Annotated in this window: 61 protein-coding genes and 1 pseudogene (2 of these 62 cut by a window edge); 30 read left to right on the top strand and 32 right to left on the bottom strand. The window is 68.9% G+C overall.

The features are described 5' to 3' along the window. Positions 1-1,055: the 5' portion of an MFS transporter gene (locus tag IEY87_RS07000; protein WP_225277126.1), read on the bottom strand. The gene continues 133 nt to the left of window position 1, outside the view; 1,055 of the gene's 1,188 nt are visible here — the first part of the coding sequence; the start codon lies at positions 1,053-1,055; its stop codon lies off the left edge, out of view. An 87-nt stretch (positions 1,056-1,142) separates the two neighbouring features. On the opposite strand from IEY87_RS07000, the gene IEY87_RS06995 reads away from it, so the two are divergent. After that, on the top strand, positions 1,143-1,871 hold the full coding sequence (locus IEY87_RS06995) for a helix-turn-helix domain-containing protein (protein ID WP_189137657.1): 729 nt from the start codon (positions 1,143-1,145) through the stop codon (positions 1,869-1,871). On the opposite strand, the gene IEY87_RS06990 is transcribed toward IEY87_RS06995, so the two are convergent. Beyond that, positions 1,866-2,288 (bottom strand): hypothetical protein, encoded by a 423-nt coding sequence (locus tag IEY87_RS06990; RefSeq protein WP_189137656.1) that lies wholly within the window; start codon positions 2,286-2,288, stop codon positions 1,866-1,868. The two genes, IEY87_RS06995 and IEY87_RS06990, sit on opposite strands and share 6 nt — an antisense overlap. A 71-nt stretch (positions 2,289-2,359) precedes the next feature. Next, positions 2,360-3,010 carry an NAD(P)-dependent oxidoreductase gene (locus tag IEY87_RS06985; protein ID WP_189137655.1) on the bottom strand — a complete coding sequence of 217 codons (651 nt, stop codon included), beginning with the start codon at positions 3,008-3,010 and terminating at the stop codon, positions 2,360-2,362. 105 nt (positions 3,011-3,115) lie between these two features. On the opposite strand from IEY87_RS06985, the gene IEY87_RS06980 reads away from it, so the two are divergent. After that, positions 3,116-3,472 carry a winged helix-turn-helix transcriptional regulator gene (locus IEY87_RS06980; RefSeq protein WP_225277127.1) on the top strand — a complete coding sequence of 119 codons (357 nt, stop codon included), beginning with the start codon at positions 3,116-3,118 and terminating at the stop codon, positions 3,470-3,472. Positions 3,473-3,540: 68 nt separating this feature from the next. Here IEY87_RS06980 and IEY87_RS06975 read toward each other — a convergent pair whose 3' ends face one another. Both IEY87_RS06975 and IEY87_RS06970 read right to left on the bottom strand, forming a co-directional pair. Next, the gene (locus IEY87_RS06975; RefSeq protein ID WP_225277128.1) at positions 3,541-4,188 is read right to left on the bottom strand and encodes a response regulator; all 648 of its coding nucleotides are present in this window, start codon (positions 4,186-4,188) and stop codon (positions 3,541-3,543) included. Position 4,189: 1 nt separating this feature from the next. After that, on the bottom strand, positions 4,190-5,332 hold the full coding sequence (locus IEY87_RS06970; RefSeq protein WP_189137653.1) for a sensor histidine kinase: 1,143 nt from the start codon (positions 5,330-5,332) through the stop codon (positions 4,190-4,192). Positions 5,333-5,559: 227 nt separating this feature from the next. Between IEY87_RS06970 and IEY87_RS06965 the strand changes: the two genes are divergently transcribed. Then, positions 5,560-6,135: a DinB family protein gene (locus tag IEY87_RS06965; RefSeq protein ID WP_189137652.1), complete on the top strand. Its 576-nt coding sequence runs from the start codon at positions 5,560-5,562 to the stop codon at positions 6,133-6,135. A 29-nt stretch (positions 6,136-6,164) separates the two neighbouring features. Here the strand turns inward: IEY87_RS06965 and IEY87_RS06960 are convergent, their stop codons facing one another. Both IEY87_RS06960 and IEY87_RS06955 read right to left on the bottom strand, forming a co-directional pair. Continuing rightward, complete coding sequence (locus IEY87_RS06960; protein WP_189137651.1) at positions 6,165-7,064, bottom strand: hypothetical protein; 900 nt, start codon at positions 7,062-7,064, stop codon at positions 6,165-6,167. Then, entirely contained in the window at positions 7,061-7,603 is a 543-nt protein-coding gene (locus tag IEY87_RS06955; protein WP_189137650.1) for an RNA polymerase sigma factor, read from the bottom strand. Before IEY87_RS06955 ends, IEY87_RS06960 begins: the two co-directional genes overlap by 4 nt. 168 nt (positions 7,604-7,771) lie before the next feature. Here IEY87_RS06955 and IEY87_RS06950 point away from each other — a divergent pair, with 168 nt between their 5' ends. The 3 genes from IEY87_RS06950 to IEY87_RS06930 all read left to right on the top strand — a co-directional run bounded on the left by IEY87_RS06950 (position 7,772) and on the right by IEY87_RS06930 (position 9,323). Beyond that, positions 7,772-8,281, top strand: coding sequence for a Pycsar system effector family protein (locus tag IEY87_RS06950; protein WP_189137649.1), 510 nt, complete (start codon positions 7,772-7,774; stop codon positions 8,279-8,281). 440 nt (positions 8,282-8,721) lie between these two features. Continuing rightward, positions 8,722-8,967, top strand: a complete 246-nt coding sequence (locus IEY87_RS06935) for a BrnT family toxin (protein ID WP_189137647.1) — start codon at positions 8,722-8,724, stop codon at positions 8,965-8,967. Continuing rightward, positions 8,964-9,323 (top strand): ribbon-helix-helix protein, CopG family, encoded by a 360-nt coding sequence (locus IEY87_RS06930; RefSeq protein WP_189137646.1) that lies wholly within the window; start codon positions 8,964-8,966, stop codon positions 9,321-9,323. Before IEY87_RS06935 ends, IEY87_RS06930 begins: the two co-directional genes overlap by 4 nt. A 135-nt stretch (positions 9,324-9,458) precedes the next feature. Here IEY87_RS06930 and IEY87_RS06925 read toward each other — a convergent pair whose 3' ends face one another. Next, on the bottom strand, positions 9,459-10,052 hold the full coding sequence (locus IEY87_RS06925) for a hypothetical protein (RefSeq protein WP_189137645.1): 594 nt from the start codon (positions 10,050-10,052) through the stop codon (positions 9,459-9,461). An 83-nt stretch (positions 10,053-10,135) separates the two neighbouring features. Next, on the bottom strand, positions 10,136-10,345 hold the full coding sequence (locus IEY87_RS45550) for a TetR/AcrR family transcriptional regulator C-terminal domain-containing protein (RefSeq protein ID WP_225277130.1): 210 nt from the start codon (positions 10,343-10,345) through the stop codon (positions 10,136-10,138). Here IEY87_RS45550 and IEY87_RS45545 point away from each other — a divergent pair. The 4 genes from IEY87_RS45545 to IEY87_RS06905 all read left to right on the top strand — a co-directional run bounded on the left by IEY87_RS45545 (position 10,275) and on the right by IEY87_RS06905 (position 13,235). Next, entirely contained in the window at positions 10,275-10,469 is a 195-nt protein-coding gene (locus IEY87_RS45545; RefSeq protein ID WP_225277131.1) for a 2Fe-2S iron-sulfur cluster-binding protein, read from the top strand. The two genes, IEY87_RS45550 and IEY87_RS45545, sit on opposite strands and share 71 nt — an antisense overlap. A gap of 106 nt (positions 10,470-10,575) precedes the next feature. Next, positions 10,576-11,412, top strand: coding sequence for a CPBP family intramembrane glutamic endopeptidase (locus IEY87_RS06915; RefSeq protein ID WP_189137644.1), 837 nt, complete (start codon positions 10,576-10,578; stop codon positions 11,410-11,412). Between the two features lie 9 nt (positions 11,413-11,421). Then, positions 11,422-12,558: a sensor histidine kinase gene (locus tag IEY87_RS06910; RefSeq protein ID WP_189137643.1), complete on the top strand. Its 1,137-nt coding sequence runs from the start codon at positions 11,422-11,424 to the stop codon at positions 12,556-12,558. Then, positions 12,555-13,235: a response regulator gene (locus IEY87_RS06905; protein WP_189137642.1), complete on the top strand. Its 681-nt coding sequence runs from the start codon at positions 12,555-12,557 to the stop codon at positions 13,233-13,235. Before IEY87_RS06910 ends, IEY87_RS06905 begins: the two co-directional genes overlap by 4 nt. Before the next feature lie 13 nt (positions 13,236-13,248). On the opposite strand, the gene IEY87_RS06900 is transcribed toward IEY87_RS06905, so the two are convergent. The 3 genes from IEY87_RS06900 to IEY87_RS06890 all read right to left on the bottom strand — a co-directional run bounded on the left by IEY87_RS06900 (position 13,249) and on the right by IEY87_RS06890 (position 15,523). Next, complete coding sequence (locus IEY87_RS06900) at positions 13,249-14,004, bottom strand: NUDIX hydrolase (protein WP_225277132.1); 756 nt, start codon at positions 14,002-14,004, stop codon at positions 13,249-13,251. Between the two features lie 269 nt (positions 14,005-14,273). Next, entirely contained in the window at positions 14,274-14,711 is a 438-nt protein-coding gene (locus IEY87_RS06895) for an NUDIX hydrolase (RefSeq protein WP_189137640.1), read from the bottom strand. A gap of 269 nt (positions 14,712-14,980) precedes the next feature. Beyond that, complete coding sequence (locus IEY87_RS06890) at positions 14,981-15,523, bottom strand: TIGR03086 family metal-binding protein (protein ID WP_189137639.1); 543 nt, start codon at positions 15,521-15,523, stop codon at positions 14,981-14,983. On the opposite strand from IEY87_RS06890, the gene IEY87_RS06885 reads away from it, so the two are divergent. From IEY87_RS06885 to katG, 3 genes are all read left to right on the top strand, one after another. Further along, positions 15,513-16,349 carry a DUF6597 domain-containing transcriptional factor gene (locus IEY87_RS06885; protein WP_308426444.1) on the top strand — a complete coding sequence of 279 codons (837 nt, stop codon included), beginning with the start codon at positions 15,513-15,515 and terminating at the stop codon, positions 16,347-16,349. The two genes, IEY87_RS06890 and IEY87_RS06885, sit on opposite strands and share 11 nt — an antisense overlap. A 269-nt stretch (positions 16,350-16,618) precedes the next feature. Continuing rightward, positions 16,619-17,056, top strand: coding sequence for a Fur family transcriptional regulator (locus tag IEY87_RS06880; RefSeq protein WP_189137637.1), 438 nt, complete (start codon positions 16,619-16,621; stop codon positions 17,054-17,056). A gap of 28 nt (positions 17,057-17,084) precedes the next feature. Next, entirely contained in the window at positions 17,085-19,307 is a 2,223-nt protein-coding gene (gene katG / locus IEY87_RS06875) for a catalase/peroxidase HPI (RefSeq protein ID WP_189137636.1), read from the top strand. A 45-nt stretch (positions 19,308-19,352) separates the two neighbouring features. On the opposite strand, the gene IEY87_RS06870 is transcribed toward katG, so the two are convergent. Continuing rightward, entirely contained in the window at positions 19,353-19,694 is a 342-nt protein-coding gene (locus tag IEY87_RS06870) for a hypothetical protein (RefSeq protein ID WP_189137635.1), read from the bottom strand. 115 nt (positions 19,695-19,809) lie between these two features. Between IEY87_RS06870 and IEY87_RS06865 the strand changes: the two genes are divergently transcribed. Next, entirely contained in the window at positions 19,810-21,045 is a 1,236-nt protein-coding gene (locus IEY87_RS06865; RefSeq protein ID WP_189137634.1) for a leucine-rich repeat domain-containing protein, read from the top strand. An 80-nt stretch (positions 21,046-21,125) separates the two neighbouring features. Here IEY87_RS06865 and IEY87_RS06860 read toward each other — a convergent pair whose 3' ends face one another. Together IEY87_RS06860 and IEY87_RS06855 are read right to left on the bottom strand one after the other, a co-directional pair. Continuing rightward, complete coding sequence (locus tag IEY87_RS06860; protein ID WP_189137633.1) at positions 21,126-22,034, bottom strand: CPBP family intramembrane glutamic endopeptidase; 909 nt, start codon at positions 22,032-22,034, stop codon at positions 21,126-21,128. A gap of 154 nt (positions 22,035-22,188) precedes the next feature. Beyond that, the gene (locus IEY87_RS06855; protein WP_189137632.1) at positions 22,189-22,917 is read right to left on the bottom strand and encodes a DUF8817 family protein; all 729 of its coding nucleotides are present in this window, start codon (positions 22,915-22,917) and stop codon (positions 22,189-22,191) included. Positions 22,918-23,143: 226 nt separating this feature from the next. Between IEY87_RS06855 and IEY87_RS06850 the strand changes: the two genes are divergently transcribed. Then, the gene (locus tag IEY87_RS06850) at positions 23,144-24,037 is read left to right on the top strand and encodes a M23 family metallopeptidase (protein ID WP_189137631.1); all 894 of its coding nucleotides are present in this window, start codon (positions 23,144-23,146) and stop codon (positions 24,035-24,037) included. Positions 24,038-24,048: 11 nt separating this feature from the next. On the opposite strand, the gene IEY87_RS06845 is transcribed toward IEY87_RS06850, so the two are convergent. The 4 genes from IEY87_RS06845 to IEY87_RS06830 all read right to left on the bottom strand — a co-directional run bounded on the left by IEY87_RS06845 (position 24,049) and on the right by IEY87_RS06830 (position 26,970). Continuing rightward, positions 24,049-24,618 carry a flavoprotein gene (locus IEY87_RS06845; RefSeq protein ID WP_189137630.1) on the bottom strand — a complete coding sequence of 190 codons (570 nt, stop codon included), beginning with the start codon at positions 24,616-24,618 and terminating at the stop codon, positions 24,049-24,051. Beyond that, a complete protein-coding gene (locus IEY87_RS06840; RefSeq protein ID WP_189137629.1) occupies positions 24,615-24,923 on the bottom strand; it encodes a hypothetical protein in 309 nt (102 codons plus the stop codon). The genes IEY87_RS06845 and IEY87_RS06840 overlap by 4 nt, the downstream gene beginning before the upstream one ends. Positions 24,924-25,216: 293 nt before the next feature. Next, positions 25,217-25,870 (bottom strand): response regulator, encoded by a 654-nt coding sequence (locus tag IEY87_RS06835; RefSeq protein ID WP_189137628.1) that lies wholly within the window; start codon positions 25,868-25,870, stop codon positions 25,217-25,219. Beyond that, on the bottom strand, positions 25,858-26,970 hold the full coding sequence (locus IEY87_RS06830) for a sensor histidine kinase (protein WP_225277133.1): 1,113 nt from the start codon (positions 26,968-26,970) through the stop codon (positions 25,858-25,860). Before IEY87_RS06830 ends, IEY87_RS06835 begins: the two co-directional genes overlap by 13 nt. A gap of 131 nt (positions 26,971-27,101) precedes the next feature. On the opposite strand from IEY87_RS06830, the gene IEY87_RS06825 reads away from it, so the two are divergent. The 3 genes from IEY87_RS06825 to IEY87_RS06815 all read left to right on the top strand — a co-directional run bounded on the left by IEY87_RS06825 (position 27,102) and on the right by IEY87_RS06815 (position 29,553). Next, positions 27,102-27,479, top strand: a complete 378-nt coding sequence (locus IEY87_RS06825) for a DUF6069 family protein (RefSeq protein ID WP_189137627.1) — start codon at positions 27,102-27,104, stop codon at positions 27,477-27,479. Next, positions 27,476-28,597 (top strand): alpha/beta hydrolase, encoded by a 1,122-nt coding sequence (locus IEY87_RS06820; RefSeq protein WP_225277134.1) that lies wholly within the window; start codon positions 27,476-27,478, stop codon positions 28,595-28,597. The genes IEY87_RS06825 and IEY87_RS06820 overlap by 4 nt, the downstream gene beginning before the upstream one ends. An 83-nt stretch (positions 28,598-28,680) precedes the next feature. Continuing rightward, positions 28,681-29,553 (top strand): aminoglycoside phosphotransferase family protein, encoded by an 873-nt coding sequence (locus IEY87_RS06815; RefSeq protein ID WP_225277135.1) that lies wholly within the window; start codon positions 28,681-28,683, stop codon positions 29,551-29,553. 40 nt (positions 29,554-29,593) lie between these two features. On the opposite strand, the gene IEY87_RS06810 is transcribed toward IEY87_RS06815, so the two are convergent. Next, complete coding sequence (locus IEY87_RS06810) at positions 29,594-32,989, bottom strand: WD40 repeat domain-containing serine/threonine protein kinase (RefSeq protein ID WP_189137625.1); 3,396 nt, start codon at positions 32,987-32,989, stop codon at positions 29,594-29,596. 139 nt (positions 32,990-33,128) lie between these two features. On the opposite strand from IEY87_RS06810, the gene IEY87_RS06805 reads away from it, so the two are divergent. Together IEY87_RS06805 and IEY87_RS06800 are read left to right on the top strand one after the other, a co-directional pair. Continuing rightward, complete coding sequence (locus tag IEY87_RS06805) at positions 33,129-34,154, top strand: ATP-binding cassette domain-containing protein (RefSeq protein WP_189137624.1); 1,026 nt, start codon at positions 33,129-33,131, stop codon at positions 34,152-34,154. Further along, positions 34,151-34,987 (top strand): ABC transporter permease, encoded by an 837-nt coding sequence (locus tag IEY87_RS06800; protein WP_189137623.1) that lies wholly within the window; start codon positions 34,151-34,153, stop codon positions 34,985-34,987. The genes IEY87_RS06805 and IEY87_RS06800 overlap by 4 nt, the downstream gene beginning before the upstream one ends. Before the next feature lie 92 nt (positions 34,988-35,079). Here the strand turns inward: IEY87_RS06800 and IEY87_RS06795 are convergent, their stop codons facing one another. Further along, entirely contained in the window at positions 35,080-36,300 is a 1,221-nt protein-coding gene (locus IEY87_RS06795) for an RNA-guided endonuclease InsQ/TnpB family protein (RefSeq protein ID WP_189137622.1), read from the bottom strand. 107 nt (positions 36,301-36,407) lie between these two features. Continuing rightward, positions 36,408-39,626 carry an ATP-binding protein gene (locus tag IEY87_RS06790; protein ID WP_189137621.1) on the bottom strand — a complete coding sequence of 1,073 codons (3,219 nt, stop codon included), beginning with the start codon at positions 39,624-39,626 and terminating at the stop codon, positions 36,408-36,410. A 537-nt stretch (positions 39,627-40,163) separates the two neighbouring features. On the opposite strand from IEY87_RS06790, the gene IEY87_RS06785 reads away from it, so the two are divergent. The 3 genes from IEY87_RS06785 (at position 40,164) to IEY87_RS06775 (ending at position 41,751) form a co-directional block, all read left to right on the top strand. Then, a complete protein-coding gene (locus IEY87_RS06785; RefSeq protein ID WP_189137620.1) occupies positions 40,164-40,427 on the top strand; it encodes a hypothetical protein in 264 nt (87 codons plus the stop codon). Positions 40,428-40,749: 322 nt separating this feature from the next. Next, positions 40,750-41,235, top strand: coding sequence for a hypothetical protein (locus IEY87_RS06780; protein WP_189137619.1), 486 nt, complete (start codon positions 40,750-40,752; stop codon positions 41,233-41,235). A gap of 267 nt (positions 41,236-41,502) precedes the next feature. After that, a complete protein-coding gene (locus IEY87_RS06775) occupies positions 41,503-41,751 on the top strand; it encodes an SCO4226 family nickel-binding protein (RefSeq protein WP_189137618.1) in 249 nt (82 codons plus the stop codon). Between the two features lie 56 nt (positions 41,752-41,807). On the opposite strand, the gene IEY87_RS46960 is transcribed toward IEY87_RS06775, so the two are convergent. Further along, entirely contained in the window at positions 41,808-41,987 is a 180-nt protein-coding gene (locus IEY87_RS46960) for an SAM-dependent methyltransferase (RefSeq protein WP_308426445.1), read from the bottom strand. Positions 41,988-42,082: 95 nt separating this feature from the next. Continuing rightward, positions 42,083-42,160, bottom strand: a pseudogene (locus IEY87_RS46955) (SAM-dependent methyltransferase); the annotation flags it as partial. A gap of 91 nt (positions 42,161-42,251) precedes the next feature. Here IEY87_RS46955 and IEY87_RS06765 point away from each other — a divergent pair. Next, the gene (locus tag IEY87_RS06765; protein ID WP_189137617.1) at positions 42,252-42,638 is read left to right on the top strand and encodes a hypothetical protein; all 387 of its coding nucleotides are present in this window, start codon (positions 42,252-42,254) and stop codon (positions 42,636-42,638) included. 27 nt (positions 42,639-42,665) lie between these two features. On the opposite strand, the gene IEY87_RS46610 is transcribed toward IEY87_RS06765, so the two are convergent. After that, entirely contained in the window at positions 42,666-42,800 is a 135-nt protein-coding gene (locus IEY87_RS46610) for a hypothetical protein (RefSeq protein ID WP_263651748.1), read from the bottom strand. Positions 42,801-43,412: 612 nt separating this feature from the next. On the opposite strand from IEY87_RS46610, the gene IEY87_RS06760 reads away from it, so the two are divergent. Continuing rightward, positions 43,413-43,682 (top strand): hypothetical protein, encoded by a 270-nt coding sequence (locus tag IEY87_RS06760; RefSeq protein ID WP_189137616.1) that lies wholly within the window; start codon positions 43,413-43,415, stop codon positions 43,680-43,682. A gap of 389 nt (positions 43,683-44,071) precedes the next feature. Beyond that, entirely contained in the window at positions 44,072-44,623 is a 552-nt protein-coding gene (locus tag IEY87_RS06755; RefSeq protein WP_189137615.1) for an SMI1/KNR4 family protein, read from the top strand. Between the two features lie 591 nt (positions 44,624-45,214). Here the strand turns inward: IEY87_RS06755 and IEY87_RS06750 are convergent. Then, the gene (locus IEY87_RS06750) at positions 45,215-46,945 is read right to left on the bottom strand and encodes an ABC transporter substrate-binding protein (protein ID WP_189137614.1); all 1,731 of its coding nucleotides are present in this window, start codon (positions 46,943-46,945) and stop codon (positions 45,215-45,217) included. A 7-nt stretch (positions 46,946-46,952) separates the two neighbouring features. On the opposite strand from IEY87_RS06750, the gene IEY87_RS06745 reads away from it, so the two are divergent. The 4 genes from IEY87_RS06745 (at position 46,953) to IEY87_RS06730 (ending at position 49,606) form a co-directional block, all read left to right on the top strand. Then, positions 46,953-47,114, top strand: coding sequence for a hypothetical protein (locus tag IEY87_RS06745; protein ID WP_189137613.1), 162 nt, complete (start codon positions 46,953-46,955; stop codon positions 47,112-47,114). 362 nt (positions 47,115-47,476) lie between these two features. Continuing rightward, entirely contained in the window at positions 47,477-47,896 is a 420-nt protein-coding gene (locus tag IEY87_RS06740) for a DUF6294 family protein (RefSeq protein ID WP_189137612.1), read from the top strand. A gap of 79 nt (positions 47,897-47,975) precedes the next feature. After that, positions 47,976-48,614 (top strand): LGFP repeat-containing protein, encoded by a 639-nt coding sequence (locus IEY87_RS06735; protein ID WP_189137611.1) that lies wholly within the window; start codon positions 47,976-47,978, stop codon positions 48,612-48,614. A 548-nt stretch (positions 48,615-49,162) separates the two neighbouring features. Next, on the top strand, positions 49,163-49,606 hold the full coding sequence (locus IEY87_RS06730) for a hypothetical protein (protein ID WP_189137610.1): 444 nt from the start codon (positions 49,163-49,165) through the stop codon (positions 49,604-49,606). Between the two features lie 55 nt (positions 49,607-49,661). Here IEY87_RS06730 and IEY87_RS06725 read toward each other — a convergent pair whose 3' ends face one another. From IEY87_RS06725 to IEY87_RS06700, 6 genes are all read right to left on the bottom strand, one after another. Beyond that, the gene (locus IEY87_RS06725; RefSeq protein ID WP_189137609.1) at positions 49,662-49,820 is read right to left on the bottom strand and encodes a hypothetical protein; all 159 of its coding nucleotides are present in this window, start codon (positions 49,818-49,820) and stop codon (positions 49,662-49,664) included. A gap of 395 nt (positions 49,821-50,215) precedes the next feature. After that, complete coding sequence (locus tag IEY87_RS06720) at positions 50,216-50,710, bottom strand: hypothetical protein (protein ID WP_189137608.1); 495 nt, start codon at positions 50,708-50,710, stop codon at positions 50,216-50,218. Positions 50,711-51,343: 633 nt separating this feature from the next. Then, positions 51,344-51,781 (bottom strand): hypothetical protein, encoded by a 438-nt coding sequence (locus tag IEY87_RS06715; protein ID WP_189137607.1) that lies wholly within the window; start codon positions 51,779-51,781, stop codon positions 51,344-51,346. A 295-nt stretch (positions 51,782-52,076) separates the two neighbouring features. Then, positions 52,077-52,544 (bottom strand): cytidine/deoxycytidylate deaminase family protein, encoded by a 468-nt coding sequence (locus tag IEY87_RS06710; RefSeq protein WP_189137606.1) that lies wholly within the window; start codon positions 52,542-52,544, stop codon positions 52,077-52,079. Then, positions 52,541-53,233: a RibD family protein gene (locus IEY87_RS06705; RefSeq protein ID WP_189137605.1), complete on the bottom strand. Its 693-nt coding sequence runs from the start codon at positions 53,231-53,233 to the stop codon at positions 52,541-52,543. Before IEY87_RS06705 ends, IEY87_RS06710 begins: the two co-directional genes overlap by 4 nt. 22 nt (positions 53,234-53,255) lie before the next feature. Continuing rightward, positions 53,256-54,240, bottom strand: partial view of a helix-turn-helix domain-containing protein gene (locus tag IEY87_RS06700; RefSeq protein ID WP_225277136.1) — the 3' portion only. It continues 449 nt past the right edge of the window; only the last 985 of its 1,434 coding nucleotides appear in the window; its start codon lies beyond the right edge, outside the window; it ends in the stop codon at positions 53,256-53,258.

Genomic DNA, 54,240 nt, shown 5'->3' with positions numbered 1-54,240 from the left:
GCGGAGCCCGCGACCGACAGGCCGTTCATGACGCCGATGGCCGTGGGCACCAGCCGGGGCTCGGTGAGGTAGGGCACCACCGCCATGGCCGTCGGGAAGAGCGGTCCGAGGAAGAACCCGAGCAGCACGAACCCGACGGCGGCCACGGCCGCGACCGGCGCCAGCCAGGCCAGCCCGATCGCGGCCGCGACGCCGACCAGGCAGGCGTAGGTCATGCCGGTGGTGGTCGAGCCGATCCTGGTGGCGATCGGGCTGATCAGGAAGCGGCCGGCGGTCAGCCCGAGCCAGTAGCCGCTGACGGTGTACCCGGCGGTCAGCTCCGGCAGGGCGTGCTCGCCGACGAGGTAGGAGAACCCCCAGTTGCCCACGCCGATCTCCAGCCCGACGTACACGGCCAGGAACGCGCAGGCGAGCAGCACCGCGGGGGACCGCAGGACGGTGGCGAGCAGCCCGCTCCTGGCCGGCGTGACGGGCGTCCGCTCGTGGGTCACGCCGTCGTCGTCCCGCCTGGGGTAGGCCATGACGAACCCGGCGACGAGCGGCACGCACACCAGCGCCAGCACCACCCACACGGCCTGCCACGGCACGAACCGCAGCATCCACACGGCCAGCAGCGGCCCGAGCAGCGCGCCGACACCGAAGAAGGCGTGCAGCCGGTTGAGCAGCGTGGTGGCCGAGGGCAGCCTGGCGAGGAAGACGTTGAGCACCGACTCCAGCAGGCCGGTGCCGTACCCGGCGAGGACCTGCACGGCCAGGAAGGCGACGAACGGCGGCCGGACGCCGGTGTAGAGAGCGGCCAGCACGTACGCGGCACCGCCGGCGATCAGGACCAGGCGGGTGCCGAAGCGGTGCACCAGCGGCCCGGCGGTGGACCCGGCGAGCATGAACCCGGCGGAGAAGGTGAAGAACGTGATCCCGATCGTCGGCTTGTCCACGCCGTAGTCGGCCATCTGAGCGGGCAACAGCACCCCGGCCACCGCGGCGCTCATCCCGACCAGGACGAAGACCGCGTACGCCAGGAAGACCGGCAACCCCGTACCACGCACAATCGACACGTGACTCCCCCGATGCGGCCCCCTAGACGGCATTAAAACGTTCATCACGAAGGCGGACAAGTCCTCTCCCGGGGGCAGACTGGATCCGTGGATTTCCCCGAGGCTCTGCGCGCGTCCCGGCGGCGCCGTCATCTCAGCCAGCTCGACCTCGCCCTCCGCTCGGGCACGACCCAGCGCCACATCAGCTTCATCGAGACCGGCCGCTCCCGGCCCGGCCGCACCATGGTGGTGCGGCTCGGCGAGTCGATGGAGCTGCCGCTCAGGGAGCGCAACGAGCTCCTGCTCGCCGCCGGCTACGCCCCCGTCTACCCGCGCACGCCGCTCGACGACGAGCGGCTGGCACACGTACGCGCCGCGCTCGGGCACATCCTGACCGGCCATCTGCCCTATCCAGCGATCGTGGTGGACGCCGGCCACGACCTGGTGCTCGCCAACGACGCCTTCGTGCTGCTCACCGAGGGTGTCGCGGAGCACCTGCTGCGCCCTCCGGTCAACGTGCTGCGCCTCTCGCTGCACCCCGACGGGCTGGCGCCGCGGATCACGAACCTGGCCGGGTGGGCGCGGCACATCCTCGACCGCATCCCCCAGGACGAGCTGTACGACGAGCTGTCGGGATATGTGCCGCAGCCGTCACCCGGACCGGATCACGTGGGCTTCGCCGCCCCCATGGCGCTGCGCACGGCGCGGGGCGAGTTGCGGCTGACGACCACGATCACCACGTTCGCCACCGCGCTCGACGTCACAGTGGCGGAGCTGAGGCTGGAGGCCTTCCTACCCGCCGACCCGGCCACGGCGGCCCTGCTGGCCGGGTCATAGGCCGGGGAACATGTAGTCCTCGACGATGCGGCCGTCCCGGTCGAGGACCAGGACGTCCAGCCCGCCCCCGACGGGCTCGCCACCGCCCACGGGGACCATCAGCCAGCCGAACTTGATCACGTCCTTGAGCCGGACCGCGTCACCGGCCGGTCGGAAGGTGAACTCGCCCGGCGCGACGAAGTCGGCGTAGCTGCGCGTCACCCGCAGTTCGATCTCCCCGTGGCCGTGCGCCTCCAACGTCGGGCGGTCGAAGCCGAGCTTGGCGGCGACCTCCCGGATCTCCTGCGGCGGCTGCAGGATGTGCGCCCCGTCCTCGGCCCACAACTCCTGGATGGCCTTACGGCGCAGCTCCGCATCGGGCTCGACCCAGATGGCGATATAGCGGTCGGCCAGGTCCTGGGGGTCAATGTCCGGCATGGTTTCTCCTTCGATCGGTGCCTGACCGATGCTCCGGGAAGGCGCGAAGCCGGACAATTCCCCGCAGGGAATCACGGTGCCACGGCGACCAGGGTGCGGTGGTGCTTCGGGGCCTCGATCTCGTCGACGAGCGCCGCCGCGAGGTCGGCGTAAGGGAACAGGACGCCCTCCTCGGCCGCCGCCACCTGGGTGCCGCCGACCCGGTAGCGGCCGGTGCGGGCCGCCTCGGCGTCCAGGAGGGTGGGCGGCGGCGCGAGCACCAGCCAGTCCACGGAGGTCGGCGCGGCGCGCAGCGCCTCCAGCTCGGCCACGTGACCGAGGGAGAACGCCCGCGCGTCGGCGGGGAAGCCGGGGGTGTCGAGGAGCATCACCCCGGGTGAGACCTCCAGGGTGGTGCCGATGCCGATGAGCACGAGCCGGCCGACCCCGGCCCGGGCCAGCCCGTCGAGCAGGGCGTGCGCCGTACCCACGAAGAACTCCTCCGGCGGCGTGTCGAGCCGCGCGACGGCACTGATCGCCGCGTCATGCCCGGCCGCGACGGCGGCGACGCTGCCGGCGTCGGTGGCGTCGCCCCTGACCAGCGCCACGCCGTCACCGGCCAGGGCCTGGTGCGCGGCCGGATCGCGGACGACCGCGGTGACCCGGTGGCCGCGCGCGACGGCCTCCGCGACCGCGTGCCGGCCCGCTCGGCCGCCCGCGCCGAAGATGACGATCTCGCTCATGGAATGCTCCGTTTCGGCAGTGCCGGCCTGGTCGCCGGCCACTGCCGCGGACGCTAGTCGCTGACCCCTTGGTTCCCGCAACGATAGTTACGTACGCTCGGCGGGGTGAGGCAGCCACTTGATCCTGAGATGTTCAGCGGATGCTCGGCCGAGAACCCGCCGATCCGCATCGGTGACAAATGGACGTCGAAGATCATCGTGTGCCTGAAGTCGGGGCCTCGGCGCTTCTCCGAGCTGCAGGTTCCGCTGCGTGGCGTCACGCCGAAGGTGCTCACCGCGACGCTGCGGGCGATGGAGCGCGACGGGCTGGTCACCCGCACCGCCTACCCGGAGATCCCGCCACGGGTGGAGTACGAATTGAGCCCGCTCGGCCGCACGCTCCTGGAGCCCATGGCCGCCATGTGCGCCTGGTCCCGGGCCCACCTGCACGAGCTGCTCGACGCCCGCGAGTCAGCGCTCTAGAGCAGCCCGGTGTTACGGCGCGAGTCTGCGCTCTAGAGCAGCCCGGCGTCGCGGCGCGAGTCTGCGCCCTAGAGCAGCCCGGCGTTACGGACCTTTATCGCGACGTGGACGCGGTTGTCCGTCTCCAGCTTGGTGAAGATCCTGGTGATGTTCGCCTTGACGGTGGCGACGCTCATGTACAGCCGCTCGGCGATCTCGGCGTTCGAGCTGCCCGTGGCCACCTCGACCGCCACCTCACGCTCCCGTTCGGTGAGCCTGGCCAGCTCCGCCTCCGCCTGCCGGCGCTGCGGCTCGGCCCCGCCGGTGGCCGCGGCGATCACCTGCCGGGCGACGCTCGGCGACAGCACCGGCTCGCCCCGCGCCACGGTCCGCACCGCCTCAATCATCTGCGGCGGTGGCGTGTCCTTCAGCAGGAAGCCATCCGCGCCGAGCCTCAGGGCGCGCAGCACCGTGTCGTCGGCGTCGAAGGTGGTCAGCACCAGGATGCGGGGCGGGTTCGGCCAGGACAGCAGCAGCTCGGTGGTGACCAGCCCGTCCTGGTGCGGCATCCGGATGTCCATCAGCACCACGTCGGGCCTGAGCTCGCGAATCACGCCCATCGCCTGACGTCCGTCCGCCGCCTCGCCGACGAGCTCCAGGTCGGCCTCGCCGCCGAGAATCAGCCGCAGCCCGGTCCGCACCAGCGCGTCATCGTCCACGATCACCAGTCGAGTCACCTTACGAAGCTTCCCATGGCAACCGGACATCGAGGACGAATCGCCCGTCCTTGAGGTCATGGGCGAACGAGCCACCGGCCATCCGGCTCCGCTCCGCCAGCCCGACCAGCCCCAGCCTCCCGCCCGGCCCGGCCGGCGTGCCGTACGGCGCGGGATTGCTCACCCTGATGCTCAGCCCGTCCCCCGGCCGCCCGCCGAGCTCGGCCCGCACCTGGCTGCCGGGCGCGTGCTTGCGCGCGTTCGTCAGCGCCTCCTGCACGATCCGGTACGCGTGCCGCCCGGTCTGCGCGGGCAGCGACTCCCGATCCTCGATGGTGTCGCGCACCTCCACCCGCTGACCCGCCACCCGTACCTCCTCGAACAGCGCGTCCACCTGCGCCAGCGTCGGCTGCGGCGCCTCCACCGCGCCGTCCCGCCGCAACGTGCCGAGCACCGAGCGCAGCTCGTTCAGCGACTGGTGCGCGTTCTCCTGGATCGCCAGCGCGGCCTCGCGCGTCTCCTCCGCGGTGAGATTCGTCCGGTACGCCAGGCCGCCCGCGAGCATCGACAGCAGCGAGATCCGGTGCGCCAGCACGTCGTGCATCTCCTGCGCGATCTTGACCCGTTCGGCCAGCCTGGCCTGCTCGACCCGCTGCGCCTGCGCACGCTCGGCGGCCACCTCGGCCGCTCGCTCCGAGGCGGCCAGGTCGCGCCGCCCGCGCAGGTAGAGGGCGAAGATGGTCAGCCCGCCCAGGACGGCGGTCCCGGACACCAGGGAGACGGAGGTCGCCTGGGTGATGCCACTCCTGGTCGACTGGACGAGCAGGCACAGCCAGTAGACGATCGCGATCGGCACGAGCTGCCGCCAGCGGCGATGGGTGCCCAGCGACACGTACGCGACGTACGCCGGGCCGGTCGCCGTGGTGGAGACGGCCGTCAGCAGCCCGGTCGCCAGCGCGGTCTGCCACGGCAGGCGGCGCCGCCAGCGCATCAGCACCAGCCCGGCCAGGCCGAGCGCCACGTCGACCAGGGCGCCCGCGAGCCGGTCCGGATCCTGCTGCACGACCGTGGCCAGGACGACGCCGTGGAACAGCATGGGCACCGCGGCCAGCAGGTAGCGCAGCGCGACGCCGTCGCGGTCCACAGGCGGCTGGTTCTCATGCACGGCTTCAGCTTAGGAAACGCCCGGCCCGCGCCTTAGCGACCTGGGTCGGCATCGGGGTGGCCGCAGGTCTACAACAAGTGTCAGTGCCCGTCGCTACGCTCGCGCCAGAAGCTTCGAGCCCTTGACGATCCGAGTTCCCTTTCAAGATCCGAGCTCCTTTCGAGCCCCTGACGATCCGAGCCACTGGAGACGCGCATGACCGACGAGCCGAGCCCCTGGAGACGCGCATGACCGAGAAAGAGCTGCTGCTCGCGAGCCTGCGGGAGTTCCGCGACGCCATGGTCTACAAGCTCGACGGGCTGAGCGACGCCGAGCTGCGCATGCCGATGACCCCCACGGGCACCAACCTGCTCGGCCTGGTCAAGCACCTGGCCGGCTTGGAGTACGGCTACCTGGGCGATTCGTTCGGCCGGCCCGCGCCGGAGCGGATGTCGTGGATGGACGACGGCAGCGCCTGGGACGGCGCCGACATGTGGGTCGCGCCCGGCGAGTCCACCGACTACATCGTCGGCCTCTACCAGCGCGCCCGCACCCACGCCGACGAGACCATCGAGGCGCTGGAGCTCGACCACGTCGGCACGGTGGCCTGGTGGGCGGAGGGCAGGCGGGAGACGACGCTACGCCAGATCGTGCTGCGCATGATCGGCGAGACCGCACGGCACGCCGGGCACGCCGACATCGTCCGCGAGCTGCTCGACGGCTCAGGCGGCCGGCATCCCGGCGACCCGTCGTTCCCCGCCGACGCCGACGCCTCCTGGTGGCGTGAGTACGTGGCGCGCATCCGGGACTCAGCCCACCACTGACACCGCCCCTATTCGGTCAGTGCCATCCATCAGTCCTCGGCCCAATGGTGGGGCGACGGCAGTTTCGATGGGGGAACCGAGTCGTACGGCACGGTCTTGGGGGCCAGGACGGTGAGTTCGACGGCGTCGGAGGCGAGTTTGCTGCCCGACTCGACGATCCAGTCATCCTTGATCTGATCGGCGTCGACATGGTAGCCCTCACCGCTGCCGTCGGGCTTGAGCCACATCAGCTCGTACGTGAGCTTCATCCCACGCCGCTCCATCTCGCCCCGGACCTTGGAGACCGGCTGGCCGGCGCCGTCGTAACCTTCCGAGCCGTCCGTCCGGAATTCGGGCGGCGGAATCGGGATGATCTGCACGCGCTGCGCGTAGCGCTCCCCGGGCGCGGCGAGCCGGCCGATCCCGAACACGATGTTTCCCGTGAAACCGACCGGCATGGAGATCCTGCCGCACCAGACGGAGGCGCAGTCGTACGAGGTCTGGATCGTCATGCCCGTCCCCGGCGGGAACGTCCCCGACGCGGCAGGGCCGATCAGTTTCCCCACGTCCTGAGCCGCCACGGGGACCTTCTTCACCTCGGCGTTCAGCCCCACGGCGCGAAACGCCTCGGCGAACGTCTCGGCCTCGGCCTCGGGGTCGGTGATCGTGACAGTGATGAAGTCCTCTCCGGTCCTGAGCGTCACGGCGGCGTTGGCGTACTCGGTCACCGGCCCACCGATGGGCATCCAGACGATCAGAGCGGCGGCCAGCGCGACCGCCACCGCACCAAGCCCGAGGCCGCGCCACCAGGGGAAGCGGGTGCGTACGGGCTCGCGCTTCTCGGACATGATCGAGTCCATCAGCGCCCGCGCCCCCGCGCCGGACGCCTGCCCCGCCGGCTCCCTGAACAGGTCCTCGTCGCGAACCCGCGCGAGATCGGTGATGTTCACGGTGCACTCCCTTCGATCACGACTGCATGTACGGCATCGATCCCGGCCGCGGCCAGGCCACGGGCAAAGCGTTTGCGGGCCCGATAGAGCCTGACGCGGGCGGCGTTGCGGGAGATGCCGAGCGTCTTGGCGATCTGTCCGGGATCGAGCAGCTCCCAGGCGACCAGGGACAGAAGCTCCCTGTCGTCGTCGGACAGCGTGCGGAAGACTCGGCCCACCTGCGACAGGTCCTCAGCGGGCGGCTCGGCGACGAGCGGCGAGGCGGCCAGCTCGGCGCGGAGTGCGGCGGTGCGCTGCTCGTGCCGTCGCTCACCGCGTCGCTGGTTCGCCAGCACCTTCCTGGCCACGCCGAACAGCCACAGCTTCGCCTCGCCCCCTCGGGGGACCTCCTCGATCCGCCGCCAGGCCACCATGAACGTCTCGGCCACGACGTCGGCGGCATCCTCCGGATCGGGGCACCGCCGTAACGCGTAGCCCAGCAGTGGTCCGTACGAAGATCCGTAGATCTCCTCGAACCTGCTCTCGGGATCGGCTCCCATCCGGTCTCCTCACGTGGGGTCATCAACACTCACCCCATGTCCGGAATGCCGGATGCATTACCGATACAAGTCCTTCGACAGCGTGGGCCTGGTCGGCGACGTGAGGATCACCCATCGATCATGTAATACGGCGCAGCTGAAAGCGGAACGGCGACGTCTCATGGAGACATGAAGACGAACGCGTCAGACGCGGGACACGAGGAAGTGGTGAGCGCGCTCACCGCCGCGACCGTCTGTCAGAGCTACGTTCAGCACGCCGACACCAAGGCGGGCGTTTTCATTGTCGTCCAGGCGGGCGGGGCGTCGATGCTGGCGGCGCAGATGGGCCCGGTGTTCACGATCCTGCGCGGCTGCGGCTGGGTCGCCCTGGCCGGCCTGGTGCTGCTCATCGGGTTCGCCGTCAGCTTCGTGGCCTCCGGCTACCACCTCGTCCAGGCTCTGCGCCCCGACCTCCGGCCGACGGACCGGCCGAGCAGGTTCAGCATCGTCAACCGGCCGACACGGAACGCCGGTCATGGCAACCCGGGCCAGCAGGCTGAGGAGGCGTGGGCGACGGTCCAAGTGCTCAGCGAGATCGCGGCGCGCAAGCACCGCCGGATCGCCCGGTCCATTCCGTGGATCTGCCTACTGGTGGTAACCACCATCGGCGCCATCGCCCTGGGCGCCGCCGCAAGCTGACCACCATCGGAACGATCGCCACCTGAAGCTGAGCGCCAGTGAGGCGATCACCACTTGGAGTTGGGCGCCTTCGGAGCGACCACCCTGGGCGTCGTCCCACGGGTGTCACGAGCCGTAGGCGCCCAAGCCGTCGGCGTCGAGCACGATCACCCTGCGGTAGCTCGTGCTGATCAGCCCCGCCCCCTTCAGCTCCCGCATCGCCTTGCTGATCGCCGCCTCCCCGGCCCCGATGAGCCGCCCGCAACAAGTGAAGCCGACCGTCTACGCCATCGACTGGACCTCCGACAAGATGCCTCTGCTGCTGACCGGGATCGCCCGCGCCTCGGCGAAGCTGGGCGTCACCTAATCCCGCCAGCGACCTACCCAGTGCCGGGCCTCCTCTCACGGGCGCATGCGTCAATACCCCTACCCATTCGGGTTGTGTCTGACATAATATGGGTATGAGGAAGTTGCGCTTCTACCGGTCGGCACGCAAGCATCGCATCGGGCAGGCGCACGCCCTTTATGTGATTCGATCCGGACCGCCGGCCATCGTCCCAGCTACCGACCCTGATCTCGAGGACCGCTGGGTATGGATCGGCCCATACGACAGAGGCATCGAACTGGAAGTGATCGGCATCCTCGCGGATAAGTACCTAGTGATCATCCATGTGATGCCTACCGCGCTGAGGAGAAGGAAGTCATGACCGAGCATCGAGAAGTCTGGCCGCCAGAAGACATCGAACTGGCCCTGGACGACAACTCCGAGATCGACAGCGACTTCGAAGAGGTCTTGGACGGCAAGGGCAATCGGATCACCGACGCGTACGTGGCGGACGCGATCGCTGATGTTCACCGCGCCATCGATGAGGGCCGCGTTCCCGTTTCGACAAGTCGTGGTGGGCGTCCGTCGCTGACCGGCGAGGGCACGCACTCACCCCGGGTCTCCTTCCGAGTGCCCGAAGAACTGCGCGAGCGCGCGAGGTCCCGCGCCGAGCGAGAGGGAAAAACTGTGTCCGCGCTGGCTCGTGAAGCGTTCGAGGAGTTTCTCAGAGCGGGATGAGCTTCGGCGTCAAGGTGTCAACGGAAGCCAAGGGTCGCTGAGCATGGGCGGAAATCCGTTGTGCCCGCGGCAGGGCTTGGTAGATGCTGTCACCTGACTTTTAGGAGGCTCATGGGTGCCACGGTGGATCGTGCCTCACTCCACCCACCACCAGCCGTCGCCGAGGTCGTGAGTAGGGACGCCGAGGTCGCCGTCCGCCGTTTGGAGTAGTTTGTGGCGGCTCGGTGTGCCTGGTATGTAAGCGAAGCCTTCGCCGGTCTCCGCGCGCCACTCGTCGACGAAGACCGGGAAGTACAGCCCGTTCTCCTGGGCCTGCACCTCGCCGTCGATGGCCAGGGACTTCATCCACGACGGCACCATGACGGGCCGGCCGCGCTCGTAGGCGGTGGCGACCTCGGTGAACGCCTCGCCGTGCAGCCAGATCATGCTCCGTACGCTGGCCTTGGGCCAGTCGGTGTGCCATAAGCACGCCCCGATGGTCACCGCGATCGTCAACGTCACGCAGGCCCGGGCGTACGCCCTGATCGACAGGTACGAGATCACGGCGGTGAACGACCACACGCCCGCCGACACCCACCCGAAGCCGAGCAACAGCCAGATGAACAGCCAGATGGTGTGAAAAATCGTGATGTAGAAGTAGTAGGCGGCGGCCAGGAGCAGCCAGCCGAAGAACGCCATGAGCGGGGGCACTCTCCACCAGGGAGGAGTCCCGGCGCTGCCCTCTGCCATGCCCCGCAGTCTGACGCCCCGCCGAGCGGCCACACCACACTTTGATCGATAGATTCACGCTATCTGCACCGTATCCAGACACCTCACACCCTGGGGGAGCATTCCGCTTTCAGGCCGGCCAGCAGGACGCGCAGGCCGAAGGCGAAACGGGCGTCGAAGTCGAGGAATCCGGCGACCGAGCGGGCCCCGAGACGGGGATACCGCCCCCCGCTCACGGCGGCGGTGAGCCTCGCCGCGCTCCAGGACGAGGGCCTGCCGGTGACCGGCTCGTGCCGGGAGGGCGTCTGCGGCACCTGTGAGACCCACGTGCTCGACGGCGAGCCCGACCATGCTCGCCACGGTCGTACGCGTACGGGAGGTCTACTCGCAGTGCGGCAAGGCGCGGCCGGTGCCGGAGGCGCTTCCCATCCCCCATGAGAGCTACCGTGATCGCCTACCCGCTGGTGATTCGCCGGCACAGGTCGCGCTCATAGCGTTCTCCGTAGGTCGCTGATCGGGCGGCCAACGCCGACGGAGGTCACCGATGAGCACCACACCCACCCCCCAGCAGGTCCCGCCGACAGACGGCCGGATGCGCAGGATCGCCAGGTTCCCCCTCACCTGGATGCTGATCGGACTGGTCGGCGTCAGCCTGGTGTCGGCGCTGACCGCGAGCGGCCCCGCGGTGATCATGATCGTGGGTGCGGCCGCCGCGATCGCCGTCTACTGGGCGGTCATGCGCTTCGTCGCGGGGCGGCCCACGCCGGAGATCGCCAGAGCCGGGGCCGGGCGGGAGGCGCTGTTAGGAGCCGGGGTCGGGCTGGGGTTCATGCTCGTGTCCGCGCTCCTGATCGCGATCCTCGGCGGTTACTCGTTCTCCTGGTCGTCCGGAAACCCACTGCCGGTCGTGTTCACGGTGGCGGCGACGGCCGTCGGCGCGGCGGTCACCGAGGAGCTGATGTTCCGCGGCCTGGCGTTGCAGGCCCTGGAACGGCTGTGGGGCAGCCGGGCGGCCCTGGCCATCACCGCGCTGCTGTTCGGCGCTCTGCACCTGGGCAACCCGGCGGCCACCGCCTGGAGCTCGCTGGCCATCGCCCTCGAAGCGGGCGTCCTGCTCGGGGCCGCGTACCTCTGGCGGCGCAACATCTGGTTCGTGGTGGGACTGCACTTCGCCTGGAACACCACCGTAGGACTGCTCGGCATCCCGGTCTCCGGCCATGCGTCACCCGGGCTGCTGACCACCGAGGTCACCGGCCCGGCGCTGCTGACCGGTGGCGGGTTCGGGATCGAAGCGTCGATCGTGCCCGTCATCGTGAGCGTGCTGCTCACCATCCCGATGCTCGTCCTCGCCCACCGCCGCGGCGGTCTGGTGCGCCGCTAGGCTTGCCCGATGATCCGGCCAGGCTGGTGGCGAGACAGTGGATTCGCGGCGGTGCTCACCCTGCTGGCATTCGTGCCGACACTGGACGCCATCGCGGCACAGATCGGCGACCTGCCCGTACGCCCGCCGGACGCGCTGGCCGTCACGCTGACCCTGGCCCAGACCGTCCCCCTGGCGGTCGGCAGCCGGTGGCCCGCCGCCTCCCTCTCGATCATCGGCGTCGCCTTCATGGCTCATCAGGCGCTCGGCTACCCGCAGACGTTCGGCAGCATCGGCCTCTATCTGGCCCTGTACGCCGCCGGAGCCCATCAGCGACGGTTCCGGCTCGGTCTCGCGGCGGTGTGGACCGCGGCCTATGTCGTCCTGGTGGTCCTCCTGCTCAATCTGGGATCACCGAACCGAGTCCAGGACTTCGCCGCGTTCTATCTGGTGTTGGGGGTGATCTGGATGACCGGTACCGGGATGCGCCGGTGGCGAGCGGAAGAGGCGGAGCGCCGGCGGCTCAGCGCGAGCCTGGCCACCGCCGCCGAGCGAGCCCGGATAGCCCGCGAGCTGCATGACGTGGTCACCCATCATGTGACCGCCATGGTGATCCAGGCGGACGCGGCGCAGTTCCTGGTCGGGAGCGCGCCGGACCGCGCCGGGGACGGGCTCGCCGCCATCAGCGACACGGGCCGGCGGGCGCTGACGGAGTTACGGCACCTGCTCGACGTGCTGGAGGCGACCGGCGACTCCGCGACCGCGGACCGTACACCCACCCTCGGCACGATCAGCGACCTGGTCGAGCAGGCCCGGGTGTCGGGCCAGCCCGTCGAGCTCGCCGAGCACGGCGAGCACGGCGAGCGACGAGCTCAGTCCGTCGACGTTGAGCTGGCCGCGTACCGCGTGGTCCAGGAGGCGCTCACGAACGCGATCAAGCACGCGACGGGGCAGCCCACCACGGTCACGGTCCACCACCACGACGATCGCCTCGACATCGAGGTGACCACCGACGGCGCCGCCACGGCCGATCTGCCGGTGAGCGGACGCGGCCTGAACGGGCTGCGCGCACGGCTGCGCATGCTCGACGGCGACCTCCTGGCCGCGCCCCGGCCCGAAGGCGGGTTCCGCGTCCACGCCACCATCCCGTTCAGGAGCGACTCATGACAGACGCACCGATCCGGCTGCTCATCTGCGAGGACCAGGAGCTGGTACGGGCCGGATACACCACCATCTTCTCCTCCCAGCCCGACATGGAGGTCATCGGGGAGGCCGCGGACGGCCGCGCGGCGATCGAAGCCGCCCGGCGGCTGCGCCCGGACGTCATCGTGATGGACATCCGGATGCCCATCATCGACGGCATCGAGGCCACCAGGCAGCTGGCCGGCCCCGGCCTCGCCACCCCGGCGAAGATCCTGGTCGTCACCACCTTCAACGTCGACGTGTACGTCTACGAAGCGCTCAAGGCGGGAGCCAGCGGCTTCCTCCTGAAGGACGCGGCTCCGGCGGAGCTGATCAAGGGCGTCAGGACCATCGCCCGCGGCGATTCCCTCCTCGCCCCGGCCGTCACCCGCACCCTCATCGGCCGCCACGCCGAACACCTCCGCCCCACCACCCTGCAGGCCAGGGAGGAGGTCGTACGCGCGTTGACCGCTCGCGAGCTCGAGGTGCTCGAACAGATCGCCGCCGGCCGGACGAACGCGGAGATCGCCGCGGAGTTGTTCATCACCATCGAGACCGTGAAGACCTACGTGTCCCGCATCCTGATGAAACTCGACCTACGCGACCGGGTGCAGGCGGTCATCCTGGCCTTCCGGGTGGGCCTGGTGTCCAGCATGGAGTGACCTGACGTCAGGGTCAGGCGCTGGGGTACGCCCGCTCGTACCGGCGGACGATCGGCTCCAGGTAGTCCACCCGGTCACCGCCGAGGCCCGGCAGCTCGGCCGGGGAGCGAACGAAGGCGATGCGATCCAGCTCCGGGTCACGACCCAGTGCCGTCTCCTCGGCCACCAGGGCCGCGAACCGGTCGAGCAGCAGCGACGCCGGCCGGCTCGGGGCGCGGAACACGACACCGATGCTGCCCTTGGTCCCGCGGGCGACCAGCCACGGGGTCAGGTCGCCGGGCGGGGTGTCGAGGCCGGTCTCCTCGACCAGTTCCCGAGCGGCATGCCGGTGCAACGCCGCCACGTCGAGCGGCTCGTCGCCGGCCGGCGGCTCGACGCAGCCGCCCGGCAACTGCCAGCGACCGGGGGACGCCGTCGACGGTGACATCCGCCCTACCAGCAGGCGCCCGTCATCGGTCGGCTGCAGGACGGAGACGTAGAGGGACGGCAGCCAGGTGGTGGCGCTCGGGACCTTGCGCAGGGCGTACTGCCGGTAGGTCGTCCTCGCCCACGCGAGGACCAGGCCGTCCGGCCCCTCCTGCTCCAGCCGCGTGCACGCCGCCACCGGCCCGTCGAACAGGCTCGGGTTGGCCCGCACCGCCTTCTCCCAAGCACGATCCATGGCCACCCGATCGTCAGGCGACAAACAGGGCGCAGCGGCTTCGACCAGGCGAAGCCGGTGCACGTCCAGGAGCTTGACGCTGGACGCACGCAGTAGTGGCTCGGTCACTCCTTCATGCTGACGCATCAGAGACCTGCTCGCTTGCGGTCGGCACTTCAGCTGACGGTCAACGTGTGCGGGACAGGGTCAGGAGTCGGGCCGGGTGGAACGGTCAAGCCATAAGCCCCGGTTATGCCTCTGCTTCGCACGCAGCCGGGGCACAGCTCTGTCCAGGGGCAGAACGGGATCCGTTCAGGTCGCGCCGCGCTTGCGCACGTCCGCCATCAAGCGGCGGGCCACCGGCTCCAGGTAGTTCCACCCGGATGTCCGGCGCTGCTCTACTCAGCTTCGAGCAGGTGGACGCCGTCGTGGTGACGTATCGCCGGGACGCCGGCGTTGCGCATCGCGTCGAGTACGCGGACGCCGAACACCTGGATGGAGAGCTCTTCGACCTCGTCGGCGGTCACCCACCGGAAGGCTCGGGTCTCGTCCGTCTCGATGAGTTCGCCGCCGGTCATCCTGCAGCGGAAAACCAGGGCGACGATGCCGCGCTGCATATTTTTGTACACGCCGGTCAGGGCCATGGGCTCGACCTCCAAACCGGCCTCTTCACGAACCTCGCGGAGCAGGCCGGTGGTGATGTCCTCGTCCAGCTCCAGGATGCCGCCAGGTGCTTCCCAGTGGCCGTTGTCCCTGCGCTGGGTCAGGAGCGCGCGACCCTGGTCGTCGATGATCACGCCTGCCACGCTGACAGAGTGCCGGGCGGGGTGGTCCATCGATTTCCTCCAGCTTGGCTGGTCGCTATCCTCAATCCGCAAACACGTATGTACGAGGTGAGGAGTGGTTGTGGCCGAACTCCCCTTGCCGGGCCTGGCCGCCGTCCGCGTGGTGGTCAACCATCGCCTGGATCCATAAGTGGTCGGGAAGGGCGTCAGCCCGCGCGCCGTCAGGCGCGCCTTCGGAAAGACAGCCCGAACGCAGCGAGGCCGTTTGCGGCGGGGTGGGCAGCGGACGGCCCACCCCTGGGACGGGCAGCGGCAAGAGGCTACGGCGTCCAGGATGGGTCGCGGCCGACGAGGCCGAGGAGGCGGTCGATCGCCGGGGCGTCGTCCGGCACCGGCACCGGAGGGCCGAAGGCGCCGCGCTGCCTGCCCATCTCCACCATCTGGTCGGTGAAGTCCAGCGCCTGCGCCACCGCCCCGGGCTCCGGCTCGTACGGCTGACCCGTCGCCCTGGCCAGCTCCCACCCGTGTACGACCAGGTCGACGAGGTACATCTGGCCCAGCGTGGCCATCGGCAGGCCCATCCCGGGACTGCTCCCCTCCCAGGCCTCGGGCCGTGACCACGCGGCCAGGGTGCGCTCCGCCCGGTCGGGGAAGTCGCCCGCGTACGGCCCCTGCTCGGTCATCGACCCGCCGCGGCCCAGCGACTCGAACAGGTCCGCCACCCACTCCAGGTGGTTGATCAGGTCCCGCACGTCGAACTCCGCGCACGGCGTGGACCCCCCGAACTGCTCCTGGCGCACCCCCCGCACCACGCCCGAGGTCCGTTCGGTGGCCCGCGTCATCAGCGGCATCATGTCGTCCATGGCAGCCAGTGTGCCCCGTCCGTCCCGAGAGCGGCTTGTAGAAACGCGACAGCGCGGCTGGGTCGACCCGTACGCGGGAATGGCTGCCTTCACCTTCACCCGCCACCCACCATCACCCGAAATTTCGCCATACGTGGACCACTTCTGGGTGGTCACCTGGACCGACCTCGCCGAGCCGTACGAACAGCGGATCGTCTCCCACCCCACGGTGAACCTCACCATCACCCACGACTTCCACCGCATAGCGGGCGTGATCAGAGGCGGCTTCTCCTACACGATGCGGGCAGCCGGCCGCGTCCTCGGCACCCGCTTCCGCCCCGGCGGCTTCCGCCCGTTCCTCATTGGCCCGGTCTCCGACCTGACCGGCCGCTTCACCGAGATCAGCGACATGTACGGCGAAGCGGGCGCGACCCTGGTGGACCAGGTCCTGGCCGAGCCCGATCCCCAAGCCGCCATCGCGCACGTCGAGACGTTCCTCCAGAGCCTCGACCCGCGGCCGGATCCGCTGACGGAAGAGGTCGTGGCACTGGTCGCACTGGCCGAGAGCGACATCTCCATGACCAGGGTCGACGAGCTGGCCGCCCGCTCGGGACGGTCGGTGCGCTCGCTGCAGCGGCTGTTCCGGGACTACGTCGGCATCGGCCCCAAGTGGGTGATCCGCCGCTTCCGGCTGCACGAGGCCGCGGAGCGCGTCTACCAGGGCCTCGACCTCGCCACGCTGGCCACCGAGCTCGGCTACACCGACCAGGCCCACCTGACCCGCGACTTCACCGCCGCCGTCGGCATGACCCCCGCCGCCTACGCCCGGCTCAGAAACCCGGCCTGATCCGCCTGCCGCGCCTTCAGGGTGCGCGGTCGAGCCGTGTCCGACATCACCGTGGCGTCCCGGCGCACCTGATCCCCGTCAGGATCTGCCCAACGGATCACAACAGACCCGGGTCCACCGAGCGCCGAGCGCCCCCGGCGAAGACGCTACAGCAGAGCTGACCTGCGGCTCAGCGGTCACCTTCTGGACAGACGTTGACGTAACAGGCGCTAAGCTTGCATTATTCGTTATCTTGTACCATTCACGTTTATGTAGGTAGGTGTGGCCCAATGACCGCATCCAGGACTCCGACCACTGCTGAGGAGCTGCGTGGGGCAGGCCTCAGGGTGACGGCCGCCCGCGTCGCGCTCCTCGAAACCGTCAGGGAGGGCGACCACCTCGACGTCGAGGCGCTCGCCGCCGGCGTACGCGATCGGGTGGGCCATGTCTCCCTGCAAGCCGTGTACGAGGCCCTGCACGCGCTCACCGCGGCGAAACTCGTCCGACGCCTGGAGCCGGCCGGTAGTCCGGCCCGGTTCGAGGGACGGGTCGGGGACAACCACCACCACGTCGTGTGCCGTTCGTGCGGTGTCGTCGCCGACGTCGACTGCGCGGTCGGCGAGATTCCCTGCCTGACCGCCTCCAACGACCACGGTTTCTCGATCGACGAGGCCGAGGTCATCTACTGGGGCCAGTGCCCCGCCTGTTCCACCGCCCGCAGTGCCTGAGCACCGTAGAAAATTCCGGAAGGATTCCATGTCCGAGAACCATGATGCAATCGTCACCGACGCGAAGCCGGAGGGCGGAGGTGGCTGCCCGGTCCGCGCCCCGCACCCGACGCAGGGCGGCGGAAACCGCCAGTGGTGGCCGGAGCGGCTCAACCTGAAGGTCCTCGCCAAGAACCCCGCCGTGGCCAACCCGCTCGGTGCGGGGTTCGACTACGCCGAGGCGTTCAACGGCCTTGACCTCCCGGCCGTGAAGCGGGACATCGCCGAGGTGCTGACGACCTCGCAGGACTGGTGGCCGGCCGACTACGGTCACTACGGCCCGCTCATCGTCCGGATGGCCTGGCACAGCGCGGGGACGTACCGGATCAGCGACGGCCGCGGCGGCGCCGGCGCCGGCCAGCAGCGCTTCGCCCCCCTCAACAGCTGGCCCGACAACGCGAACCTGGACAAGGCGCGCCGCCTGCTCTGGCCGGTCAAGAAGAAGTACGGCAAGAGCCTGTCCTGGGCCGACCTGCTGATCCTCTCCGGCAACGTCGCCCTGGAGACGATGGGCTTCAAGCCCTTCGGCTTCGCCGGCGGCCGCGAGGACGTCTGGGAGCCTGACGAGGACGTCTACTGGGGCCCCGAGGCCACCTGGCTCGGCGATGAGCGCTACACCGGCGACCGGGAGCTCGAAAGCCCGCTCGCCGCGGTCCAGATGGGCCTCATCTACGTCAACCCGGAAGGCCCGAACGGCAACCCGGACCCGCTCGCCTCGGCTCGCGACATCCGTGAGACGTTCCGCCGGATGGCGATGAACGACGAGGAGACGGTCGCCCTGATCGCGGGCGGTCACACGTTCGGCAAGACCCACGGCGCGGGCCCGGCGGACCACGTCGGCAACGACCCCGAGGCCGCCTCGATCGAGGAGCAGGGTCTCGGCTGGAACAACACGTTCGGCACCGGCAAGGGCGGCGACACGATCACCAGCGGTCTCGAGGGTGCGTGGACGAACACCCCGGTGACGTGGGACAACAGCTTCTTCGAGATCCTGTACGGCTACGAGTGGGAGCTGTCCAAGAGCCCCGCCGGCGCCCACCAGTGGAAGCCGAAGGGCGGCGCCGGGGCGGGCACCGTGCCCGACGCGCACGACCCGTCGAAGACCCACTCGCCGACGATGCTGACGACGGACCTCGCGCTCCGCATCGACCCGATCTACGACGAGATCTCGCGGCGCTTCCTCGCGAACCCGGACGAGTTCGCGGACGCGTTCGCCCGCGCGTGGTTCAAGCTGACCCACCGCGACATGGGCCCGGTCGTCCGCTACCTCGGGCCGGAGGTTCCGGCCGAGACCCAGCTGTGGCAGGACCCGCTCCCCGAGGTGACGTACGAGCTCATCGACGCCGCGGACATCGCCCTCCTCAAGGGGCAGCTTCTCGCCTCGGGCCTGTCGGTGGCCCAGCTCGTCTCGACCGCCTGGGCGTCGGCGTACTCCTTCCGGGGTGGCGACAAGCGCGGCGGCGCCAACGGCGCGCGCATCCGCCTCGAACCGCAGAACGGCTGGGAGATCAACGACCCCGACCAGCTGGCGCTGGCGCTGAGCACCCTGGAGGGTGTCCAGAAGGCCTTCAACGCCGCCCAGACCGGCGGCAAGCAGGTCTCGCTCGCCGACGTGATCGTGCTCGGCGGCGTCGCGGCCGTCGAGAAGGCCGCCAAGGACGCGGGCTTCGCCGTCGAGGTGCCCTTCACGCCGGGGCGCGTGGACGCCTCGCAGGAGCAGACGGACGTGGAGTCGTTCGTCGCGCTGGAGCCGACCTCCGACGGGTTCCGCAACTACCTCGGCAAGGGCAGCCGGCTGCCGGCCGAGTTCCTGCTCGTCGACCGGGCGAACCTGCTCACCCTGAGCGCTCCCGAGATGACGGTGCTCGTCGGTGGCCTCCGCGTCCTGGGCGCCACCTACCAGCAGTCGCCGCTCGGCGTCCTCACCACCACCCCCGGGACGCTGACCAACGACTTCTTCGTCAACCTGCTCGACCTGGGCACGACGTGGAAGGCGACGTCCGAGGACCAGACCACGTTCGAGGGCCGCGACGCCGCCACCGGCGAGGTCAAGTGGACCGGCAGCCGGGTCGACCTCGTCTTCGGGTCGAACTCCGAGCTGCGCGCGCTCGCGGAGGTCTACGCGAGCGACGACGCCAAGGAGAAGTTCGTCAAGGACTTCGTCGCGGCGTGGGACAAGGTCATGAACCTGGACCGGTTCGACCTCGCCTAACCCTTTCCTGACGGCCAGGCCGACCCCCGCCGGTCGGCCTGGCCGTCAGTAGGAGTCACTCCACCGATACCAGTGACCTTGTACGTGCTCAAAAGATGACGCCACCGCGTCTTCGGCATCATCGATCGGCCTGCGCTTCGGGCTCCATACATAGCCGTAGGGGTCCACGCCGGAGTGATCACCGAGCTTGAAATAGACCAGGTCTCCTTCTCGATGGACATCATCGAAAGTGAAGCTCCCGATCTCCTGAGGCCTCTCCCGCGTTCCGTCGCTTGGCTCGGCGATCCGCGCCGCCTTCTCCATGCTGTCGACAGATCGCGCGAATCGCTTTTCGTCAACGAATCCACAGGACGACGACGACACCAGAGCAGCGCCTATCAGCAGCATTGTCGCCCTTCGCCTGCTCTGCTTCCGTAATGGGGGCTCGTTCATCGCACGATCTTCTCGCTCGTTTCTCCTCACAGGCAAATACGCTGAGGGCTGGCGCGACAAAGGGGGCGAGATGGTTCATGAGGTGATCGCGGCTGCTCGGGACGGTGGGGTGGGCTCGGTGGATCTGTCGGGACGGGGGCTCGCCCGGGTGGACGATGCCGTACGGGATCTGGCCGGGCTGACCCGTCTTGATCTGTCCGACAACCGGCTCACCGAGTTACCGGACTGGCTGGGTGAGCTCACCACGCTCACCGAGCTCCGCCTGGGCTGGAACCACCTGACCGGCCTGCCGGAATCCATGGGGAACCTCACCGCGCTCACCAGGCTCGACCTGGACGGCAACCAGCTGGCCGAGCTGCCCGACTGGGTCGGGCGCCTGCCCGTACTCGCCGAGCTTGATCTGGACAGCAACGAGCTGACCGGCCTGCCGCAATCGATGAGCGACTCCACCGGGCTCACCGAGCTCTACCTGAGCGGCAACCGGCTCACCGCCCTGCCGGAATCGTTGGCGAGCCTCACCGCGCTCACCGGGCTCTACCTGGGCGACAACCAGCTCACCGCCCTGCCCGGCTGGATGCGGAACCTCAGCGCGCTCACCGAACTGACCCTGGAGAACAACCAGCTGACGCAGCTGCCCGACTGGGCGGAGAACCTCAGCGCGCTCACTCTCCTGGACCTGTCCGCCAATCGGCTGACCGGCCTGCCCGGCTGGATGGGGAATCTCACCGGCCTCACCAGGCTCCATCTGACCGGCAACCAGCTGACCGGCCTCCCGGAGTCCATGGGCGAGCTCACCGGACTGACCCAGCTCTACCTGGACCACAACCGGCTGACCGGCCTGCCCGACTGGATCGGCGGCTTCACCGAGCTCACCCAGCTCTGCCTGAACGGCATCGAGCTGACGAGCCTGCCCGACTGGATCGGTGACCTCACCGGACTCACCCAGCTCTCCCTGGGCGAGACCCAGCTCAGCGACCTGCCTGACTGGGTGGGCGACCTCACCGCGCTCACCACGCTTTACCTGCGCGGCAACCGGCTGACCGGCCTGCCGGAATCCATGGGGAACCTCACCGCGCTCAACGAACTCGACCTGCGTGACAACCGACTGACCAGCCTCCCCGGCTGGATCGGGAACCTCCGCGCACTCACCGGGCTCTACCTGAGCGGCAACCGGCTGACCAGCCTGCCGGAATCGATGGGCGACCTCAACGCGCTCGTCCGGCTCTACCTGGACGGCAACCCCTTGACCAGCCTGCCGAAGTCGATGGAAGGGCTCACCGAGCTCGAGGTGACCGGCGGGCCCTAGCCTTGCGCGCGGCGGCGGGGACGGCCCGGGAACGCGAATCGGCGGGGGACCGGTGCCGGTCCCCCGCCGCGCGTCCGCGTTCAGCTCTGATGGGCGACCTCCTCCTCGGGACGATAACCGAGCCGGCCGCGGGTCGCGACGAGCACCACGAGCGCTGCCGTGGTGCCCGCGAGCAGGGTCACATGGGACGCCTGCTCGGCGGACGCGAGCGACGGGAACATGTCCGAGTAGACGACCGACATGGTGTTGTTGACGCCGACGTGCAGCAGCATGATCAGCGGCAGGCTCTGGCCGGTCCGGTTGAACACCCAGGTGACGACCACGCTGAAGACGATGCAGAAGGCGACGAACTCGGCCACTCTCAGCACGGTGACGTCCGGCCACCCGCCCCACTCGCTGAAGAACAGCGGGATGTGCCAGAGGCCCCACAGCGGGCCGAGAATGAGGGTGCCGCCCAGCGGGCCGAACTTGCGCTGCATGCGGGGCAGGGCGAAGTCACGCCAGCCGGGCTCTTCCGCCAGACCGGTGGTGACCATCTGGAGCAGCAGGCTCGGCAGATAGGCCACGAGCACCATGGTGGGCGGCATGTGGATGTCACCGTCGGACATCGCGAGACCGGCCCCGATGAGGGTGGCGGGCACGCCGACCCCGGCTACGAGGTACCAGACCCAGCTCACCCGCCACTTCGTCATCCGCCCGAGCCACCGCCGGACGCCTTCCCTGCCGTCCGCGACCGAGGTCACGATGAACGCGGCGAATATCGGCCCGAGATAGGCGCCGGGAAGAACGCCGAGCAACTGGCCGAGCTGCGAGGGGAAAGTGAAATCTAAAACTCCCAGGCCGGTCGCCGAAAGAATGTACGGCACCCAGGCGACCCAGCTCATCAGATTGGCCAGGACGAAGAAACTGATAAGTGGACTGCGGCGGATGACGCCTCGGAGCCCGGTCTGAGCCGACTGCTCGGCACTCGGTGGGCTGTTGACTGCCATTTCGTTTTCCCCTTGCAGGAGCGCTTGACTGACAGTGATCAGCACACCACCCGCGCCCCGCCCAGTCGCTCCCGCGTGCACTCCAATCGAGGTATAGCCAGGGGTACCTTCATGCTCACCCGCCGCCGGGAAGCTCTTCAGGCGAGAGCCCGGCTCAGGGAAGCCACTCCTGGAGCCCGGAGACATGCCCGAGCTCCGACTCGACGCGCTGTCTGTCGTCGGGGGTGAGCTCCAGGCCGCGCAGCTCGGCGGCCCACGGGTCGGTGGGCTCGCCGAGGATCGTGGCCAGGTCGATGAGGTGGCCCAGGGCGATGGCCCGCTCGACCGCCGGGGCGTCCGCGCCGTGCCTGCGCATCCCGGACTTGAGCGCACGGAAGGCCTGCAGATCGTCGTTCTTGAATTCGCGCAGGATCCGCGCGTTGTCGAGCACCTTGGCCAGGCCCGTCAGCTTCTTCGAGCCGCCGTACTCCAGCTCGACCGGCTCGTCACGCTGGATGAAGATGATCGAGTTCCCGGACGGGTCGATCAGGGTGAACCGGGACGCGCCCGGCCGGTAGCGGGTGATCCGCGGCTGACCGGAGCTCAGCACCTTCCCGTGCACCCGGCGCATCGCCGCGACGATCACCGCATGGTAGGCCGCCACGGCGTCGACCATGACCAGGCAGCCCCCGGACTCCTCCCGGGCCGGATCCAGCCCCTTGGGCGCCGGGCCGAAGTGCAGGTGGATCCCGCTCCACTCCAAGGCCAGATAGACGTACGGCTTGCTCTGTTTGTACGTGGCCCGGAACCCCAGCGACTCGTAGAACGCCAGCATCTCCTCCACCGACGCGCACGGCATCAACGGCACCGTCGTCTCGTTCGGCCGAACCGCGATCTCACTCATGGCTTTCCACCTTTCGGGTCGTCCGACGATGCTGGCAGCCTTCGGCGAAACTCGCCTATGGATCGTTCCAAAGGTGGATGAAAGCCCTATATGCCCGCCCTTCCCTATGCGGATCATGTGCGGATGTTATGCAGCCCCTCCATTACCGTCTGTCCCCCACGGCTCATCGACATCAGAAGCGGGCGGAGATCCGTACCCCCATACGCACCTGTTCAGAGAGGCGAGCATGCCCACCACCGGCAGGCCGACCTGGCCGAAGACCGTTCTTACGCTGACCGTCACTCTCGCCGCGGCGCTGATTTCCCAGCCCGCCTCAGCGCAGGACACCGCCGTCGCGGCCGTGTCCCACAAGAGCCCGTTCAACTGCGAGAAGACCTTCTACGCCAACAACTGGTCCCCCGGCCACAACCCATCGGGCTCCCTCGACTGGCAGAACCACGGCAGCGACGCCATCAACGGTGAGACCGTGCGCGCCACCGCCTCGGGCACCGCGTACTTCTACAACGCGGGAAGCACCAGCTATGGCAAATGGGTCGAGGTCCGGCACAGCGACGGCTCCAGAACCCGCTACGCCCACCTCGCGACCACGGTGAAGGCGGCCGGCGGCTCGATGAGCGTCAGCCAGGGCACCACGATCGGGACCGTCGGCTCGACGGGCGGTTCCCAGGCCCCGCACCTGCACTACGAGCAGCGGACCTCCGGCGGCGCGATGGACACCAGCCCGACGGTGGACGGCGTGACCGTGTCCCTGGGCCAGAAGAAGGCCATCAAGAGCACCAACTCCTGCGGCGGCGGGGGCGGCACTGGCACCACCCCGGAGAAGGTCTGCGGCAGCGGGTACGCGGTCATCGACTCGGCCGCACTCACCGGCGGCCGCGCCTACCTGCTGTACAACTCGGGCAACGGCTCCAACTGCGTCGCGACGCTGAAGACGAAGGCCGGCTCGGCGTCATCGATGGCGGCCTTCCTCGAACCGCAGGGGCAGAGCAGGACGACCGACTCAGGCAGCTACACCTCCTACGCGGGGCCCGTCAAGCGCAGCGCGCCTGGCCAGTGCGTCAAGTGGGGCGGCTCGATCGGCAGCAGCACCTACACCAGCCCGTTCGAACACTGCGGCTGACGGTCTGAGGGTCAGTCGCCGAAGCGCTCCTCCGGCGACTGACCCTGCGGCCGGGTGACGCACTCCAGTGCGAGAGCCCAGGGGTAGCCGTCGATCTGCTCGGGCCCGGAGCTCGGCGGATGCGGCTCGAACTCACCGGGACCGAGCAGCACGCGCACGCCCTCGGCGCGTAGCCGGTCGACGCTGCGCCGGAAGGGGATGCGTACGGCGAGAGCGGTGTTGACGAAGGGCAGCACGACGACCGGGATGCCCAGCCCGGGCGCCTCGGACAGAAGCCCGAGGGCGTAGGTGTCGGCGACGCCCTGGGCGAACTTGTTGATCGTGTTGTAGCTGGCCGGGGCCACGATGATGGCGTCGGCACGGGGAGGCTTGGGCTCGTGCGGCTTGCGGTACCGGCTGCGAACAGGACGCCCGGTCCGCTCCTCCAACTCCGGGACGTCGATGAAGTCGACGGCTGACGGAGTGGCGACGACCTGCACGACCCACCCGCCCTCCTGAGCCAGGGCGACCAGCCGCCCGACATCAGGGGCGGGCCCTGCGGCACACACGATGACGTAGAGGACCTTGCCGATTCGGGTCAAGCGCCGACTCCCAGGATTGCCACGTACTCACGAGCTTCACGACGGATAGTGCTCGGGGCCGTGTCCAGAATGTCACGGACCAGCCGAAGAGCCGAAGGGCGGCCGGTGATCTCCTCGGGTGCGAGCTCGCCTGCGGCGCGCAGGATGTGCAGCGCCTTGTCGTGCTGGTTCCACATCAGGAAGGCTCGGGCGGTGTCGAGCAGCAGGGTGGCCTTGCGTTCGTTGGTCGGTAGCTTGTCCAGCTCTACCTGGCGGGCGTACTCGATCGCGGTGCCGGCGTCGCCGAAGCGCAGGGCGGCGTTCACGCGGTGGCACAGGGGTGTGGGTGTTCGTCGGTTACGGCGGCGCGTACTACTCCTGGCAGAACGCCGAGAAGCGCCATCCGGTCGAGGACGCGGAGGGGGCGGCGAACGTCTTGGCGGCCTACGTCGCCACGTAAGAGGCAGGCACGGCGGGGCAGCGGCGTCCCTTGTGTCCACGGCCAACGGGAAGCGCACGGCTGAGCCTTGTACGCGCGAAGCGCCCCTGCGAAGTGCCTTGCGCGCCCCCCAGAAAGACAGTCCGAGCGCAGCGAGGCCCTTTTGCCTGGGCGCGTTCGTCAGGCGAGGCCGGCGTCGTGGGCCAGGAGGGCGATCTGGGTGCGGTTGTCCATGCCGAGCTTGGTGAGGATGCTGGAGACGTGCGCCTTCACCGTGGTGATGCCCATGGTGAGGTCGGCCGCGATGTCGGCGTTCGTCCGGCCGCGCGCGATCGCGAGGGCCACCTCGTTCTCGCGCGGGGTGAGGGTGGCCAGTGCGGCGCGGGCCCGCTCGTAGGCGTCGGCCTGGGTCAGGGTGCGCTCCATCAGCCGCCGGGTGATGCGCGGGGACAGGATCGGGTCGCCCGCCGCGACCCGGGTGACCGCCTCCACGATCTGGGCCGGCGGGGTGTCCTTGAGCAGGAACCCGCTGGCGCCGGCGCGCAGCGCGTGCAGGATGTTCTCGTCGGTGTCGAAGGTGGTCAGCACGATCACCTCGGGCGGGCGGGCGCGGGCGCGCAGCCGGCGGGTGGCGGTGATGCCGTCCACTCTCGGCATGCGCAGGTCCATGAGGACGACGTCGGGGGCGTGGGCGTCGGTGGCGGTGACAGCCTCCTGGCCGTCGGCCGCCTCGCCGACGACGGAGATGCCTGCGGCGCCGTCCAGCATCATGGACAGCCCCGCGCGCACCAGGGCGTCGTCGTCGACCAGGAGTACGCGGATCACTCCGGCCATGGTAGCCAGGCCCGGAGCCGGAACTGTCCGCCGGTGCTCTGGTGGTCCAGTTGCCCGCCCGCCAGCCGTACCCGCTCGGTGAGCCCGATCAGGCCGACGCCGCTGCCGGGCACGGTCGGCGCCGAGCCGGGCGCGGGCAGCGGGTTGCGGATGTCGATCAGCAGGCGCGCGCCGGGAGCACCGCGCAGCAGCACCTCCACCGGCTGGCCGGGGGCGTGCTTGCGGGCGTTGGTCACCCCTTCCTGGACGACCCGGTAACCCGTCCGCGCGGTGGCGGCGGGCAGGCCGGCGTCGGCGGTCTCGTCGTCGATCCGTACGGCCTGGCCTGCCTGGCGCGCGTCGGCGGTCAGCCGGGGCAGGTCGGCCAGCGTGGGCTGCGGCTCCAGCCCGAGGTCGTCCTCCTCGCGCAGCAGGCCGATCACCTGGCGCAGCTCCTCCAGCGCCTGGTGCACCCCGGAACGGATCACCCCGGCGGCCCGCGCGAGCTGCTCGGGAGAGGAGTCGGGGCGGTACTCCAGCGCCCCGGCGTGCGTGGCCACCAGCGACAGGCGGTGGGCCAGCACGTCGTGCATCTCCCAGGCGAGCTTGCGGCGCTCGGCCATCCGGGCCTCGGCGACCCGCCTGCCCTGCTCGGCCTCGGCGCGACCGGCCCGCTCGTGCAGGGAGATGAGCAGCGCGCGGCGGGAACGGAGCAGCGCGCCCCAGCCGAACAGCGCGCCGTACGCGGCGCAGATCAGCAGCAGCCACCAGCCCGAGGAGATGCCGGAGTTCGGCCGCCACAGCCCTTGGACGAGGTGGGCCGCCATGCCCGCCACGGCGACCGCCGCCGCGACGGGGAACCGCCTGCGCGAAGCCACCTGGAGCGCCCCCATCGTCGCGGCGGGCGTCGCCACCGGGGAGAGCGCCGCGAGGAGGGTGGCCGCCAGCGCTCCGGGGACCGGCCACCACAGCTGGGCGAGCGCCGCGACCAGGCTCACCACCGCGACCGCCACGTCCAGCCCTCCGTCGGCCTGGCCCCACAGCGTCACCGCGGTCAACGTGCCCACCCCGAGGAGCACGCTCGCTACGTGCACGGGCCGCGGGGATCGCTTCTCATTCACCGGCCCAGGCTAATGACGGCCACGGTACGGCCGGCACCTACCAAAGGAGGACCCGCCCCGCACCGGGGACGGACAGCGCGCGACCACGTGCCCGATGCGGCGACCCGCCCGGGCGGGCGAGGCTGATCGGCATGAACACCTCCATCAGAAGACTCCTCGTCACCGTGCTCGGCGCACCCGCGCTCGCCCTGGTCGTGTGGGCCCTGGCGGTCCCACTGGCCGGAACGACGCTGACCGTGCGGATGGCCGGCGGCACCCAGACGGTGGATCCGGTGTCGGTCGCCGTGGCCAGCCTGGTGGCCGGGCTCGCGGGCTGGGCGCTGCTGGCCGTCCTGGAGCGGTGGTCGGCCCGGCCCGGCCGCATCTGGACGATCATCGCCCTGGTCGTATGCGCGCTGTCGCTCACCGGCCCGCTCGGCAGCGCCGTCGGCGCCGCCGCGACGCTGGTGCTGGTCCTGCTGCACCTGACCGTCGGCGCCGTCCTCGTCCTGGGGCTGGTGCGGCGATGAACCTGCCCTACGGATACCTGATCACCCTGGTTCCCATCGCGATCTGTACGGCGTTCGCCCTGGCCACGCCCGTCCGCCCTCGGGTCCTCGCCATGCTCGGCTTCCGCCTCGGCGTGGCCCTCAACGAGCTGCCCTTCATGCCGTTGGCCTGGCTCCTGGCCGCCACGCTCCTCGCCCTCGCCCAAGGCGACCTGACCTCGCCCGTCATCGCCGGGGCGGCCGTCGTGACCATGGCGGGCCTGGGCCTGGTGGCCTGGCGCGGCCGTCAGGCGCTGCCCGCCGTACAACGCGCCATGGGTACGGTGCCCGTCTCGCGCCGCCTGCCGTACGGGCGCATTCTGTTCCGCCCCTTCCTGCGCCGCCGCCGTTCCGTAGAGCGCGTGCCCGACCTCCGGTACGGCCCGGCGGGCAGGCGCAACCTGCTGGACCTCTACCGCCACCGCTCCCGGCCCGCCGCCGCCCCGGTCCTGATCCACCTGCACGGCGGCGGTTATACCGGGGGCAGGAAGAACACCCAGGCGCTGCCGCTGCTGTACCGCCTGGCCGGCCAGGGGTGGGTGTGCGTCAGCGCCAACTACCGCCTGCGGCCGGAGGCGACCTTCCAGGACCATCTGGTGGACGCCAAGAAGGTGATCGCCTGGGTCCGGGAGCACGGGCGCGCCTATGGCGCCGACCCCGATCGGATCTTCCTGGCGGGCAGCTCGGCCGGCGCGCACATGGCGGCCCTGGCCGCGCTCACCCCTAACGTGCCCGCCTTCCAGCCCGGCTTCGAGCAGGTGGACACCTCCGTCACGGCAGTGATCGGCCTGGGCGGCTACTACGGCCCCTACTACGACGCCGACTCGCGGACCTCGCCCCTGGCCCATGTCCGGCCGGACGCGCCGCCGTTCTTCCTCGCCCACGGGGACCGCGACACCGTCGCCCCGGTCGAAGACGCCCGCCGCTTCGCCGACCGCCTGCGCGAGGTGTCGGCCCAGCCGGTCATCTACGCCGAACTACCCGGCGGGCAGCACGCCTTCGACCTGTTCCACTCGCTGCGCTTCGAAGCCGTCATCAACGCCATCGACGCCTTCGCCACCCACGTCCTGCCGTCCCGCGCGGACACGTCCACCTCTTGATCACCCACGGGATATTCGGTCGACAGGCAGGCCCGCGGTGCACTGTGATGGTCCGGCCGCCCACCGTACAGAGGAGTCGTTTCTTGGCCACCGCGGACACCCGCCCGACGATCGACGCAGCGCTGGCCAGGAGGCTGGTCGACACGCAGTTCCCGCAGTGGGCCGCGCTGCCTTTGCGGCTCCTGGACCCGGCCGGGTCGGACCATGTGATCTATCGGCTGGGCGAGCGGCTGTCCGTCCGGCTGCCCCGCCACGCCGGCGCCATCGGACAGGCCGAGAAGGAGCTCGAGTGGCTGCCCCGCCTGGCCCCGCGCCTGCCCCTGGCCATCCCGGTACCGGTGGGGGTGGGCGAGCCGGACTTCGGCTATCCGTGGCGGTGGGCGGTGTCGCGCTGGCTTGACGGCGAGGTGGCCACCGTCGAGGCGCTGGCCGACTCGTCTACGGCCGCCGTCGAACTGGCGGAATTCCTGGCCGCCCTCCAGCGGTTCGAGTCTCCGGCCGTGAAGGACCTCACCGGCCGGCCGCTGGCGGACCGGGATCACGAGACGCGGGCCGCCATCGCGGAGGTCGGCGGCGTGTTCGACGCCACCGCCATGACCGAGCTGTGGGACGCGGCCGTGCACGCCCCGGGATGGGATCGTCCCCCGGTCTGGTTCCACGGCGACTTCCACACCGGCAACCTGCTGACCGTCGACGGCCGGCTCAGCGCGGTCATCGACTTCGGCGGGCTCGGCATCGGCGATCCGGCCTGTGACCTGACCATCGCCTTCACCCTGATGTCGGCCGGCAGCCGGGCCGCCTTCCGCGCCGCACTCGACGTGGACGACGCCACCTGGACCCGGGGCCGCGGCTGGGCCCTCGCCACCGGCCTGAACGCCTACACCGCCTATGCCGCCACCCACCCGAGAATCGCCGCCCAGACCACCCGCCAGATCACCGAGGCCCTCATCGGCTAGCTCCTGGAACGGTGGGCGTCAGTGGCCCGCCTCGCCGACCTCACGTGGGGCAGCTCTCACGGTAGGGAAGGGCAGGGATGTAGGCACTCCACTCAGCGGTGGTGAGGGAACCTCCCGCACGCCGGCAGATCGCCCTGATGACACCGGCGGGTTCGACGATGTGCGTGCGCGCCACGCCGTTCAGGCCGAGGGTGACGACGCCCGTCCCGTCGGCCGTGAAGGCGATCGACTGGAGTTGTCCCGTGTCAGGGTCCTGCCCTCCTCCGGAGTCGGGCAGCGTGCCGAGGCTCGTTCCCGTGGTCGGATCGAGCAGCCGTACCCTGCCGTCGCCCGCGCCGATCGCGATGATGTCCCCACGCGGGGAGTAGGCGGCGATCGACAGATCGCCGGATTTCTCACGGATGCCCGGCCCAAGGCGCTTACCGGTCGTGTCCCACAGGGTCAGGCGGCCTCGGGAGTCCAGGACCACCACGCCCTCGCCGTTGTGGAGGAAGAAGATCCGGGTGCCGATGGTGTCTCTGCCGGTGGCGCTGAAGGGCGCGGTCACCGACTGGCCGGTTGCCGCGTCGAGCAGACGCTGGTCGGCACCGGCGACAGCCAGCTTGGTGCCGTCGGGGGAGAAGGCCACGTCGTTCGTCTCCGGGAGCGCCGCGCTCCAGAGCTTTCGCCCGGCCCGCCAATCCCATACCTGGGCGGCGTGCTGGAGCACGCCGCGCCCGTCGTCCGGGCTGCGTAGGACGAGCGCGAGGCGGGTGCCGTCAGGACCGAAGCTCACAACGGTGGGCTCCAGACCTCCCTCACCAGGAACGACCTCGCCCAGCACAGCCCGCGAGGCGACGTCCACGATCTTCACTTTGCCCTGGTCGACCGCGGCCAGCAACCTGCCGTCCTTACTGAAGAAAGCGTTCTGCATGGTGGGCAGCACGCCCACCGCCTTGCCGTCGCGCACGTTGCGCAGCCGGGTCACATCACCGGTCTGGGAGGCCAGGACCTGTCCGCCCGGGCTCAGCTTGCCGAAATTGGTCGGGGAGCCCGTCGGTGTGACGGCGAGATCGCTGACATCGATGGAGAAGACCCGATCCTCGATAAGGTAGCGGAACGTCCGGCCGTCGAAGGCGCCCTGGGGTTCCTCGCCGCCGGTGTCCGCATTGCCCAGCAGTGGCACCGTGGTGAGCAGCTGGGCATCGGCCATCCGCCAGAACTGAACCTCCTCGCCGGTGATCGAGGCGAGCAGCTTCCGGTCGCCGCTGACCGTCACCCCGCCGCCGTTCCAGGTCCCTTGCGTGCCGGCGCCGTCCTTGAGACCGATGTCCACAACGGACCTGTCCTTGAGGTCGGTCAGGCGCACCGTCTTCGCCCGCGGTGTCACCAGCCACGAGCCGTCCACGCCGGCGGGGAGCCGAGTACGCTCACCGGTCCGCGGATTCCACCGCTGGTTCTTGCCGGGCTCACGGATCGTCACCGTCCGGTCGTCCACATGAGTGATGTCCGCCCAGCCGTTGACGAGATCGAGCGGGCGGCCGAAGGTCCAGGTTCCGATCGTCTGTCCGCTGGACAGGTCCCAGGCTCGGAGCCGCTTGTCGGTCAGGACCACGAACATGCGACCCGACGGCGCCAAGGCCACGGCGGGCACCTGATCCCCGGCGAGGTCCAGCCGGGTGATCCCACCGATCCGCTTCCCCGTGCGGACGTCCCACACCTGGGCGGAGTCCCGGCCGACGCTGGTCAGGGTGCGCCCGTCGGCGCCGAGCGCCCGGACCGTGTCGCCGGCGCTCGCCCGATCCGTGAACATCGCCGACTCGCGCTGGGCGAGTGCCGTCATCAGCCCTTCCCTCGTGAGCGACGTGCGGTCCAGGCTCCACGCCGCCACGCTCAGCCGCATCGCCAGCATCGGATCCGTGCGGCGTATCTGTTGCGCGAGCCCGGCCAGCCGAGTCGCCTCCGACGTGCCGAGCGACGCGGTGATCTCTTCGGCGCGCCGATCGGCGATCAGACCCTGCTGCACGGCCAGCCCTCCGGCTACCAGCGAGATCACCAGCAACCCGCCGAGGCTGAGCGAGACCAGCCGGGCACGCTTGGCGCCGCGCCTGACCAGGTCCGCGCTCGCTTGGAGAAAACCTCGCTCCACCGAGGTCAGCGTGATGTTCCGCCGCGAGTTCGCCGCCCACCGCAGGGCATTGTCCAGGCTGCTGCCGCGGAACAGGTCGCTGTCCCGCCGACCGGCTCTGTCCCACCGCCCCGCCGCCGTGAGGATTTCCCGGTGCACGACCAGCCCGTCGCGGTTGGTGTCGATCCAGTGCCTGTATCTGGGCCAGGCCTGCGGCAGGGCCGGCCGGGCCAGCCAGATCTCCTCGCCGCTCCTGGCCAGGAGGTACGTGAACACCTCCAGGATCCGGTTGATCGCCGCCGCCTCGTGCTGTGCTCTTCCTTGGAGAAGCTCGGCCTGGGCCGCCCGTCGTACGATCAGATCCCCGCGCTCGTCCACGGTGACCAGCCGCAGGAACACCTCGGCCACCAGCTCACGCTCGGCGGGCCTGAGCATCGCGTACGCCTTCTCCGCCAGCGCGCCCAACGCGGGATCGTCGGCCGGCACGGCGATCCGGGTGGCCTCGCGGCCGCCCTCAGCGAGTAGCCGGGCGATGTCCAGCCGCCCGCCGCCGCTGACCAGAGTGAGCAGCAGCTCGCGGGAGGTCGGACGGTCGAGCGGATCCTTGGCCAGAGCGGCGGCCACCAGCGGATGCAGCGACTGCGGCAGCACGCTGAGGTCTGGGTTGGCGGACAACACACGATGCATGACCCCGCCCAGGCTCTCGGCCTGGAACGGATCGGCGCCGGTGGCGGCGAACATCACGATGCCGCCCCAGGCGAACACGTCCGCCGGCGCTCCCGCGCGGTGTCCGGTGAACACCTCCGGGGCCATGTACGTGGGCGTGCCCGTGACCAGGCCGGTCTCCGTGAGCGACATGTCCACCGTTCGGGAGATGCCGAAGTCGATCACTCGCGGGCCGTCCGGGCCGAGCAGCACGTTGTCCGGCTTCAGATCGCGGTGGATCACGCCCGCCTCATGGACGGCGGTCAGGGCGGTGGCGATGGCGGTGGCCAGGCGGTGCAGGTCACCGCCCGCGAACCGGCGGCCCCCGGCGACGACCTGACGCAGACTCGGCCCTTCGACGTACTCGCTGACGATGTACGGGCGGGGCCCCTCCAACTGGGCGTCGAGCACGCTCGCGGTGCAGAACGCGGCCACCCGCTGTGCAGCTGTCGCCTCTCTGCCCAACGCGGCGGCCTGGTCGCCGTGCAGGACCTTGACCGCGACACGGCAGCCGTCCTCCGTATAGGCCTCGTAGACCACGCCCTGGCCACCTGCCCCCAGCCGCCCGGCCAGCCAGTACGGCCCCAACCGCTGCGGATCACCGTCGAGCAGCGCCGTCGCCATTCTTCACCCCATATGTCTACGACTACGCGTGATTCGATGCGCCCGACCTGAACAAAGTTCGCATCAGTGGCCGCCGCTCTCGGCAATCGGTGAAACCGGGTGAGGGCGCCGTGAAACCGGCGTCGCCGAGAGTGAAGCCATGAGCATCACAGAACTCGGACGTATCGCGAGCGACCCGCCCCCCGACCGGAGCACCGGTCTGGCCGTACACGCGGAAGGGCTGGTGAAGGCGTTCGGCGGGCATCGGGCCGTCGACGGGATCGACCTGGACGTACACCCCGGTGAGATCTTCGGCGTCCTCGGCCCGAACGGCGCCGGCAAGACCACCACGCTGAGAATGCTGGCCACCCTGCTGAAGATCGACGCGGGCCGCGCCGAGATCTTCGGGGTCGACGTGGCCGGCAACCCGCACATGATCCGCCAGCTCGTCGGCGTCACCGGGCAGTACGCGTCGGTCGACGAGAACCTGACCGCCAGCGAGAACCTCTGGCTCTTCGGCCGCCTGCAGGGCATCGCCGCACCGCGCGCCCGGCGGATCGCCGCCGAACTGCTGGGCCAGTTCGGCCTGGAGGAGGCCGCCGACCGACCGATCGCGCAGTTCTCCGGCGGCATGCGCCGGCGCCTCGACCTGGCGGCCAGCCTGATCACCAGGCCGCCGCTGATCTTCCTCGACGAGCCGACCACCGGCCTCGACCCGCGCACGCGCGGCCAGATGTGGGACACCATCCGCGGTCTGGTCGCCGACGGCTGCACCGTGCTGCTGACCACACAGTATCTGGACGAGGCCGATCAGCTCGCCGATCGCGTCGCCGTCATCGACCACGGCCGCAAGGTCGCCGAGGGCACCCCCGACGAGTTGAAGACCGCGGTCGGCAATTCCGCCCTCCAGTTGCTGCTCGCCGAGCCGGACGAGGTGCCCGTCGCCGTGGAGATCGTACGGCGCGTCCTCGGCTCCGAGCCGGTCCTCAGCCCGGAGCGGGGCCGCCTCAACGTCGCCCTCGACCAGGCCGACCTGGCCGCGGACGTACTGATCGCGCTGCGCACCGCCGGGGTGTCGATCTCCTCGGTGAGCGTGGCCAAGCCCAGCCTGGACGAGGTGTTCCTCGCCCTCACCGGCCACGAGACGGACCATGACGACCAGAACGGCACGGAGGAGAACCGATGAGCACCATGATCGCACCCACCCGCGAGACGGTCCGCGCCGCCGAACGCGTGGCGGCCGCCCGGCGGCGCGTCTCCCTGGCCGAGACACTCAGCCAGACCCTGGCGATGGCCTGGCGGGCGGTCAAGAAGATGCGCCGCAACCCGGAGCAGTTCTTCGACGTGGCGCTGCAGCCCATCCTGTTCACCGCGATGTTCGCCTTCATCTTCGGCGGCGCCATCGCGGGCGACGTACAGAGCTACCTTCCCCTGATGATCCCCGGCATCCTCGCCCAGACCGTGCTGACGACGTGCATGGCCACGGGGACGCAGCTGCGCGAGGACCTGGAGAAGGGCGTCTTCGACCGGTTCAAGTCGCTGCCGATCTCCCGGATCGCGCCGCTCGCCGGCCCCATGGTGGCCGACCTGCTGCGCTACACGACCGCGGCCACGCTGACCTTCGGCATGGGGGTGGTGATGGGCTACCGGCCGGGCGGCGGGGTGGGCGGCGTGCTCGCCGCGATCCTCCTGGCGATCATCACGGGCTGGTCGCTGGCGTGGGTCTTCACCTGGGTCGGCACGATCGCCAGGAGCGCCCAGGCCGTCCAGGGCATCTCCATGATGATCATGTTCCCGTTGACGTTCCTGTCGAACGCGTTCGTCCCCGTCGAGACCCTGCCCGACTGGCTGGCCGCGTTCGTCCGGATCAACCCGGTCTCACACCTGGTCACGGCCGCCCGCGACCTCGCCAACAACGCCGTCGTCAGCGGCGAGGCGGCCTGGACGCTCGTGGCGTGCCTGGTCGTCATCGCGATCTTCGCGCCGCTGTCGGTACGCAGCTACAAGCGGCACATTTGAAGGCTCCCCCGCTTGAAGGCGGGGGATTCCCGCCCGGCCTTGCGGCCGGACGCCGCTTTCGCGGCACCTTCGGGCGTGTGGGGATTTCAGACTCAGGCGGCCTCCGGGAGCGGCGCTCCCGCAGGTCTTACGCCCTCGACACCTGCCGGGTTCCAACCTGCCCGGACCAGCATCACGCGGGCGCTGTTCTTGTCCCTGGGGGAGACAGCGCCGCACGCGGTGCAGGCATAGGTTCGTTCGGAGAGAGGTAGTGCGTGCTTGGTTCTCGCTCCGCACCGCGCGCAGTCCATGGTGGTGTGCGCGGGGTGCACGAGGCGGACCTCCCGCCCGTGCTTGCGGCCCATCTCGATCAGGGCGCGCTTGGTCGCCGAGATGGCCGCGTCCGCGGCCTTGCGCGCCATGTTCGACTTGGCCAGGAACTTCGGCCGGAAATCTTCCACCGCGATCCGGTCGTGGTCGCGGGCAACGGCCTTGGCCCACTTCCGTCCGGTGTCCTGCCGCTGGGCCGCCACCTTCCGGTGCAGCTTCGCGGCCTGCCGCTTCGCCTGGCGGTAGCCCTTCGATCCCGCCTGCCCCTTTGCCGGCTTGCGGCGAGCCATCATCCGCTGATAGCGGGCCAGCCGCTGCGCGGCCGTGCGCCCGTGCCCGGCCTGGGGAAGATCGTGGGCATCGCTGGTGGTCGTGGCCGTCTGTTGGACGCCCCAGTCGACACCGATCGCCCGGCCGGTCTCGGGCAGGGGCTCGGCCTGCACCACGACGACGAAGGACGCCTGCCAGTGCCCCACCGCATCGCGGTACACCCGCACCGAGGAAGGAGCGGCGGGCAGTTCCCGCGACCACACCGGGCGCACCACGATCCCGCCCGCCAGATGCAGAGCGCCGTCCTTGAGGCGAAACCCGCGCTTGGTGTAGTTCAAACTCGCCGCAGCCTCACGCTTGGTCTTCCAGCGCGGCATCCCGGCCCGCTGCCGCATCGGCAACCGGTCCTTGATGTCCTTGAGGGCTTTGGCGCGGGACTTCCCGAAGTCGCGTATCACCTGCTGCTGCGCAACGCTGGAGCCTGCCGCGAGCCACGGCGTGCGCTCGCGGGCCTCGGTCAGCATCTTGTCCAGCTGCGCCGGGCCACACGTGCGCTTCTCACCGGTCGCCTTGTTGTACCGGTACACCTGCATGGACTTGGCGACCGACTCATTCCAGATCCACCGGCACCGGTCCCACTCGGCCTCAAGCAGACGCCGGGCCGCAGACGACAGACGCACCCGGAAGGTGTACCGGGCATGCCCGACGTCCTCCGTAGCCGCTTCTGTCGTCATGCAGCCGAACCTACCTGGCAGGACTGACAGTTTTGAGCCCTACCGATCTTTGTGGTGTCCCACACCCGCGAGATGGTGGACGCCGGATCGCTCTGGCGGCGATCCGGCTACCTCTGCTCTGCTCCGCAGGAGTCCGATTCCTCCCCCGGCCTGAAGGCCGGAGCATCCTCGGCGGGAAACAGTGACCTGCCGGAGACCTGCTCCACGAGACCGCGCGCCTCGTCGAGCAGGTCGGCGCCGCGTCGATCGCCGTACTCGGCCCGTACGGCCGCGATCGTCCCGGGCGCGGCCCGCTCCGCGTACGGCTCGATCCGCTCGAAGGCCATGCAGGGCATGCTGTTGTTGTACGCGAACCGCTCGGCCAGCACCAGCAGCCTGATCGCGTCGCGGGGGGCCATGGCTTCCCGCAGCAGCCCCCAGGCGCCGAGCGAGAAGATCATCGAGCCGCACACCGGGTAGTCGAGGATGGGGTTGTCCTCGGTCAGCAGGTCGTAGCCCCGGATGATGGAGAACAGCTCCTCGCCGTACCGGACCTCTTCCGGAGGGGCGTGGTACGCGTACGCCGTCAAAGTGACCGATCCCGTGATGATCCCCCACGGCGTGGGATCCCCGCTCGGCGCCCCGGGCATGCGCAGGTCGTACGCCCGCTGGACGGCCAGGCGGTATTCCGCGAGCGCGGCGGCCGTCTCGCCACGGGCGAGGGCCAGCTCGGCCGCGCACAACGAGACGAGCGCCACCCCGCCGAACACCGCCTCGTTGTCGTGGATCCGGGTGAGCTCGGCGAGCTCGGCCGTCGCGGTGTCGAGGTCGCCGTCGGCGAGCGCGGAGACCAGCAGCAGCGCGCGGAGCTGGGTCTCGTCGTCGGTGGCGCCGAGCCGGCTCAGCACCGGGATGGCGATCCGGGCGTGTCGGACCGCCCGCCGGTGATCGCCGAGCCGCCTGATCAGCTGGGCCAGCTCGGCATGCATGATCGTGGCGGCCCACGGCCCCTCGTCCTCGTGGAGCATGGTCAGAACGCGCTCGGCCGCTTCGACCGCCGCGCCCATCTCTCCCGTGTTCTCCAGGACGTGCACGTTCATCTGCATCGCCGCCACGGCCACGTCACGGTCGGCGCTCCGGGACAACTCCGTAAGCCGGCGGCGCACGTCGGCGCCGTCGCCGCCGTCGCACGCGAGCAGCACCGTGGCCATCGCCGACAGGCGAGGATTCGTCGTGTCGCCGGTGGGCAGCGCGCGGAGGAGATCGCGCAGCGGATCGTCGCGGCGGTCGGTGATGATCATGATGTTGGTGAGCATGATCATCAGCGCGCTCCTGGTCGCCTCGACGAGGTGCGGCGGCGGCACCCAGCCGTTGACCAGCCGGGTGATCGCGTCCCGGTGCACGAACACCCGGGAGTGGTCGCCACGGATCGACCACAGCGAGCCGACTCCGGACAGCAACTGCATCGCCGTGGCCCGGTCGGACTCGCCGAGAGCCTGCCGCAGCAGCTCGGCGAGGTTGCTCTCCTCGGCGTTCAACGCGTCGGCCGCCGCGAACTGCGCCGGGCTGAACAGCCGGAAAGCATGCTCGGAGGCGTAGGCCGTCGCCCAGTCCCGCTGCGCCGCCCGGGCGGGCGCCTCCTCGCCTGCCTCCTTCAGCCGCATCCGCCCGAACTCCCTGACGGTCTCCAGCATCCGGTAGCGCAGGCCGTACCTCGTCTCGCGGACGCTGAGCATCGAGTGCTCGGTCAGCGCGTCCACCACGTGCAGGGCGTCCGGGCCGAGTACGTGCTCGGCCGCGGCCAGCGTGAACCCGTCGCCGAACAGCGACAACCACCGCAACGCCTGCCGTTCCGGCTCGTCCAGCAGATTCCACGACCAGTCGATGACCGCGAGCAGCGTCTGATGCCGGTCGGGAGCCGTACGATTGCCGCCGCGCAGCAGGGCGAACCGGTCCGCCAGCCGCCGCGCGATCTCCTCCACCGCCATCACCCGCACCTTGGCCGCGGCCAGCTCGATCGCGAGCGGCAACCCGTCGAGGCGGGCGACGACCTCCTCGACCGCTCCCTCGTCGATCCGCACCCCCGGACGGGCGGCCGTGGCCCGCTGGCGGAACAACTCCACCGCGTCGCCCGTGGGCAGCTCGCCGAGCAGGTAGACGCGCTCGGCGGGGATCGACAAGGGGGCGCGCGAGGTGATGAGCACCCGCAGGTCGCGGGTCGTCACGGTCAGGAACGCCACCAGGTCGGCGACGGCCTCGATCACGTGCTCGCAGTTGTCCAATATCAGCAACGCCGGAGCGAGGTCGAGATGCCGGGCGATCCGGGCGCGAACGTCGGAGCGCTGCTCGGCGGTCAGGACCCGCCGCCCGCTGACCGAGTCCCGGACCCCGAGCGCCGAGCCCACCTCGCCCACCACGCCCTCCGGCGAGGAGACGCCGACGAGCTCGACGAAGTGCGCGATGGGCTGGGTGGCGTTCCTGCCGACGACATGGGCCAGCCGCGTCTTGCCCAGCCCGCCGGGGCCGATGATGGAGACCACCCGGTTGGTCTGCAGCAGGGCGTGCACCGCCCGGATGTCGCCGTCGCGGCCGAGCAGCGAGGAACCGTCGAACAGGATGCCGGCGCGCACCGGCCGATCGGCGACGAGGAGCTCGGCGTACACCCGGGCCAGCTCAGGCCCCGGGTCGGTGCCGAGCCGCGCGACCAGGCCCGCGCGGTAGCGCTCGTAACGCTGCAGAGCGGCGGCGGCGCCTCGTACGGCGGCCTCGCTGCGCAGCAGGCAGACGAGCAGGTCCTCGTCGTGCGGCCGCTCGGCGGCGGCGTCCTCCAGCAGCGGCAGCGCGCTCTCGTGCGCGCCGCCGCGGCTTCGCGCGATCGCCGCCACCCGGCGCGCCTCGGCCACCCACCCGGCGGCGAGGTCTCTCAGCTCGGCGAGCGGGCCCGTGGCGCCGTCCGAGCCACCGGCCACCAGACCCATCGCCTCTTCGGCGCGGCGGCGGGCGAGCACCACGTCGTCCTCGCTCAGCGCGGCCCGTGCCTGCTCCACCAGCTCGCCGAGCAGCAGCGCGTCCACCTGACCGGCCGGCAGCCCGAGCCGGTAGCCGCCCGGCGTCCGCACCACGAGGTCGGCGCAAGTCGCTGCCCTGGTGCGGGAGATGACCACCTGCAGCGCCTTCGTCGGGTTGGCCGGCGTCTCCTCAGGCCACAGCGCCTCGACCAGCCGCTCGACACCGACCCCGGCGCGCCCGTGCATGGCGAGCACGGCCAGCAGCGTGTGCGCGCGATCGCCGACCACGCGCGCACCCTGCCAGCGGACGTCGTCGAGAAGGACCAGTCCGGGGGACACACCCTCAGCTTACGAACGAGTGCGCCCGCTCGTGGCAGGCGGATCCTTCGTCACGGGGAGATCGCGGATCACACCGTCAGGGGTGCCGCTCGTATGCCCTTTGGGGTAAGAAGATCAGCCGTTCTGGACCGGGCTCGGCGGCTCGGCCACGATGGGAGGATGACGGAGAACCGATCAGCGCGGCCGCCGGCGACAGGCGGAGGGGCAGGCTCCCGCCTGAACTGGGCGGCGGCGGTGAGCGCTGTGGCGGCTGCGATTGCCGCCGTGGTCGCGGTGATCGCTTACCTGGCCCCGCCGCCACCGGCTCAGCCCGACACGGTCGCTCCGGCCAGACAGTCACCGTCACCGGATCGGGTCACACCCCGGCCCGAACCGCCGACCCCGACTCCGTCGCCCGATTCCAGCACTCCGGAGCAGCCAGAGCCTGAGCCTGAGCCTGAGACCGAGCCTGAGACTGAGCCGAGCCGCACGCGAAGGGCCCGGGAAACCTCCCCGCCGCTGGTGGCGGCGGTCCGGCCCCTCGGCTGTGACGAAACGATGACGGCGCTGGCCGGATACCGCCGGAACGCCGGGGGCACCCGCAGCAGCCAGGCAGCGGCGGCTCAGCAGACGTACCGCGATCTGATGGGCGCGAGCCTCGACGCGCAAGGAGCGGTGGGGGCGATGATCAGACGGCTGACCGCCGAATTCCAGGAGCTGAGCTTCCGCTTGTCCGGCATGGTCAGCAGCGATCCCGAACAGGTGATCGCGGACATCAACGCGGACTTCGCCGAGCTCAAGAGGCTGTGCGAAGCCACCTGACCTGCTCAAGCCCGGCGGGCGGCTGCTCCTGCGTACCCTCTCGTTCTTCGCCCAGCTCGATCCCGACGCCCCGGCCCCGGTGTTCCCCGAGCCACTCCTCACCCCCGAACGGCATGAAACTTTCATCCGTCCCGCCGAGATTACGGCTCCGCAGGACTGATCCCCGACCTGGTGGCACGCCTGACCCGTCCTCACGAGCTGCCATGGCACAAGTTAACGCCGAGCCGAATCAGCGGCTCTCCATCGTCTCTATGGACGACTGAAAGGACCGACAATAACCTCCGGGCGTGCTCCGCCGACATCATGAGAAATGAGGTTGGAATTGACACGTGCCAAAGTACGTCGGGCGGTCGGCTCTGTCGCCATCGTCCTCGCAACGCTCGCGGCGATCCTGGTGCCCGTCACTCCCGCGCACGCCACCTACGGCCCAGATCAGACCGTGTCCATCACAGTGACCTCGAACGCGGGCCCGTCCCTCATGCTCGCCCAGCTGACCGGCACGCTGGCGTTCGACGACGGGAACACGAAATTCAGGTACGCGCTCCGGCTGTGCTGGGGCAACGGGGCCTACCCCATGCCGAACTTCTACGCCCTGGTCAACGGCAGCACCGTCGTCTATCCCTCCCAGACGGGCTCGACGACCGCGCCCGCCGGGTGCCAAGTGGCCCTGTTCCTCTACGACGGTGAATACACCCACTCCACCACCCTCACGAATGTCACTTTGTACGTGACGGGCGGCTGGTTCTATCCGGGCAACACTTACAACAGCCGCACCAAATCCGTGACCTACGACAACCCCTTCAACTGAGCCGTCGGGGATCGTTGTCACTCAGCTCGTCACGCACCCTCGCCGACGACCGTCGGCGAGAGTGCCGGCCGCCCTCCGCCTTGACCGCGCGGGCCGGCTTATCCCCGCATCCAGCTATCGCAGACCTAATGCCGTCTCGATATGCCGAACGACCAGCAGGAGATCAGGCGAGCGTCCCGGCCTTCTTGGCGGAGTCTTGGGGATCGGGCCGCCAAGGGACGCCTAGGCTGGGATGGATCCGCAGGTCACGCCTCTGAGGAGGAAGCCATGGCGAAGTTCATGGACGTGCATCACGGCATGACGGGCATCACCGACGAGCAGCTCAAGCAGGCGCACACCGCCGACCTCGAGATCCAGAGCGAGGAGGGGGTGACCTTCCAGCACGCGTGGGCGGACCCCGACGAGGGCGTGGTCTACTGCCTGTCGGAGGCGCCGGACGCGGATGCCGTACAGCGCATCCACCAGCGGGCGGGGCACCCGGCCGACGAGATCCACAGGGTAGCGCTGACCGTCTGACCAGCCGCGGACCTACGACCCCGTAGACCCGCTTGAGCTGCTTCCGACGCTCTTGGTCAGATCTTCCTGCCGACACCGGCATAGGCGCCTGGGACCGCTCCAGGCAGGATCGGGTCATTGTCGACATAGACGACATGCGCCGCCGGGTTGACCCCCTGGGCCACCTCATGGGTGTTGCCCGCGGTGGGGATCCCGGTGCCGATGTCCAGGAACTGCGTGACGCCCTGCTGGGCGATGTGGCTGACCGCCCGGCGGAGGAACGCGCGGTTCTCCCGCGCCCCCCCATCACCACACCCGCCGTCGCGGCGATGGCCGCCTCGGCCACCTTCCGGTCGGCCTCGAAGTTGTCCTTGCCACCGAGCCAGTAGTCGTACACCCGAGCGTTCACGAAATCTAGGCGACGCAACATCCGAGCAACCAGCCTCAACCGTCACTCTTCTTACTCGCGACGATCATGCAGATCTCTTGCTATGCGGGTCCGGCCGTGTTGGGCTCCTGCCGTGAGCAAAAAGTGGTACCCCGACGAACTGACGCTTCCTCTTGCCTTCCCGAACCGCCGCTTCCGTCTCTGGAGCTACGTGCCCACGCATAGTGGCCTCGTCGTGCGGTCGGAGTTCGAGCCAGACACGCCCCATGTCGAACTGCTCTTCCAGTCCGTCCACCTGATCAACCTTCCGACCAGGATGAACGGGCTCGTGGTCGCTGTCGGTGAGAACAGTAGAGCGTCGGGCGTGACATTCACCGTGAGCGGCGATGACTTCTCGGGCCACGTCATCGCGTCCCGCCTGTGTCTTGGTGTAGAGGAACGATCAAAATACAGTCCGGTCTCAATCTTCCATGGCTTGCTGAGCAGCGAATTCCCGCCCGAGCCACGCGCTCCCGCCTGATCATCCCCGGAGCGCCCACCGGAGGCGCTATCTGCGACGGCGCAGCACCACCCTGGCGAGCCAGACGATGGTGGGTAAGAGGATCAACAGAATGGCAAAGCCGGCTCCGACAGCGAGCTCGGCGCCGCCCCACAGCTGGATCGCAGGATCAGCGTCGTCCACCTTGCGAGGCTAGCCGCGAAGAGGAACGGATGCGCCCTGCCCCCCTCGGTGGTTGCGGCTCGGCTGCATGTGCCTGCGCGAAGCGATATTGCGCCCTCGCGCACTCACCGCGCCTACTTCCGCACCGAACACAATTCGCCACCTTTGCCGGCCTCCTGTCTTCTGCAATCTCAAATCGGAAACCAGGCCAGCAGCGACACCTTGGGCTCCCTTGCAAGGTCCGGATAGTCCCTCGCAGAATGTGCGGTGCGTGTGATATTAGCGCTGGCGAGAGAGATGGGGGGTGACGTCCTGCAAAGCGGTGTAGTTTCTGCCCTGATCAGTCCTGTTTGCTCAGGTAGGCGACGCCCGACGAGATCGTTGATCCACCACTCGACGGGACACCACTGAGATGGAGCGCAACCGTGCCACTCGGTGGCGGACGGGCCAGTCGCGCCCTAAGTATTCGGTGATTCCGCGTATGGCCGGGGGCGTGTGCGTGATGCGATGGGGCGTCAGCGGGCGTCGACTGTCTCTTGCTTCGGCTATGGCGAGTCGGCGTGCTGCGGCCTTCGTTGTCGATCAACGGATATCAGCCCCTCCGTTGCTGAAGGGCTCGTAAGGTCAGCAGCCATGGCAGACGTCGTTATTTGGGTGAAGCCCTTCGAGGCCAAGAATCACAACCCAGACACAAAGGGACGCAAGGGCCTCTGTAGCTGGCACGAGATGACTTCGGGGCGAGGTCCATGTCCGAACAAGCCGTACGCGAGCGTGAAGATCAGATACGCAGACGCGGACTACGAGCCGGTGCAGTCAGCCTGCGTCGAGGCCCTCAAGGAGATTTCACAACGCTACGGCTTCCCGATTCCGCAGGAGCAAGGCGAGCGTGTGGAGAACAGTTGATGCTGTAGCTGTACTTTGCAGCTGTACAAGATCGAAAAGGCCACTTCCGATCATGGGAGGTGGCCTTCGACGTGCGGTGGAGCCTAGGAGATTCGAACTCCTGACTTCCTGCTTGCAAATCGGTCTGATCTTCGAGGGTAACGGCCACGACGTGCGTCGAGGGCAGTCCACAAGTGACTGTGATTGACCGCTGCTGACCGCCCTTAATGGCACGCTAATGGCACGACGATCAACGGATGACGTGCCACGAAAGGTGTCTACCTTCGGGCGATGTTGCCTAGCTAGCCCAAGGCTGCTCTGCTCCCCCACCGGCCTGGACTCCATCCTTCTCCCAAGCCGTCAGCCCAGGACAGTAACCATGATCAGATAGGCCTGGCAGGATCATCTCCATGGCTGAGATCGATGACCTTCTACGGCGTGTGCTCGTGAAGGCAGAAGCGACCACGGAACGGCTGTCTCCCACCGCGACAGCGGAGGAAGTTGAAGATGCGGAGCGCATCCTGGGCTTCGGGCTGCCTCCAGTGCTGGCTCGGCTCTACGGTCAGGTGGCCAACGGCGGTTTCGGCCCCGACTACCAACTCTTGCCACTCACAGGCGATGGGCGTACCGCAGTAAGCGACTATCGCGAGGAACGTGCGACGCGGCGGTCCGGTGAGGCATCCTGGCCGGCAGAGGTTCTGCCGATCCTGGATTGGGGATGCGGCATGTACGCCGCGGTGGACTGTCACAGTCCTGAGGGCACCGTGTTGCTCTTCGAGCCGAACGGCATTAGCGCTGACTGGCACACCGCGTGGTACGTCGACGCCGAGAGCCTGACCAACTGGTTGGAGACCTGGCTCTCGGGGACGGGCTGGTACGAAGAAGATGCCGCCGAACGCGATGAGGTGCAGGAACCAAGGCCTTGGGAGATAGCTCGGCAGCGATTGTCAGAGCCGGAGTAATTCGGCCGCCCTGTGTCTTACGGGTCACTGTTGACTGCCAGCGCCACGCAATCCGGTGGGGCCAGGGCCGAGGAACGAAGCCCTGGACCTTCGATCGCCCCCATGTACGTACGTCGGCCAGCCATGCCGTGGCGATCGTAGGGCTGCATCTGTGCGGCGGTGCGGCAACCCCGGACGGAGCGTTCGGTTGGTACGGCGCGGCAGGCGTGCGGCGGCCGGCCCGGTGTCCCGCCACCGTCCGGGACCGACCCCCAGGCCGCACGCCCGGACGGCGGGCGGGCGGAGGGCCGGCGGTACGGCGGCGCGCCGCGCCGCCGCTTGATACCTACAAGAACAATGGCACGAACACCCCGTCACATGATCAGTGGCGAGGTGTTTTACCTGGTGGAGCCTAGGAGATTCGAACTCCTGACTTCCTGCTTGCAAACGGGAGCCGGTCCCGCCACAGAAGACTTCTCACCCTGCATAGACAGTGGATCCGGAACGGTGACGTGTGCCTGCGTGAGCCTGCGTTGCTGTACGTGCTGCTGTACACCACCACCCGACCGAACCGGCCCGTGTCGAGGTGCACCAACGGGTGAAGGGCGGCCTTCAGGTCGGCAGTTCGCCGAGCTTGTGGGTAAGGGTGATGGAGGTGTTGTCGGCCTTGTACTGGAACACCCCGAACGATGCCTTCGCTGGGTCGCCCTTGTCGGTGAAGTCGATCGGGCCGCTGGCCCCGTCGTAGTCGATGTCCTTGCCGGAAGCCAGCAGCAGGGCGCAGGTCCTGAAGTCGGTGCACCGCTCGCCGATCCTGCTCACGTCGGCCACGGTGGCGGCGATGATCTTCGGATCGTCGCGGCCGGCGGCGACGGCGGCCAGCGCGGCGACGATCGTCGCGTCGTACGCCTCCGGCGCGTAGGTGAAGTCCGTCGGCGCGGAGCCGACCGCGAGCAACCGCTGCTGGAAGGCGGTGGCCACCTCTGCTCCCGCCTGGGTCGCCTTGGCCCCGGTGAGGGTGCCGCGGGGAAGGCCGCTGCTGGTGCTCTCGCCGGAGGACAGGTAGCCGTCCGTGAAGTACCACTTGTGCTCGTGTACGCCCAGTCCCTGCCGCACCAGCTCACGAGCGATGTCCGCGGTCTCAGTGAAGCCGACGACCACGATCGCGTCCGGGCCCGATGCGCTGATCTTCTCCACTTCTGTGGTGTAGCTCGCGTCGGTGGTGTCGTAGGTCTCGACCTGGATGTGGTCGGCGCCACGACGCTCCAGCGATCTGCGGATGTGCCTGCTCAGCCCCGTGCCGTAGGGGTCGGCCAGCGCGAGGATGCCCACCCGCCGGCCGCCGTCGGCCCGGATGAGCTCTCCCAGGACATCGCCCTGGATGGCGTCCGGTCCCGCCATGCGGAAGAACAGCCCATCATCGTCGGCGTCGGTGAGCTGGTCGGAGGTCGCGGTGGGGGAGATCTGCACGACGCCGGCGTTCTTGATCTGGCCGAGCATCGTCAGCGACATCGACGAGGTGACCGGACCGATAATGACATCGGCCCTTTCCGAGACCAGCTGGGTCAGAGCCTGACTGCCGCGGTCGTCGGAGTCGCCCGCATCGACCTCGGACCCGATCACCTTCCGGCCGAACACCCCACCGGCCGCGTTGATGTCGGCGACGGCGAGACGGACACCCGCGGCCATCGGACGGTTGAAGAACTGCAGGCCGCCGCTCTTGGGCACCAACGCCCCCAGCCGCAGCACCCCGTCACCGCCCACGACCGCCGGGGCGATCGTCGGTTGCGCGCCCCCCATCCCGCTCTGGGACAGCGGCGACAGGACCCAGGCGGCGACGGCCACACCGGTCAGCACGAGCACGCCGAACCCCTTAACTAGGCCGCCCTTCCGCCGCCAACCGGGCCGGGCGGGCACCTCGAACGGAGGGCTCGCGGGGCTCCGGATCTGTGCCCCTGACGGCCGTACCGGCCCGGATCCCGCCGCGGTCGCGGGGCCGAATGCCTCCAGTCCCCGGTACGGGGTGACCGCGCCGACTCCATCACTGTCATCGCGGTCATCGCGGTCATCGCGGTCATCGCGGTCGTCGCGGTCGTCGCGGTCGTCGGCCGGAGGCTGGTTCGCCGCGCGCAGCCGTTCGACCGCCTCGGCCGCCAAACGGCTCGTGCTGCGCGCCCCGGCCATCCCCACCAGCAAGGCCCGGTAGGCCGCATCCCAAGCCTGACGATCTCCGAGCTCGCCGGGCAGCGACCGGCCAGATTGTTCGACGCGGAGCAAACAGGTGTCGACGAACACCTCGAAATGCTCTTGGTGCGGGCACACCGGCCGAGTATTGCTGATCATCCCGTCGATGGTGCTGCGCTTCAACCGCAATGGCGCCTGTCCCGCGCGGCGCCGCGGCGTACAGCCGCTGGCGACCTCCAACTCACGGACCGACACCTCTGCGGCATCCTTCAACGCCCGCAGTCGCCGGGCGAACGCCGGTCGTAAATCCGATTCCAACCCCATCTGACCGCCTTGCCAGATCAAATCCCGCCCATTTTGCAGGTGTCCGGCGACGCCGGACACTCTCCCCACAACTCAGAGTAACGAGCGCTACCTGCGGATTCACAGTCATTGATTCAACTTCGTCCGGTCATATCGCCGGACACCCTCCCGGGAAGCGAACGTGGTGATGGCAGGCACTCCCGCACCTGGCAGCTCATCTTTCCAGGCGGCTCGGCGGCCCTTTTCTTTTCGAGAGGTTGGACGATGATCGCTCAGGCTAGGCGCCTCCTGACAGTCGCCGTAACGGCGGTGACAGCGGTCGTGGTTTCAGCGCCCGAATTCGACCTGATAACCAAACGAGAGCTCCATCGAAAGGAAGGTTCCCCGATGAGGATCCGCAGGATCGCAACGGTCGCCATGGCCGCCCTAGCTCTTGGCCTGGCACTCCCGACCGCGACGGCCGGCGCGGCCACCCTGGAGCAGAAGACGTTCATCTGGCGGGGTTACCAGTCGGCGGGATATTGCACGATCGAGCCCGGCGCGACCTGGACGCTGTATTCCAACGGCACGGCGCGCCTGGATGCCACGGTCTCCAGCCTCGACGACGACGATGCCTGGCTGATGTGGGCGCAGTTGAAGGACAGTCGCGGCCGCCTGCTCGACGACCTTCAGGTGTACGGGAGCACCAGCACCAAGTTCGTCAAGAACCTGCACAGCCGGCGCTCATACCGGTGGACCGCCAAGGGTCAGTTCGACCCCTACCTGTTCGACCTGATCAAGGGCATGTCGCTGAAGAAGCACTGCTGATCCGACCGGCCCGGTGCCTGCTCGGCTGCGCTGCACATGTGGCCTGTGTCTCCCTGCAGGCCACGTCCATCACCAAGTCATGAAAGCCCGCACCGGCTGCGGACTTCAGGAGCAGGGGTACATCATGAACCGTCGGCTCTACTTTTCGATGACGGCTACTCTCGCGCTTTCCGCAACCATGCTGCTGGTGCTTCCCGCCCACGCCGGCAGCACCACAACGGCCACCACGACATCCGCCGCGTGCATTCCCGCGTTCCAGCCCTTCGGGCTGATCGGCGAGAAGTGGCGGGCCTTGGGCGGCGAGAACAGCCTTTTCGGCTGCCCCACACGCGCCGAGTATGGCTTTACCACCAACAAGGCCCGCAGGCAGGATTTCCATAATGGCCAGATCGGCTGGTCTCCGGCTCTGGGGCCGAAAATGATGATTCGAGCGTTCAGATCTGGCGACAAGGCCGTCTTCCAGTGGGGGCCGACCGGACGAGACTGGGACTACTTCGAGGTCCGCTACTCATTCAACAACGACGAGGTCAAGAAGTACAAAGTGAAGCGCCGCGACCCATGGAACGGCGGCTTCAGCAGACCGATGAGTGGACCAGGACCAGAACACGTGGGCAGCAACGCCCCTCTCCACTATTTCTCGGTCCGGGGCTGCGATGACAGTGGACTCTTCCAGCTGGGATCCGACTGCAGCGGATGGTCGCTACCAGGGCGCTTGTGAACTCCCTCCACCCGGCGTCGGCATCACGGCGCAGGTGACTGCCCAACCCTGGGCAGTCACCTCACCACTCACCAACCGAGACTGCCTGTTACAGCATAATGTCTGCTGTACGGCCCTCAAGCTGTCGTAGCATGACAAAGCCCAGGCAGAGAGCGACTCTCTGACCTGGGCTTACACGTATGGAGCCTAGGAGATTCGAACTCCTGACTTCCTGCTAGCAAACGGGAGCCAGTCACGAGGCCGGGCGCTCTTTTGCCTGGTCAAACGGTAGGTGGTGGCTGGTGATGCGTGCTGATGCACGTCGCCGTCGCTGTACTCCGCCAAAAGAGCACCACATCAAAAGAGCTCTGGTGGAGCTGCCTGGCTGCCCATCCTGACCTGGGTAGACGCTTTGTTCCGCCGGCATCGCCAGCTTGATCACCCCGTGCATGACCTGTGCCCGTTCGGCTCCAGAGCTTGTTCGGGGTTCGGATCAGGACACGTGCGCTGATGTGGTTCACCATGGGACCATCCAGAGCACGCATCCCGGGACCCACGAGGAGACCACGATGTCGCCTGACGGCACGGTGGAAGTATTCCGCTCGACCCAGCCCGGCCAGATCAAGCGGGTCGAAATTCGTATCGTGGGCGGCAACATCAGGATTAACGCCATCGATACCGGCACGGTGAACGTCACGGCACTCGGTGATGTTGCCACGCTGGGCGCGCAGGCTACCGTCGAGGGCGATGTCCTGCGCATCACCTCGTCGTCCGCCCTACGCTATTTCCTCCAGAGGAGCCGCATCGACCTGGTCCTCGACGTGCCGGAGGACACGGGCATCTTCATCAAGGTGTTCGGCGCCGACATCGTCATCGACGGCGGCACCGGGCCGCTGGAGGTGCGCGGAGTCGCCGGCGCGATCGAAGGCACGACCCACTCCTCGGACGTCAAGGTGCGATTCATCGTCGGCGGCAACGACCTCGTCCAAGTGAGCGGAGGCGGCCGCTCCTGAGCCAGAGCGGACCACAGAGCAGGCGAATCCCTCTGATCTCAACTCCGTACAGGCCCTACAGGCTCACAAGGACCCGCGAATTGAGCCGGTCGCGTTGCGTGGTTTTGATCGACGAAAAGTCATCTTGAACCCTCGGGTAGTGGATCGTGCAGGGCCCATTTTGTGGGAACTTCAAGGCGAGCAGCAGGTCTACGCCACCGAACAGCACGCCCACCCGATCACCTGATGTTCCCGTCAGGAGTAGAGGCGGCCCGTCGTTGGAAGCGGGGTCTGGAGTCGCGGCCCTCTACTCGGCCAGATCGGCGACGCCCACGCCTTATGAGAGCGGGGCAGGCAGCAAACGGCCCACCCCTCAGACGGGCAACGGTGGGTGCAAATGGTGGTGGAGCCTAGGAGATTCGAACTCCTGACTTCCTGCTTGCAAATCGGTCTGATCTCGATGGGATACGCCGTCAACCTGGGCCAGGGGCGGACCGCGAGTGACCGCGACTGACCCCTGTTGACCACCCTTAGTGGCCCGCTAATGGCCCGGCGATCAAGCTCACGATCTGGTGCTGTGCGCGGGCCCGTCCCCTGGACCGCCCAGAGATGACCTATATCGCGTGTAGGTCAGCGATGCCCACCGTACAAAGACACGCGCTCGTCCTTCTCGTGGTCAATCTCCTCTGTCAGGAACACGTCGCGTCGCCACGGCTTGTGGGCGATGTTGACAGTCCATTGCTCGTAGTACCACTCGGTGCTGTAACCGCTGAAACGGAAGTTGGCCTGGTAACGGGCATGCTCCCCTGGCTGAAGCAAGAACACCTGGCCGGGGAAACGATTGGTGGGGTACGCGGCATGCACTAGGGTCCGAACCACTTGAACCGCTGCTCCGAACAACTTGAACCGCAGCCCATTGAGCTGCGCTGGAAGGGTGTGGCTGCCGACGACAGCGGTTGGCGCGTATTCGAACCGTTCCTCGGTGAGGAGATCGTGGACGACGAGTGGCGCGTCAGGCATTGGCGGCAGCTCGAACGCCGAGGGAATCTCGCGTCGATGCGTGGCCTCTGCGGCGCCGCGCGCTTGATTGGTCCAACGGATAAGGATCCGCTGCACGATCACCACGCTGTCCCCCTTGGGTCTGTTCAGCAAGCACGGATGCTAGCCAAACCGCATTAGCAGCTCTGATCTCACCCGTCCAGATCAGTTCCACCTGGAACGGGGCTGCACGTAGCTGGATTGCAACTAGAACTGCAACTAGGACGAGTCCGCCAGCCTACAGACTCATAATCCGTAGGTCCCCAAACGACGTCCGAAGGCTTTCGGACGCGTTCGCCACGCAGGTCGCGCACGAGTCACCTCGGGCTCCCCGGAACAGTGCCGACGGTTTTACAGGGGACCGATGATCCTGGCCTCGATGCGGCCTCAACCTCGCTGTACGCCCTCAGTCTCGCCCTTGGAGCCGCAGATCATTCCGCGCATAGTCCGGATCTTGCTACGTGCGGCCAACACGCTCCTCCCCTGTCTGATCATCCCGTCCGCCGTCGTCCCGCCCGAAGGGGAAGCGGGCCTGGGCCATGGGGTCAAGATGGAGCGCCCCACTGGACGAACGATCTTGACCCCATGGCCCAGGCCCGCTCGGCTTGTCCCGGGTCGATGGCGGACGGGATGATCAGACTTCCACCTCAACCACCTACGGCCCTGTCCCCTGGCTCGGCGATTATCCCGGAGCCGGAGACCCCCGCCGGAGGCGTGCTTCTAGATATCCAAGTACGTGAGGCACGCGATACCGACGATGACGAGGCCGATTCCCAACAAGATGATTCCGAGTACGTTGAGCGAGCCCCAGAACAGCCAGAGCCAAGCAGCTGTGGCCGCGAGCGCCAACAAAAGCCAGAGTCCGGCTCGGGCTGCTCCGCCGTAGTCACCTGAGACGATCAGTGCCAAGGCCCCGAGAAGGATGTACAGGCCGATCCCCCAGAGCAGTAGTCGCCCGAAGTCCTGGTCGGAGCCGAATATCTGCATCCGTTCCACAAGGGTTGGAACGGCGACCGTGAGTTGCGCTTGCTCGGGGTTTGAGGGAGCGTTCCCTTCGCCCCATGGGGCTTTCTCGTCCCATTTTAGGAAGGTCATCACGGCGACCATGAGAGCTGCGACGGTGGCTACTTCCGCGAGGATCGTCAACCGGCTGCGCATCCTGCCATCGTCTGTTGTTCAGAACTGTCGTGTCCAGACGGTAGGCCGGGTGCGCTGCGGTGGCGTGGCGCCAGGGTCGGCGGGTCTGATTGGTTGCGGCGAGATCTGACGCGGGCCGGCCCGAGGCGCCGCCGTCCGGGACCGGCCCCCAGGCCGCATGCCCGGGCGGCGGGCGCCAGCGGGCCGGTACGGCGGCGCGCCGCGCCGCCGCTTGATCCCTACAAGAACAACTCGGCAAGATTTCCAGGCACGCAATACTGCTTCGACGACACGTCGCGACGGTTGGCAGGATCTCTCAGGCCAGTCCCTGATCGATCAAGTGGGCGTTCACTGATCGGGCTGCTTCGGCGAGTTCGGGGAGCGTGATCACTGTGACGCCGTGGGCCGTGAGGGCTTCTGTGCCGTTGGCGTCGGTGACGAAGGTGGGAGGTTCTGTCCAGGCGATCACGACGCGGGGGATGCCTGCTTGGAGGATGAGTTGGGTGCAGGTCTTCGGGCGTGAGCGTCGTTTGTTGCAGGGTTCCAGGGTGCTGTAGAGGGTGGCCTTTGCTAGGCGGGGGTCGCCGGTGGGGAGTTTGGCCAGGGCGGACTCTTCGGCGTGGACGTGGTCGTCGGTTTCGCGGGAGTAGCCGCGGCTGAGTTCGTTGCCGTACTCGTCCACGATCACCGCGCCGACGGAGAAGGCCGTCTGCGAGGGTGGGCAGAGGCGGGACAGATCGATCGCGGTGAGCAGCCATCGGTGGTCGTCTGGAGTGGTGGTCATGAGGTGGTACTACCCGATGCCTGTTTGGGGAGGTAGCGCAGCAGTACGACGTCGTCCACGGTGCGGGCTTCGGCGAGTGTCATGCGGTGGCCGGTGCCTCCGGGGAAGTCGCCGGGGTTGACGAAGCGGGGGGCGCCTGCGTCGCCGACGAAGATGGGTGCGATGGCGAGGTGGATCTCGTCGGCGAGTCCCTGGGTGAGGAACTGGGTGTGGATGGTGCCGCCGCCTTCGACCATGAGGCGTTGGATGCCGCGCTGGCCGAGATCGTCCAGCATCCGTGCGAGGTCCGTGGTGGGGCCGAGGCCGACGATGGTGGCCAGGTCGCGCAGTGACTCGCGGAGCTTGGGGACGACCGGGTCGGGGCAGTAGACGATCTTTTCGCCGCCGTGGTGCCAGAACTTCAGGTCCGGGTCGAGGTCTCCGCTGTTGGTGACGGTGACCTTGAGCGGGTACGGGGGCAGGCCTTGGGCAGCTCGCTGGGCTCGCCGGGTTTCGGAGTTGACCAGGAGTCGGGGGTTGTCGCGGCGCATCGTGGTGGCGCCGATGAGGATGGCGTCGCTGTCGGCTCTGACCTGGTCGACGCGGTCGAAGTCGGGGGCGTTGGAGAGCAGGAGCCGTTCCGGGGTGGTGTCGTCGATGTAGCCGTCCACGGACATCGCGCAGCTCAGCAGGACGTAGGGGCGTCGCATGAGACCTTCCAGGGAACCGTGATCATGCTTGCCGCAACACCGTACCTCTCAACGCGGTGTGCAGGTCGGCAACGAGGGGTGCGCTGCGCCAGGGCTGGAGCTGCTGGTCCAGCTTGAGGAGCTCGTTGATGATGCGGGCGGATCCGGTTTCCTCGGCGATGCACAGCGCGGACATGGCGACGTTGGCGGCTTGCTCGGGCTCTCCCGCTCCCGCGTGGGCGATCGATTCCCGTGACAGGTAGACGCCGAGATCACGGCGGAAGGACGGCGGGACGGCGGCTGTCGCGTACCGGAAGCCTTCGACGGCTTCGCTAAACCTGCCGAGTTCGGCGTTGCTCCGCGCGCGCTGGGCCTCCAGGTAAGGCTCGTCCAGCCATACGCCCCATGGAGAGTGGGGGTCGTCGGAGACGTTGAGGAGAAGTTCATGGGCGCGGTCGAGTTCGCGCCTGGCGGCATCGCCGTCGTTACGCAGGGCATGCCCGTATCCGCCGTAGGTGGGGGCGAGCGCTTCGAGTTTGCTGCCTGGGCGGGCGAGGGTGCTTGCGGCCTCGGCCAGGTCGATGGCGGTGACCGCGTCTCCCATGTCGCCGGCGAGTTGACTCTTGCGCGCCAGGATGAACGTGGTCATGTCTCGATCGGCGATGGCGTGCGACAGTTCCAGCGCGCGGTCTGCCCAGTACTGGGCTGCCTGGAAGTCGCCCGCGTCGTGGTAGAGCCATCCGCAGAACTCGCAGTATTCGGCTTGCAGTCTGAGCAACCGGTGCCGGTCGGTGCCTCGCGCCGCCTGGCGGAGTTGATGTATGGCGGTGATCTGCTGCTGGACGGCGGGGATCGTGTTCAGGGGGCCGAGCAGATTGTCATTGTCGATCAGGACTTTGCGTACCTGCTGCAAGTGCTCGACGGGGCTGAGATCACCCGTGGCCGTGGCGAGTCGTCGCGCTGGTGAAACGGGAAGCGACGTGTTCTCTGACGGCATGATTCCTGCGAGGCCGACGCCCAGGCCCTGA

The sequence above is a fragment of the Nonomuraea glycinis genome, assembly GCF_014646515.1.
GTDB lineage: Bacteria > Actinomycetota > Actinomycetes > Streptosporangiales > Streptosporangiaceae > Nonomuraea > Nonomuraea glycinis.
Note: the sequence above shows the minus strand (reverse complement) of the source record. Positions and strands in the feature narration are given on the sequence as shown.

Excerpts from the sequence above, each read along its gene's own strand:
- IEY87_RS06990 (WP_189137656.1), bottom strand. The coding sequence starts at position 2,288 with ATGCCGGACATTGACCCCCAGGACCTGGCCGACCGCTATATCGCCATC.
- IEY87_RS06985 (WP_189137655.1), bottom strand. The coding sequence starts at position 3,010 with ATGAGCGAGATCGTCATCTTCGGCGCGGGCGGCCGAGCGGGCCGGCAC.
- IEY87_RS06965 (WP_189137652.1), top strand. The coding sequence starts at position 5,560 with ATGACCGAGAAAGAGCTGCTGCTCGCGAGCCTGCGGGAGTTCCGCGAC.
- IEY87_RS06955 (WP_189137650.1), bottom strand. The coding sequence starts at position 7,603 with ATGGGAGCCGATCCCGAGAGCAGGTTCGAGGAGATCTACGGATCTTCG.
- IEY87_RS06950 (WP_189137649.1), top strand. The coding sequence starts at position 7,772 with ATGAAGACGAACGCGTCAGACGCGGGACACGAGGAAGTGGTGAGCGCG.
- IEY87_RS06935 (WP_189137647.1), top strand. The coding sequence starts at position 8,722 with ATGAGGAAGTTGCGCTTCTACCGGTCGGCACGCAAGCATCGCATCGGG.
- IEY87_RS06930 (WP_189137646.1), top strand. The coding sequence starts at position 8,964 with ATGACCGAGCATCGAGAAGTCTGGCCGCCAGAAGACATCGAACTGGCC.
- IEY87_RS06925 (WP_189137645.1), bottom strand. The coding sequence starts at position 10,052 with ATGGCAGAGGGCAGCGCCGGGACTCCTCCCTGGTGGAGAGTGCCCCCG.
- IEY87_RS06915 (WP_189137644.1), top strand. The coding sequence starts at position 10,576 with ATGAGCACCACACCCACCCCCCAGCAGGTCCCGCCGACAGACGGCCGG.
- IEY87_RS06910 (WP_189137643.1), top strand. The coding sequence starts at position 11,422 with ATGATCCGGCCAGGCTGGTGGCGAGACAGTGGATTCGCGGCGGTGCTC.
- IEY87_RS06905 (WP_189137642.1), top strand. The coding sequence starts at position 12,555 with ATGACAGACGCACCGATCCGGCTGCTCATCTGCGAGGACCAGGAGCTG.
- IEY87_RS06895 (WP_189137640.1), bottom strand. The coding sequence starts at position 14,711 with ATGGACCACCCCGCCCGGCACTCTGTCAGCGTGGCAGGCGTGATCATC.
- IEY87_RS06885 (WP_308426444.1), top strand. The coding sequence starts at position 15,513 with ATGTCGTCCATGGCAGCCAGTGTGCCCCGTCCGTCCCGAGAGCGGCTT.
- IEY87_RS06890 (WP_189137639.1), bottom strand. The coding sequence starts at position 15,523 with ATGGACGACATGATGCCGCTGATGACGCGGGCCACCGAACGGACCTCG.
- IEY87_RS06880 (WP_189137637.1), top strand. The coding sequence starts at position 16,619 with ATGACCGCATCCAGGACTCCGACCACTGCTGAGGAGCTGCGTGGGGCA.
- katG (WP_189137636.1), top strand. The coding sequence starts at position 17,085 with ATGTCCGAGAACCATGATGCAATCGTCACCGACGCGAAGCCGGAGGGC.
- IEY87_RS06870 (WP_189137635.1), bottom strand. The coding sequence starts at position 19,694 with ATGCTGCTGATAGGCGCTGCTCTGGTGTCGTCGTCGTCCTGTGGATTC.
- IEY87_RS06865 (WP_189137634.1), top strand. The coding sequence starts at position 19,810 with ATGGTTCATGAGGTGATCGCGGCTGCTCGGGACGGTGGGGTGGGCTCG.
- IEY87_RS06860 (WP_189137633.1), bottom strand. The coding sequence starts at position 22,034 with ATGGCAGTCAACAGCCCACCGAGTGCCGAGCAGTCGGCTCAGACCGGG.
- IEY87_RS06855 (WP_189137632.1), bottom strand. The coding sequence starts at position 22,917 with ATGAGTGAGATCGCGGTTCGGCCGAACGAGACGACGGTGCCGTTGATG.
- IEY87_RS06850 (WP_189137631.1), top strand. The coding sequence starts at position 23,144 with ATGCCCACCACCGGCAGGCCGACCTGGCCGAAGACCGTTCTTACGCTG.
- IEY87_RS06835 (WP_189137628.1), bottom strand. The coding sequence starts at position 25,870 with ATGGCCGGAGTGATCCGCGTACTCCTGGTCGACGACGACGCCCTGGTG.
- IEY87_RS06825 (WP_189137627.1), top strand. The coding sequence starts at position 27,102 with ATGAACACCTCCATCAGAAGACTCCTCGTCACCGTGCTCGGCGCACCC.
- IEY87_RS06820 (WP_225277134.1), top strand. The coding sequence starts at position 27,476 with ATGAACCTGCCCTACGGATACCTGATCACCCTGGTTCCCATCGCGATC.
- IEY87_RS06810 (WP_189137625.1), bottom strand. The coding sequence starts at position 32,989 with ATGGCGACGGCGCTGCTCGACGGTGATCCGCAGCGGTTGGGGCCGTAC.
- IEY87_RS06805 (WP_189137624.1), top strand. The coding sequence starts at position 33,129 with ATGAGCATCACAGAACTCGGACGTATCGCGAGCGACCCGCCCCCCGAC.
- IEY87_RS06800 (WP_189137623.1), top strand. The coding sequence starts at position 34,151 with ATGAGCACCATGATCGCACCCACCCGCGAGACGGTCCGCGCCGCCGAA.
- IEY87_RS06795 (WP_189137622.1), bottom strand. The coding sequence starts at position 36,300 with ATGACGACAGAAGCGGCTACGGAGGACGTCGGGCATGCCCGGTACACC.
- IEY87_RS06785 (WP_189137620.1), top strand. The coding sequence starts at position 40,164 with ATGACGGCGCTGGCCGGATACCGCCGGAACGCCGGGGGCACCCGCAGC.
- IEY87_RS06775 (WP_189137618.1), top strand. The coding sequence starts at position 41,503 with ATGGCGAAGTTCATGGACGTGCATCACGGCATGACGGGCATCACCGAC.
- IEY87_RS06760 (WP_189137616.1), top strand. The coding sequence starts at position 43,413 with ATGGCAGACGTCGTTATTTGGGTGAAGCCCTTCGAGGCCAAGAATCAC.
- IEY87_RS06755 (WP_189137615.1), top strand. The coding sequence starts at position 44,072 with ATGGCTGAGATCGATGACCTTCTACGGCGTGTGCTCGTGAAGGCAGAA.
- IEY87_RS06750 (WP_189137614.1), bottom strand. The coding sequence starts at position 46,945 with ATGATCAGCAATACTCGGCCGGTGTGCCCGCACCAAGAGCATTTCGAG.
- IEY87_RS06745 (WP_189137613.1), top strand. The coding sequence starts at position 46,953 with ATGGTGCTGCGCTTCAACCGCAATGGCGCCTGTCCCGCGCGGCGCCGC.
- IEY87_RS06740 (WP_189137612.1), top strand. The coding sequence starts at position 47,477 with ATGAGGATCCGCAGGATCGCAACGGTCGCCATGGCCGCCCTAGCTCTT.
- IEY87_RS06735 (WP_189137611.1), top strand. The coding sequence starts at position 47,976 with ATGAAAGCCCGCACCGGCTGCGGACTTCAGGAGCAGGGGTACATCATG.
- IEY87_RS06730 (WP_189137610.1), top strand. The coding sequence starts at position 49,163 with ATGTCGCCTGACGGCACGGTGGAAGTATTCCGCTCGACCCAGCCCGGC.
- IEY87_RS06715 (WP_189137607.1), bottom strand. The coding sequence starts at position 51,781 with ATGCGCAGCCGGTTGACGATCCTCGCGGAAGTAGCCACCGTCGCAGCT.
- IEY87_RS06710 (WP_189137606.1), bottom strand. The coding sequence starts at position 52,544 with ATGACCACCACTCCAGACGACCACCGATGGCTGCTCACCGCGATCGAT.
- IEY87_RS06705 (WP_189137605.1), bottom strand. The coding sequence starts at position 53,233 with ATGCGACGCCCCTACGTCCTGCTGAGCTGCGCGATGTCCGTGGACGGC.